39 protein-coding genes and 1 pseudogene are annotated in these 42,142 nt (G+C 70.5%); 18 read left to right on the plus strand and 22 right to left on the minus strand.

The window, feature by feature from the left end; genetic code table 11:
- Window positions 1-89 precede the first annotated feature (89 nt).
- Window positions 90-578 (plus strand): chemotaxis protein CheW, encoded by a 489-nt coding sequence (locus EOINJALH_RS04890; protein WP_234413661.1) that lies wholly within the window; start codon window positions 90-92, stop codon window positions 576-578.
- 36 nt (window positions 579-614) lie between these two features.
- Here EOINJALH_RS04890 and EOINJALH_RS04895 read toward each other — a convergent pair whose 3' ends face one another.
- Window positions 615-3,131 carry an ABC transporter permease gene (locus EOINJALH_RS04895; protein ID WP_234413658.1) on the minus strand — a complete coding sequence of 839 codons (2,517 nt, stop codon included), beginning with the start codon at window positions 3,129-3,131 and terminating at the stop codon, window positions 615-617.
- Window positions 3,132-3,305: 174 nt separating this feature from the next.
- Here EOINJALH_RS04895 and EOINJALH_RS04900 point away from each other — a divergent pair, with 174 nt between their 5' ends.
- The 4 genes from EOINJALH_RS04900 (at window position 3,306) to EOINJALH_RS04915 (ending at window position 5,924) form a co-directional block, all read left to right on the plus strand.
- Window positions 3,306-4,175, plus strand: coding sequence for a dioxygenase (locus tag EOINJALH_RS04900; RefSeq protein WP_088279200.1), 870 nt, complete (start codon window positions 3,306-3,308; stop codon window positions 4,173-4,175).
- A gap of 9 nt (window positions 4,176-4,184) precedes the next feature.
- The gene (locus tag EOINJALH_RS04905) at window positions 4,185-4,781 is read left to right on the plus strand and encodes a GNAT family N-acetyltransferase (RefSeq protein ID WP_088279201.1); all 597 of its coding nucleotides are present in this window, start codon (window positions 4,185-4,187) and stop codon (window positions 4,779-4,781) included.
- The gene (locus EOINJALH_RS04910; RefSeq protein ID WP_088279202.1) at window positions 4,778-5,428 is read left to right on the plus strand and encodes a DsbA family oxidoreductase; all 651 of its coding nucleotides are present in this window, start codon (window positions 4,778-4,780) and stop codon (window positions 5,426-5,428) included. The genes EOINJALH_RS04905 and EOINJALH_RS04910 overlap by 4 nt, the downstream gene beginning before the upstream one ends.
- A gap of 124 nt (window positions 5,429-5,552) precedes the next feature.
- Complete coding sequence (locus EOINJALH_RS04915; protein WP_088279203.1) at window positions 5,553-5,924, plus strand: hypothetical protein; 372 nt, start codon at window positions 5,553-5,555, stop codon at window positions 5,922-5,924.
- A 45-nt stretch (window positions 5,925-5,969) separates the two neighbouring features.
- Here the strand turns inward: EOINJALH_RS04915 and EOINJALH_RS04920 are convergent, their stop codons facing one another.
- On the minus strand, window positions 5,970-7,085 hold the full coding sequence (locus EOINJALH_RS04920; RefSeq protein WP_088279204.1) for a BMP family ABC transporter substrate-binding protein: 1,116 nt from the start codon (window positions 7,083-7,085) through the stop codon (window positions 5,970-5,972).
- Between the two features lie 108 nt (window positions 7,086-7,193).
- On the minus strand, window positions 7,194-7,460 hold the full coding sequence (locus EOINJALH_RS04925) for an RNA-binding S4 domain-containing protein (RefSeq protein ID WP_088279205.1): 267 nt from the start codon (window positions 7,458-7,460) through the stop codon (window positions 7,194-7,196).
- Window positions 7,461-7,541: 81 nt separating this feature from the next.
- Between EOINJALH_RS04925 and nagA the strand changes: the two genes are divergently transcribed.
- From nagA to EOINJALH_RS04945, 4 genes are all read left to right on the plus strand, one after another.
- The gene (gene nagA, locus EOINJALH_RS04930; RefSeq protein WP_088279206.1) at window positions 7,542-8,669 is read left to right on the plus strand and encodes an N-acetylglucosamine-6-phosphate deacetylase; all 1,128 of its coding nucleotides are present in this window, start codon (window positions 7,542-7,544) and stop codon (window positions 8,667-8,669) included.
- Complete coding sequence (locus EOINJALH_RS04935) at window positions 8,666-8,965, plus strand: 2Fe-2S iron-sulfur cluster binding domain-containing protein (RefSeq protein WP_088279207.1); 300 nt, start codon at window positions 8,666-8,668, stop codon at window positions 8,963-8,965. Before nagA ends, EOINJALH_RS04935 begins: the two co-directional genes overlap by 4 nt.
- A gap of 126 nt (window positions 8,966-9,091) precedes the next feature.
- Window positions 9,092-9,589 (plus strand): DUF3016 domain-containing protein, encoded by a 498-nt coding sequence (locus EOINJALH_RS04940; protein WP_088279208.1) that lies wholly within the window; start codon window positions 9,092-9,094, stop codon window positions 9,587-9,589.
- 318 nt (window positions 9,590-9,907) lie between these two features.
- Window positions 9,908-10,087 carry a hypothetical protein gene (locus EOINJALH_RS04945; protein ID WP_088279209.1) on the plus strand — a complete coding sequence of 60 codons (180 nt, stop codon included), beginning with the start codon at window positions 9,908-9,910 and terminating at the stop codon, window positions 10,085-10,087.
- Window positions 10,088-10,218: 131 nt separating this feature from the next.
- Here EOINJALH_RS04945 and phbB read toward each other — a convergent pair whose 3' ends face one another.
- The 3 genes from phbB to phaC all read right to left on the minus strand — a co-directional run bounded on the left by phbB (window position 10,219) and on the right by phaC (window position 14,018).
- On the minus strand, window positions 10,219-10,956 hold the full coding sequence (phbB, locus tag EOINJALH_RS04950) for an acetoacetyl-CoA reductase (RefSeq protein ID WP_088279210.1): 738 nt from the start codon (window positions 10,954-10,956) through the stop codon (window positions 10,219-10,221).
- 75 nt (window positions 10,957-11,031) lie between these two features.
- Window positions 11,032-12,213, minus strand: coding sequence for an acetyl-CoA C-acetyltransferase (locus tag EOINJALH_RS04955; RefSeq protein ID WP_088279211.1), 1,182 nt, complete (start codon window positions 12,211-12,213; stop codon window positions 11,032-11,034).
- Between the two features lie 107 nt (window positions 12,214-12,320).
- The gene (phaC, locus tag EOINJALH_RS04960) at window positions 12,321-14,018 is read right to left on the minus strand and encodes a class I poly(R)-hydroxyalkanoic acid synthase (RefSeq protein ID WP_088279212.1); all 1,698 of its coding nucleotides are present in this window, start codon (window positions 14,016-14,018) and stop codon (window positions 12,321-12,323) included.
- A gap of 145 nt (window positions 14,019-14,163) precedes the next feature.
- Between phaC and EOINJALH_RS04965 the strand changes: the two genes are divergently transcribed.
- Window positions 14,164-14,436, plus strand: coding sequence for a hypothetical protein (locus EOINJALH_RS04965; protein WP_088279213.1), 273 nt, complete (start codon window positions 14,164-14,166; stop codon window positions 14,434-14,436).
- Here EOINJALH_RS04965 and pgeF read toward each other — a convergent pair.
- Genes pgeF through EOINJALH_RS04980 form a run of 3 tightly spaced genes read right to left on the minus strand, consistent with a single transcriptional unit; the run spans window position 14,365 to window position 16,523 of the window.
- Window positions 14,365-15,201 (minus strand): peptidoglycan editing factor PgeF, encoded by an 837-nt coding sequence (pgeF, locus tag EOINJALH_RS04970; protein ID WP_234413659.1) that lies wholly within the window; start codon window positions 15,199-15,201, stop codon window positions 14,365-14,367. The genes EOINJALH_RS04965 and pgeF overlap by 72 nt on opposite strands.
- Window positions 15,191-15,823 (minus strand): maleylacetoacetate isomerase, encoded by a 633-nt coding sequence (gene maiA, locus EOINJALH_RS04975; protein WP_088279214.1) that lies wholly within the window; start codon window positions 15,821-15,823, stop codon window positions 15,191-15,193. Before maiA ends, pgeF begins: the two co-directional genes overlap by 11 nt.
- Window positions 15,824-15,830: 7 nt before the next feature.
- Complete coding sequence (locus EOINJALH_RS04980) at window positions 15,831-16,523, minus strand: fumarylacetoacetate hydrolase family protein (protein ID WP_088279215.1); 693 nt, start codon at window positions 16,521-16,523, stop codon at window positions 15,831-15,833.
- 71 nt (window positions 16,524-16,594) lie between these two features.
- On the opposite strand from EOINJALH_RS04980, the gene EOINJALH_RS04985 reads away from it, so the two are divergent.
- On the plus strand, window positions 16,595-17,140 hold the full coding sequence (locus EOINJALH_RS04985) for an NUDIX hydrolase (protein WP_088279216.1): 546 nt from the start codon (window positions 16,595-16,597) through the stop codon (window positions 17,138-17,140).
- Here the strand turns inward: EOINJALH_RS04985 and EOINJALH_RS04990 are convergent.
- From EOINJALH_RS04990 to aceE, 5 genes are all read right to left on the minus strand, one after another.
- Window positions 17,119-19,212 carry an EAL domain-containing protein gene (locus EOINJALH_RS04990; RefSeq protein WP_088279217.1) on the minus strand — a complete coding sequence of 698 codons (2,094 nt, stop codon included), beginning with the start codon at window positions 19,210-19,212 and terminating at the stop codon, window positions 17,119-17,121. The two genes, EOINJALH_RS04985 and EOINJALH_RS04990, sit on opposite strands and share 22 nt — an antisense overlap.
- A gap of 369 nt (window positions 19,213-19,581) precedes the next feature.
- Window positions 19,582-21,360: a dihydrolipoyl dehydrogenase gene (gene lpdA, locus EOINJALH_RS04995; RefSeq protein WP_088279218.1), complete on the minus strand. Its 1,779-nt coding sequence runs from the start codon at window positions 21,358-21,360 to the stop codon at window positions 19,582-19,584.
- Between the two features lie 42 nt (window positions 21,361-21,402).
- On the minus strand, window positions 21,403-21,975 hold the full coding sequence (locus EOINJALH_RS05000) for an MFS transporter (protein WP_088279219.1): 573 nt from the start codon (window positions 21,973-21,975) through the stop codon (window positions 21,403-21,405).
- 67 nt (window positions 21,976-22,042) lie between these two features.
- Window positions 22,043-23,719, minus strand: coding sequence for a dihydrolipoyllysine-residue acetyltransferase (gene aceF / locus EOINJALH_RS05005; RefSeq protein WP_088279220.1), 1,677 nt, complete (start codon window positions 23,717-23,719; stop codon window positions 22,043-22,045).
- A 22-nt stretch (window positions 23,720-23,741) separates the two neighbouring features.
- Window positions 23,742-26,450 carry a pyruvate dehydrogenase (acetyl-transferring), homodimeric type gene (gene aceE / locus EOINJALH_RS05010; protein ID WP_088279221.1) on the minus strand — a complete coding sequence of 903 codons (2,709 nt, stop codon included), beginning with the start codon at window positions 26,448-26,450 and terminating at the stop codon, window positions 23,742-23,744.
- Window positions 26,451-26,605: 155 nt separating this feature from the next.
- Here aceE and EOINJALH_RS05015 point away from each other — a divergent pair, with 155 nt between their 5' ends.
- The 5 genes from EOINJALH_RS05015 (at window position 26,606) to EOINJALH_RS05035 (ending at window position 33,556) form a co-directional block, all read left to right on the plus strand.
- Complete coding sequence (locus EOINJALH_RS05015) at window positions 26,606-29,197, plus strand: PAS domain S-box protein (protein ID WP_088279222.1); 2,592 nt, start codon at window positions 26,606-26,608, stop codon at window positions 29,195-29,197.
- On the plus strand, window positions 29,194-29,820 hold the full coding sequence (locus EOINJALH_RS05020; protein ID WP_088279223.1) for a response regulator transcription factor: 627 nt from the start codon (window positions 29,194-29,196) through the stop codon (window positions 29,818-29,820). The genes EOINJALH_RS05015 and EOINJALH_RS05020 overlap by 4 nt, the downstream gene beginning before the upstream one ends.
- Window positions 29,821-29,887: 67 nt before the next feature.
- The gene (gene folD / locus EOINJALH_RS05025) at window positions 29,888-30,745 is read left to right on the plus strand and encodes a bifunctional methylenetetrahydrofolate dehydrogenase/methenyltetrahydrofolate cyclohydrolase FolD (protein ID WP_088279224.1); all 858 of its coding nucleotides are present in this window, start codon (window positions 29,888-29,890) and stop codon (window positions 30,743-30,745) included.
- A gap of 35 nt (window positions 30,746-30,780) precedes the next feature.
- The gene (locus EOINJALH_RS05030) at window positions 30,781-32,856 is read left to right on the plus strand and encodes a M3 family metallopeptidase (protein WP_088279225.1); all 2,076 of its coding nucleotides are present in this window, start codon (window positions 30,781-30,783) and stop codon (window positions 32,854-32,856) included.
- A 58-nt stretch (window positions 32,857-32,914) separates the two neighbouring features.
- Window positions 32,915-33,556 carry a glutaredoxin family protein gene (locus tag EOINJALH_RS05035; RefSeq protein ID WP_088279226.1) on the plus strand — a complete coding sequence of 214 codons (642 nt, stop codon included), beginning with the start codon at window positions 32,915-32,917 and terminating at the stop codon, window positions 33,554-33,556.
- A 21-nt stretch (window positions 33,557-33,577) separates the two neighbouring features.
- On the opposite strand, the gene EOINJALH_RS05040 is transcribed toward EOINJALH_RS05035, so the two are convergent.
- The 3 genes from EOINJALH_RS05040 to EOINJALH_RS33445 all read right to left on the minus strand — a co-directional run bounded on the left by EOINJALH_RS05040 (window position 33,578) and on the right by EOINJALH_RS33445 (window position 36,426).
- The gene (locus EOINJALH_RS05040) at window positions 33,578-34,801 is read right to left on the minus strand and encodes an MFS transporter (protein WP_234413660.1); all 1,224 of its coding nucleotides are present in this window, start codon (window positions 34,799-34,801) and stop codon (window positions 33,578-33,580) included.
- Window positions 34,794-36,188 (minus strand): DNA recombination protein RmuC, encoded by a 1,395-nt coding sequence (gene rmuC, locus EOINJALH_RS05045; protein ID WP_088279227.1) that lies wholly within the window; start codon window positions 36,186-36,188, stop codon window positions 34,794-34,796. The genes EOINJALH_RS05040 and rmuC overlap by 8 nt, the downstream gene beginning before the upstream one ends.
- A 112-nt stretch (window positions 36,189-36,300) precedes the next feature.
- Window positions 36,301-36,426 carry a hypothetical protein gene (locus tag EOINJALH_RS33445; RefSeq protein ID WP_404872732.1) on the minus strand — a complete coding sequence of 42 codons (126 nt, stop codon included), beginning with the start codon at window positions 36,424-36,426 and terminating at the stop codon, window positions 36,301-36,303.
- Here EOINJALH_RS33445 and EOINJALH_RS33450 point away from each other — a divergent pair.
- Window positions 36,400-36,471, plus strand: a pseudogene (locus tag EOINJALH_RS33450) (hypothetical protein); the annotation flags it as partial. The gene EOINJALH_RS33445 and the pseudogene EOINJALH_RS33450 sit on opposite strands and share 27 nt — an antisense overlap.
- 127 nt (window positions 36,472-36,598) lie before the next feature.
- Here EOINJALH_RS33450 and EOINJALH_RS05055 read toward each other — a convergent pair.
- From EOINJALH_RS05055 to EOINJALH_RS05070, 4 genes are all read right to left on the minus strand, one after another.
- Window positions 36,599-37,606 (minus strand): D-glycerate dehydrogenase, encoded by a 1,008-nt coding sequence (locus tag EOINJALH_RS05055; protein WP_088279228.1) that lies wholly within the window; start codon window positions 37,604-37,606, stop codon window positions 36,599-36,601.
- Entirely contained in the window at window positions 37,603-38,967 is a 1,365-nt protein-coding gene (locus EOINJALH_RS05060) for a citrate transporter (protein ID WP_199873157.1), read from the minus strand. The genes EOINJALH_RS05055 and EOINJALH_RS05060 overlap by 4 nt, the downstream gene beginning before the upstream one ends.
- A gap of 95 nt (window positions 38,968-39,062) precedes the next feature.
- Window positions 39,063-39,506: a thioesterase family protein gene (locus EOINJALH_RS05065; RefSeq protein WP_088279229.1), complete on the minus strand. Its 444-nt coding sequence runs from the start codon at window positions 39,504-39,506 to the stop codon at window positions 39,063-39,065.
- Window positions 39,503-40,486 carry a histone deacetylase gene (locus tag EOINJALH_RS05070; protein WP_088279230.1) on the minus strand — a complete coding sequence of 328 codons (984 nt, stop codon included), beginning with the start codon at window positions 40,484-40,486 and terminating at the stop codon, window positions 39,503-39,505. Before EOINJALH_RS05070 ends, EOINJALH_RS05065 begins: the two co-directional genes overlap by 4 nt.
- Before the next feature lie 177 nt (window positions 40,487-40,663).
- Here EOINJALH_RS05070 and phaP point away from each other — a divergent pair, with 177 nt between their 5' ends.
- On the plus strand, window positions 40,664-41,218 hold the full coding sequence (phaP, locus tag EOINJALH_RS05075) for a TIGR01841 family phasin (protein ID WP_088279234.1): 555 nt from the start codon (window positions 40,664-40,666) through the stop codon (window positions 41,216-41,218).
- A 173-nt stretch (window positions 41,219-41,391) separates the two neighbouring features.
- On the opposite strand, the gene EOINJALH_RS05080 is transcribed toward phaP, so the two are convergent.
- On the minus strand, window positions 41,392-42,142 hold a 751-nt coding region (locus EOINJALH_RS05080), incomplete at its 5' end, for a patatin-like phospholipase family protein (protein ID WP_088279231.1).

Raw genomic sequence — 42,142 nt, forward strand, 5'->3', positions numbered from 1 at the left:
GCCCATCCCACCCGAGGACCCACGCCATGGAAATGACCCGCGAAGGCAGCCGCATCGCCCAACAAGACGCCGTCCGGCAAGGGCGCCCCATGGGCAGCCCGGCCCCCGCCACCGGCCACCAGGCCCGCCACGGCGAGTACCTCACCTTCCGACTCGGCAGCGAGGAGTACGGCATCGACATCCTGCGCGTGCAGGAGATCCGCTCCTACGAGCAGCCCACGCGCATCGCCAATGCGCCGGCCTTCCTGAAGGGCGTGGTCAACCTGCGCGGCGTGATCGTGCCGATCATCGACCTGCGCCTGAAGCTCAACTGCGAGACGGCCGAGTACAACCACTTCACCGTGGTCATCGTGCTCAACGTGCGCAGCCGCGTGGTGGGCGTGGTGGTCGATTCGGTGTCCGACGTGCTGCAACTCGGCGGCGACACCATCCGCCCGGCCCCGGCCACCAACGCGTCGATCGACACGTCCTACATCACCGGCATCGGCAGCGTGGCCGACCGCATGCTGATCCTGATGGACATCGAGGCCCTGATGAGCAGCGCCGACATGGGGCTGATCGAGGCCGACGACTTCTGACCGGTCCGGGGGCCGGGCGCGCCCGGCCCGCCCCCCTCAATCTGCCGCGCGGCGCAGCGTCTCCATCACCGGCCTGCGCAACACGCCGCGCAGGCCCCACCAGCCGGCGGCCAGCGCCAGCGCCGCGCCCACCGCGCTGCCGATGGCCGGCACCCAGGGCGACGGCGCCCAGGTGAACTCGAACACCAGCCGCGCCAGCAGCCCGCCCACGGCGATGGCCGCCCCCGAGGCCAGCAGCCCGGCCAGCGCGCCCACCCCCAGCAGTTCGGCGCGCTGCACCTGCCGCAGCAGCGCGCTGCCGGCCCCCACCGCCCGCATCACCGCGTACTCGCGCGCCCGGTTCTCGCGCGTCGCGCTCACCGCGGCGAACAGCACCACCAGCCCGGCGGCCAGCGTGAAGCCGAACAGAAACTCTACCGCCCGGATCACCTGGTCGAGCACGCGCTGGATCTGCGCCACCGAGGCCGACACGTCGACGTTGGTGATGTTGGGAAACTGCCGCGTCAGCGCGCTGTCGAAGCCCGGCGTGGTCGGCGCGCGGAAGGCGCTGATGTAACTCACCGGCAGGCCCTCAAGCCGGGTCTGCGGGAACATCACGAAGAAGTTGACGCGCATCGAGCCCCAGTCGACCTTGCGCAGGCTGGTGATGCGGCCCTCGCGCGGGATGCCGGCGATGTCGAAGCGCAGCCGGTCGCCCAGCTTCAGGCCCAGCGTCTGCGCCAGGCCGTCTTCCACGCTCAGCGCATCGGGTTCGTCGGGCGTCCAGTAGCCGGCCGACACGGTGTTGTGGCCCGGCAGCACGCTGCCATGGCTGAGGTTGAACTCGCGCTCCACCAGGCGCTGCGCGCGCCCCTCGGCGAACTGCGTCGGCCCCACCTCCTGGCCGTTGATGGCCAGCAGGCGGCCGCGGATCATCGGGTACCAGTCGAACCGGGCCACGCCCGCGGCTTTCAGCGCGGCCTGGAACGGCTCGCCCTGCTCGGGCTGCAGGTTGATGACGAAGCGGTTGGGCGCATCGGGCGGCGTGGCGTTGCGCCAGGCCGAGATCAGGTCGGTGCGCAGCAGCACCAGCAGCACCAGCGCCAGCAGCCCCACCGACAGCGCCGAGATCTGCAGCACCGCATAGCCCGGCCGCGCCGACAGCTGCCGCGTGGCCAGCGTCAGCCAGCGGGGCGCGTTGATGCGCGGCACCACGCGGCCCAGCAGCAGCACGGCGGCCCAGGCCAGCAGCGCGAAGACGACGATGGCCGCGGCAAAGCCGCCGACGGCCAGCAGGCCCATGCGCAGGTCGGACGAAGCCGCCACCAGCAGCGCGCCGAAGCCCACGGTGCCGGCGGCCAGCACGCCCAGCGACGCGGCCTTGAGACCGCCCACGTCGCGCCGGATCACGCGCAGCGGCGGCACGCTGGCCAGTTGCAGCACCGGCGGCAGGCCGAAGGCGGCCAGCAGCGTCAGGCCCACGCCCAGGCCGAACAGCGCCGGGCCGAAGGTGGCCGGCGGCAGCGCCGCGTCGACCAGGCCGGCCAGCAGCGAGACGAAGACGAAGTGCACCGCGAAGCCCAGCGCCACGCCGGCGGCGCTGGCCAGCAGGCCCACCGCGCCGAACTCCAGCGCGTAGGCGCCGGCAATGGCCCGCTGCGGCGCACCCAGCACGCGCAGCATGGCGCAGTCGTCCAGGTGGCGCTGCGAGAAATCGCGCGCGGCGATGGCCACCGCCACCGCCGACAGCAGCGCCGCCAGCAGGGCCACCAGGTTGAGGAAGCGCTGTGCGCGGTCCAGCGTCTGGCGCATCTCGGGCCGGCCGGCCTCGAAGGATTCGATGCGCACGCCGCGCAGCTTGCGCGCCTGGATCTCGGCCTCGGCCCAGCGCACGAACTCGGCCACGGCCGTCTGGCGTGCATCGGGCGCGGCCACGGCCAGGCGGTAGGTCACGCGGCTGGCCGGCTGCACCAGGCCGGTGGCGGGCAGGTCGTCGGCGTGCAGCATGGCCCGCGGGGCGAAGCTCATGAAGCCGGCGCCGCGGTCGGGCTCCTGCACGATGACCTGTGCGATGCGCAGCGACCGGTCGCCCAGCCACAGCGCGTCGCCGATGGCCAGTTGCAGGGCGTCGAGCAGGCCGGCGTCCACCCACACCGTGCCGCGCGCCGGGCCGCTGGCCAGCGATTGCTCGGCCGCCGCGGCGCCGGCCTGCACCCGCATGCGGCCGCGCAGCGGGTAGCCGTCGCCCACCGCCTTGACCGCCGCCAGGCGCACGCCGCCGCCCTTGTCGTCGTGCGCGCGGGCCATGCTGGGGAAGCTGGTGCTGGTCACCTGCTGCAGGCCCAGGGCGCGCGCCTTGTCGACGAAGCCGGCCGGCGGCGGCTGGTCGCTGGCCACCACGGCGTCGCCGCCCAGCAACTGGCGCGCATCGCGCGACAGCGCCGCGTCGAGCCGGCTGGCGAAGAAGCCCACCGCCGTCAGCGCGGCCACGGCCAGCATCACCGCCACCATCAGCAGGCGCAACTCGCCGGCGCGGAAGTCGCGCCACATCTGGCGCCAGGCCAGCGAAACCATCGAAACGGGCAATCGGTGCTCAGCCATGGGCGCGACGGTACACCAGCGGCCGTGGCCGGTCTGTGCGCGGGGCCATGCCGCACGTCGCCGCGGGTGGCGGGCCATCGCGGGCGCTGAACCCTGCATGCAGCCCGATCGAACGATGGCCCGCCGGGCCGCTGCTGTAATGAGTCCATGACCACGATCGCCCCGCTCTTCCTGTCCCACGGCTCGCCGATGACGGCGCTCGAACCCGGCGCGGCCGGCGCCTTCCTCAGCGCGCTGGGCCCGGCCATCGACGCCGCCAGCGGCCACCCCAAGGCGATCCTGGCCATCTCGGCGCACACGCTGACGCGCGAGCCGGTGCTGCTGGCCGCGCCACGGCACGACACGGTGCACGATTTCTACGGCTTCCCGGACGCGCTGTACCAGCTGCGCCACGACAGCCCGGGCGAGCCTGCGCTGGCGCAGCGCGTGGCCGGCCTGCTGTCGGCGGCCGGCATCGCCGTGCACACCTCGCCCGAGGGCGGGCTGGACCACGGCATCTGGACGCCACTGCGCTTCGCCTGGCCGGCGGCCGACGTGCCCATCGTGCCGCTGGGCTTTCCGCCCTACTGGTCGCCCGAGCGGCTGTTCGCGCTGGGCCGCGCGCTGGCGCCGCTGGCCGACGAGGGCGTGCTGGTGATGGCCAGCGGCAGCATCACGCACAACCTGCGGCTGGTCTTCGGCGGCGCCCGCCCGGCGCTGGACGCGCCCGAGATCGCCACCAGCGCCGCCTTCCGTAACTGGTTCGCGCAGCGCAGCGCCGCGGCCGACTGGCCGGCGCTGTTCGACTACCGCGCGCAGGCGCCCAACGCCGTGCTGATGCACCCCACCGACGAGCACCTGCTGCCGTTCTACGTGGCCGCCGGCGCCGCGGGCGCGCATCCGGCCGGTCGGCGCCTGCACGACAGCATCACCTACGGCTGCCTGGGCATGGATGCCTATGCCTTCGGCAGCGCGGCCGACGGGCTGGCCGAGGCGCTCGTTCAGGTTGCGGCCGGCGCCCCCGTGGCGGCGCCTTAGACTGGGCCCATGCCCGCACCGTTGCTGATCGACACGCCGCGCCTGCAACTGCTGGCCACCCACACCGGCCTGGCCAGCGAGGTGGCCGCGTTCTACCAGCGCAACCTGGCGCACTTCGCGCCCTGGGATCCGCCGCTGCCGGCCGACCATGCCGAGGTCGACGCCATCACGGTGTCACTGGCCGAGGGGCGCGACGCCTTCGAGTCGGGCCGCGGCTTCCGCTGGTGGCTGGTGCGGCGCGACCGGGCGCACCACGTGATCGGCTCGGTGCACCTGTCGCAGGTGGTGCGCGGCGCCTTCCACAGCTGCCACCTCGGCTACTCGCTCGACGCGCGGGCGCAGGGCCATGGGCTGATGCACGAGGCACTGCAGGCCATCATCGGCGTGGCCTTCGCACCCGACATCGGCCTGCACCGGCTGCAGGCCGCGGTGCGGCCCGAAAACCTGCGCAGCACCTCGGTGCTGCAGCGCCTGGGCTTTCGCCAGGAAGGCCTGGCGCGCGACTACCTCTACATCGACGGCGCCTGGCGTGACCACCACCTCTTCGCCCTCACCCACGCCGGCTTCGAGATCCCACCCCACTGGCCCCGCAAGGACACCCGATGACCACGCCCCGCACCCTGAAGATCGACCTCGTCTCCGACGTGGTGTGCCCCTGGTGCGCCATCGGGCTGAACGGCCTGGAGATCGCGCTGGACCGCCTGAAGGGCGTGGTTCAGGCCGAGATCCACCTGCAGCCCTTCCAGCTGAACCCGGCGACGCCACCCGAGGGCGAGGACATCGTCGAGCACCTGTCGCGCAAGTACGGCATGAGCGCCGAGCAGGTGGCGGCCAACCAGGAGGCGATCCGCCAACGCGGGCGTTCGGTGGGTTTCGAGTTCCGCATGGACCGCCGCGGCCGCACCTGGAACACCTTCGACGCGCACCGCCTGCTGCACTGGGCCGAGGTGCAGGGCCGCGGCCTGGCGCTGAAGCACGCGCTGCTGTCGGCCTACTTCACCGACGGCGAGAACCCCGGCGACCACGCCGTGCTGGTGCGCCGCGCCACCGACGTCGGGCTGGACCCGGTGGCGGCGCAGGCGGTGCTGTCCAGCGGCCAGTACGCCGCCGAGGTGCAGGAAAAGCTGTCGCTGTACGCCGGCCTGGGCATCCGGTCGGTGCCGTCGTTCATCGTCGATGACCAGCACCTGATCGAAGGCGGCCAGCCGCCGGAACTGTTCGAGCAGGCCTTGCGCCAGCTTGCAGCAAACTGACATACAGCGGCCACGAGTGCCAACAAGATCACGCTGGCGCCGAACCGAGACAACACAGGGCATTGTTCGCGGCGCACGATAGGCCGAAAGGGAAAGCATCCTCCGTCAACCTGCGTGACCGGCCATGACGATCCGACTGCCCGACTACACCCCGCCCAACACCCAGCGCGCCAACGTCGCCGTCGGCGCCTCGCCCCTGCTGGTGCTGCTGGCCTTCACGCTGCTGGTCATCCGGGTGATTGACCCCGACACCGGCTTCGCGATCCTGCTGGCCTGCACCGTGTGGGTGGCCTACGAGATGCACGACTACCAGAAGTCCATCGACGACTACAACAGCGAGTACGCGTCGCGCCACCTGGTCTGGCGCTCGTCGGACACGCTGGAGGCCATGGTGGCCGGCAGCGACACCCACGGGCCGACCCGCGAGTTCGTGCTGCGCTACCTGAGCGCTGGCCGCGTGGTGCTGCTGGACGGCGTGCTGCCCCGCGTGCACTGACGTCGCCGCTCTGCAGGCTCGTCGGCGCGTCGCCCGTCGACGCGTTCAGCGCGCCCCGGGCACGGTGCCGACCACACCCTGCACCAACCAGTCCATCGCGGCGATGCCCGCATCGTCCAGCGTGCCCGATGCCAGGCGCTCGCGGCCGGTGTTGTCGACCAGCCGACCCGAGAACGGCGCCAGGCGCCCTTCGACGATGGCCTTGCGGCGGGCGGCGAGCTCGTCCTTCACCGCGGGTGGCACGCCCGCGCCGATGGCCGACAACTGCACCAGCCCGTCCTTCATGCCGCCCCACACCGGCTGCGGCGTCCAGCGGCCGTCCAGCACCGATCGCACCACCTGCGTGTAGCGGCCGCCCCAGTGGTGCGTCACCGCGGCCAGTTGCGCCCGGGGCGCAAAGCGCGACATGTCGCTCTGGTAGGCGATGGCCGACACGCCCTTCTCCTCGGCCGCCTGCGGCACCGCGGGCGAGCCGCTGTGGTTGGTCAGCACGTCGGCGCCCTGCCCGATCAGGCTGAGCGCGGCCTCGCGCTCGCGGGTGGGGTCGAACCAGGTGTTGAGCCACAGCACGCGCACCTCGGCCCGCGGGTTGGCCGCACGCATGCCCAGCGTGAAGGCATTGATGCCCTGCACCACCTCGGGCACCGGGAAGCCGGCCACGTAGCCTGCCACGCCACTGCGGCTGCTGCGCCCGGCCAGCCAGCCGGCGAGCCAGCGTGCCTCGTAGTAGCGCGCGTTGTAGGTGGCCAGGTTGGGCGCGGTGCGGTAGCCGCCGGCATGCTCGAACTTCACTGCTGGAAACTCCGCCGCCACCCGCAGCGCGGGCTCGAGGTAGCCGAAGCTGGTGGCGAAGACGATGCCGCAGCCGTCGCGCGCCAGGTCGCGCATCACGCGCTCGCTGTCCGGCCCCTCGGCCACCGACTCCACCACACGGGTGGTCACGCGGTCGCCCAGCGCCTTCTGCATCTCGAGCCGGCCCTGGTCGTGCTGGAAGCTCCAGCCGGCCTGGCCGATGGGGCTGACGTACACGAAACAAGCCTGCAGTGCCGCTGGCCTGGCGCCTGCGGCGGCGGGCGGCTTGTCGGGTGGATTGGCCAGGGTGGCGCCGGCAGCCGCCATCGAGAGCGCCGCCAAGGCGGCGCGCCGGAGGTTTTTGAGCATGGTTGTCCTCGACATGGCCCCGTGAATGGAAACGCCGGCTTCGGGGGCACGAAGCCGGCGTGTGTGGAGGCCATTGTCTCAGGACGGCGCCGCCGGGACGGCGCGGGCTCAGTCCGCGGGCGGCGGCTCGGGGTCGGCCGCCGGCCCGGTGTCGGGGTCGACGGCGACCACCCGGATGCGCAGGCCATGCACCGCGACCACCTGCCCGGCGCGGATCTGCGCCGTCTTGCGCAGTTCCTCCTGGCCATCGACCTGCACGCGGCCCTCGGCCACCATCAGCTTGGCGGCGCCGCCGCTGGGGGCCAGGCCGACGGCCTTGATCAGGCGGTCGAGGGTGATGACCTCGCCGCGCAGTTCGAAATCGATGGTCTTCATGGCAGGCGGTGGCAACAGGCCGGGGTCGGCGCGGGGAGCGGCGACGGCGGCGGGGTCGCGGGCGATATATTGGCCCCCATTGTGAGCCCGCCCCATGCACTGACCGGCGACATCCTCACACCCGAGGGTTTCGTGCACGGCCGCCTGTGGGTGGCAGACGGCCGCATCGCGGCCATCGACGGCACCGCATGCGACGAGGCGGCGGTGCGCGCGCGGGGCGGCGCCCTGGTGCTGCCGGGCTTCGTCGACCTGCACGTGCACGGCGGCGGCGGCGCCGACACGATGGACGGCGGCGATGCCGTGGCGAGGATGGCACGCCTGCACGCGTGCCATGGCACCACCTCGATGCTCGCCACCACGATGACGGCGCCGCGGGACGAGATCGAGACCGCCTTGCGCGCACTGGCACCGGTGTGCCGCCAAGCGCAGCCCGACGGCGCACGCGTGCTCGGCGTGCACCTCGAAGGCCCCTACCTCGACCCGCGCCGGCTGGGCGCCCAGCCCGACTTCACCGCGCCGGCGTCGGTCGACGAGGTGCTGGCGCTGCATGCGCTGGCACCGATCCGGCTGGTGACGCTGGCGCCGGGCCTGCCGGGTGCGTGCGTGGCCATCGAGGGGCTGCGGCGCCACGGCTTCGTCGTGCAACTGGGTCACAGCGAGGCCACTTACGAGGACGGCGTGGCCGCGCTGCGATGCGGCGCCACCGGCTTCACCCACCTGTTCAATGCGATGTCGGGCCTGCACCACCGCGCGCCGGGCCTGGTGGGCGCGGCGCTGGCGCATGCGCAGCACGCCGAGATCATCCCCGACCTGCTGCACGTGCACCCGGGCGCCATCCACGTCGCGCTGCGCGCCATCCCCGGGCTGTACTGCGTCACCGACGCCACCGCCGCCGCCGGTGGCCCCGACGGCCCGTACAGGCTGGGGCGCCAGACCGTGCATCGGTGCCAGGGCGGCGTGCGCCTGGCCGACGGCACGCTGGCGGGCAGTGCCCTGACGATGGACCAGGCGCTGCGCAACCTGGTGGCCATCGGCCTGCCGTTGGCCGAAGCCTCGCGACGCACCGCCACCTTCGCAGCCGACTTCATCGGCCTGGCCGACCGCGGCCGGCTTTCGCCGGGCGCCTGGGCCGACCTGGTGGTGCTGGATGCCGCCCTGGCGGTGCAGCAGGTGTGGGTGGAGGGCCGGCCCGTCGTCGGCGCGACATGACGGCGCCCGCCAGCCTGCGCATCGAGCCCGGGGGCTGGTGCGTGCCGCTGGCGCCGGGCCAGTCGCTGCTGGAGGCTGCGCTGCGCGCCGGCATCCGCCTGCCCAGTTCGTGCCGCAATGGCACCTGCCGGGCCTGCATGTGCCGGCTGCGCGAGGGCTCGGTGCACTACCGCATCGAGTGGCCCGGCCTGCTGGCCGAAGAAAAGGCCGAGGGCCTGATCCTGCCCTGCGTGGCGTTGGCCACGGAGCCGGTGGTGATCGACGCACCGGCGGCGTTCCGCGAGTCGGGCGGCTGAGGCGCCGGCACGGCCACCCGCCAGCATCCGGCCCGCCCTCCCGACAGCGACGTTTCTTTACCGAAACCCGGGCGCGGGTTGCACACTCCAACTGTGGACCAGTTGCTCTCGCCCGAAGGAGTTTCCATGCGCCGTCTCGCCATCATCGCCCTGGCTGTTCTCACGGCCGGTGGGGCCCACGCCGCCTCCGCAGAGGTCCGCTACGTCGACCCCGACCAGTTCAGCGACGCGGGCCAGGACCCGCGCACGCGCGAGGAGGTGCGACTGGGCCTCACCGCGCACCTGCAGAAACTGGCTGGCCAGCTGCCCGCCACGCAGTCGCTGGAGTTCGAGGTGCTGGACATCGACCTGGCCGGCGAGATGAAGCCGTTCCACCGCGCCGGGCCCGACGTGCGGGTGATGCGTGGCACGGCCGACTGGCCGCACGTCAAGCTGCGCTACACGCTGCGGGAGGGCAACCGGGTGGTGACCACCGGCGAGGAGCGCGTGTCGGACATGAACTACCTGATGTCGCGCCACTTCGTCGATGCTCGCGAAGGCGACGCGCTGCGCTACGAGAAGCGCATGCTGTCGACGTGGTTCCTCGAACGCTTCGGCCTGCAGTCGCGCAGCGCGAAGCGTTGACCCCCCGGCCCACGGCGCCACCCGGCCTGTGAACTGAGGGCAGATGCGATGCCTGTTCCATCGATCGCCAGCGTGGCACGGTCGCACAATGGCACCTGTGCAAGGCGAAAACCGACCGCACCAATGGGCGGATGCCGGAACCCGTCACCGGCGCCATGAACCGTTCGCAGCGTGCTGCGGGCGTGCGCAAGAGGGCCACCCCAGGGTGGCCCTCTTGCATTGCACGCACCATTCGCGCGCGCTTCCGCATGACGTATGCTTTGCACCGGCTCGAGCGCACGCGACTGTCGCGTGGCGCACCCCACCAGGAGCACCGCATTGGCGACCCCGAACTACTCTTACGAGAAACGTCAGCGCGAGCTGGCCAAGAAGCGCAAGGCCGAAGAAAAGCGCCAGAAGAAGGTGCAGCGTCCCGAGGACGGTCCCTCCGACGACACCAGCGAGGGGGACAGCGCGCCCCAGCCCCCGGGCACGCCACCCGCGCCGCCTGCCGGCTGACCACGAGGCGACGAGGCCGTCGCCCTGAGCGCCACGCTGCCGTGGCGCACCCATGAAAAAACGGCCGGATGCACAGGGCGTCCGGCCGTCTCTGTCGAATCGGCGTGGGGCGCCAGGCCCCATGCACGCGGTCAGCCCATGTGCAGGCCGCCGTTGCAGCTGAAGTCGGCACCGGTTGTGAAGCCGGAATCCTCACCCGCCAGCCAGGCGCAGATCGAGCCGATTTCATCGGGCGTGCCCAGGCGCTTGACCGGGATGGTGGCGACGATCTTCTCGAGCACTTCAGGCTTGATCGCACGGACCATGTCGGTGCCGATGTAGCCCGGGCTCACGGTGTTGACCGTCACGCCCTTGCTGGCCACTTCTTGTGCCAGGGCCATCGTGAAGCCGTGCATGCCGGCCTTGGCGGCCGAGTAGTTGGTCTGGCCTGCCTGGCCCTTTTCGCCGTTGACCGACGAGATCTGGATGATCCGGCCCCAGCCCCGCTCGACCATGCTCGGCACCACCTGCTTGGTGACGTAGAACATGCTGTTGAGGTTGGTGTCGATGACGGCCTTCCAGTCTTCAGGCGTCATCTTCAGGAACATGCGGTCCTTGGTGATGCCGGCGTTGTTCACCAGCACGTCGATCGGGCCGTGTTCGGCCACGGCCTTCGAGAAGGCGTCGACCGTCGACTGCCAGTCGGCGACGTTGCCCACCGAGGCGTAGAACGTGTAGCCCAGTGCCTTCTGCTCGTCCAGCCACTTGACGAAATCACGGCTCGGGCCGCAGCCGGCGATGACCTTGAAACCTTCCTTGTGCAGACGCTGGCAGATCGCGGTACCGATTCCGCCCATGCCGCCCGTCACGTACGCTACTTTTTGTGTCATTGCTTGCTCCTCTTCAGTTGAATGACGGCCCGGTTGTCTCCGGGCCGGTGGTGGTGTCTCGACTCTCTCGACGTGTCAGCGCTCGATGGTGAGCGCCACGCCCATGCCGCCGCCGATGCACAGCGAGGCGATGCCCTTCTTCGCGTCGCGCTTCTGCATCTCGTGCAGCAGCGTGACCAGGATGCGGCAACCGGAGGCGCCGATCGGATGGCCGATGGCGATGGCGCCACCGTTGACGTTGACCTTCGATGTGTCCCAGCCCATTTCCTGGTGCACGGCGCAGGCCTGGGCCGCGAAGGCCTCGTTGATCTCCAGCAGGTCCAGGTCCTGCGGCTTCCAGCCGGCGCGCTCGAGCGCGCGGCGGGCGGCGGGCACCGGGCCCATGCCCATGATGGCGGGGTCGAGGCCCGCGCTGGCGTAGCTGGCGATGCGACCCAGCACCTTCAGGCCCAGCGAGGCGGCGGTGGCCGCGCTCATCAGCATGACGCCGGCGGCGCCGTCGTTGATGCCCGAGGCATTGCCGGCGGTGACGCTGCCGGCCTTGTCGAAGGCGGGGCGCAGGCCGGCCAGCGCGTCGGCGTTGGTCTTCTTGTTGATGAACTCGTCGGCCGCGAAGACGACCGGATCGCCCTTCTTCTGCGGGATCACGACCGGGACGATCTCGTCCTTGAAGCGGCCACCTTCCTGCGCGGCGGCGGCCTTCTGCTGCGAGGCCAGCGCCATGGCGTCCTGCATCTCACGGGTGATGCCGTACTTCTTGGCCACGTTCTCGGCCGTGATGCCCATGTGGTACTGGTTGTAGACGTCCCAGAGGCCGTCGGTGATCATGGAATCGACGAGCTTCCAGTCGCCCATGCGCTGGCCGTCGCGCGAGCCGGCCAGCACGTGCGGCGCGAGGCTCATGTTCTCCTGGCCGCCGGCGATGATGATCTCGCTGTCGCCGTCGCGGATGGCCTGTGCGCCCAGCATCACGGCCTTCAGGCCGGAGCCGCAGACCTTGTTGATGGTCATGGCCGGCACGGCTTGCGGCAGGCCCGACTTGATGACGGTCTGGCGCGCCGGGTTCTGGCCCGAACCGGCGGTGAGCACCTGGCCCAGGATGACCTCTCCGATGCGCTCGCCGGCCACGCCAGAGCGCTCGAGCAGGGCCTTGACGACGGTGGCGCCCAACTCGGGGGCGGCGGTCTTGGCGAGCGATCCGCCGAATTTGCCGACGGCCGTGCGGGCGGCGGCGACGATGACGATGTCCATGGTCATGAGGGGTCTCCAGGCTGTGAAACGCGCGAGAAGGAATCAGCGCTGGCCCGATTCTCGCAGCCAGCGGGCGCCGGCTCCAGCCTGCCCCGCCACCACACTGCGCCTGATCAGGCCTTCTGCTTGACGTAGCGGCCCGGGGCCGGCTCGATGGCCTTGTACTCGCGGCTGCCGTAGCCCTTGGGCGCGGCCACCTGCTTGCCGCCCTGGGGCTTGAGCCAGGCGGTCCAGTCGTTCCACCAGCTGCCGGGCTTGTCGGTGGCCGAATCGAACCAGTCCTGGGCCTTGGCCGGCAGCGCGTCGTTGACCCAGTAGTTGCGCTTGTTCTTGGCGGCCGGGTTGATCACCCCGGCGATGTGGCCCGACGCGCCCAGCACGAAGCGCTTCTTGCCCTTGAGCAGCGCGGTGCTGCGGAAGGCGGCGTCCCAGGGCACGATGTGGTCTTCGCGCGAGGCATACAGGTACACCGGCGCCTTGACCGACCCCAGGTCGACCTTCTCGCCACAGACCGTGAGCTTGCCGGGCTGCTTGAGCTCGTTCTGGAGGTAGGTGTGGCGCAGGTACCAGCAGTACATCGGGCCCGGCAGGTTGGTCGAGTCGCCGTTCCAGTACAGCAGGTCGAACGGCGGCGGGGCCTCGCCCTTCAGGTAGTTGCCGACCACGTAGTTCCAGACCAGGTCGTTCGGCCGCAGGAAGCTGAAGGTGGTGGCCAGTTCCTTGCCCTTGAGCAGCGCAGGGCCGTTGGGCGCGTTCTCGCCCAGGGTCATGTCGCGCAGCTTGACCGACGATTCGTCGACGAAGACGTCGAGCACGCCGGTTTCGGTGAAGTCGAGCAGCGTGGTCAGCAGCGTGACCGAGTTCGCCGGCTGCTCGCCACGCGCGGCCAGGACGGCCAGCGCCGTCATCAGGATCGTGCCGCCGACGCAGAAGCCCAGCGTGTTGATGGTGGGCTCGCCGCTGATGGCCTGCACCACCTCGATGGCCTTGATGGGGCCGTCGGCGATGTAGTCGTCCCAGGTCTTGTTCACCAGCGAGTTGTCGGGATTGCGCCAGCTGACGACGAAGACGCGGTGGCCCTGCTCGACGGTGTAGCGGATGACCGAGTTCTCGGGCTGCAGGTCGAGGATGTAGTACTTGTTGATGCACGGCGGCACGAACAGCATCGGCCGCTCGAACACCTTGCCGGTGAGCGGCTTGTATTCGATGAGCTGGAACAGCTCGTTCTCGAACACCACGGCGCCTTCGCTGGTGGCGACATTGCGGCCCACCTCGAACACGCTCTCGTCGGTCTGGGACATGTGGCCCTTGCCGATGTCCTTCAGCAGCAGCTGCATGCCCTGGGCGATGCTCTCGCCGCGGGTGTCGAGCGCCTTCTTCAGGGCCTCGGGATTGGTGGCCAGGAAGTTGGCGGGGCTGGCGGCGTCCACCCACTGCTGCACGGCGAAGCGCACGCGGGCCTTGGTCTTGGCGTCGGCGTTCACCGACTCGGCCATCTGCATCAGCGTGCGGGCGTTCAGCAGGTAGGCCTGCGCGGCCAGCGCGGCGGCAGGGTTCTGCGCCCAGGCATCGGCCGAGAAGCGCTTGTCGGGCACCGGCTTGCTGTCGGCACCCTTGCCAGCCATGGTGGCCAGCGAACTGTTCCACAGCTGCGAGGCTTGCGAGACATAGTCGGCCTGCAACTTGGACAGGGTGTCCATCGGCACACTCAGGCCGGAAATGGACTTCATGGCGTCATTGAGGGCGGTGCCGAAGGCCTGCGCGTTGGCGCCCATGGATTCCAGACCGGGAACGGTCGGCTGCGTTGTCATGTGTGTCTCCTATGCGCTCGAGGCACCGGTCGGTCGCCGGAATGGCCTGCGGGTGCGCTGTGCAGTGCTTCACGTTGTACGCTGCACAGCTTACCCCAGCATGACTCAATTTTTCAATACGCGATATTACGCACCATAATTCGAAATGCACATCGTCGCCGTGGCCTGGATCTTCGTCGTGTTGCTGATGTCGCTGGCCGAGGCCACGTCGACGCAAGGCAGCGTCCTGGGCGCCGCCTTCACGTTCCTGCTGTACGGCGTGCTGCCGCTGTCGATCGTGCTGTACGTGATGGGCACGCCGCTGCGCCGACGCAGCCGGCTGGCACGCGAGCGCGCCGAAACTGCCTCAGCGTCGCAGGGCGATGGCCGCAGCCATGCGTCCGGTGCGGCCGTCGCGGCGGAACGAGAAGAACCCTGATCGGTCTTCGACGGTGCAACAGGTGCCACCGCTGACCTGACGCACGCCCGCGCGCGCCAGGCGATCGCGCGCGAGCCCGGGCAGGTCGGCCAGCCAGCGCGGCGAGCCATCGGCGCCACGGCGCGGCACGAAGCGCGCCGACGGCTGCGCGCCCGGGTCGGCCCCGAAGGCCCGCAGCACATCGGCACCCACCTCGAATTGCCGCGGCCCGATGCAGGGGCCCAGCCACGTCAGCACCTCGGCGGGCGCGCACCCGGCCGCGTCGCACAGCGCGGCCAGCGTGTGCTCCAGCACCCCCGCAGCCAGTCCGCGCCAGCCGGCATGCGCCGCGCCGACCGCGCGGCCGTCCACACTGCACATCAGCACCGGCAGGCAATCGGCCACGAGCACGGCGCAGGCGATGCCGGGCTCGGTGGTCACGCTGGCATCGGCCCGCGGCAGGTCGGCGCCCGCCCGGGTGGCCGCCAGGTGCTGCGGGCCGAGCCGCACGACCTCGGCGCCGTGCACCTGGTCCAGCCACACCGGCGCCGCGCCCAGAGCGGCGGCGAAACGGCGCTGGTTCTCGAACACCGCCTCGGGCTGGTCGACGGCGTCACCACGCAGGCCGGGCGGCCGCAGGTTCAGGCTGTCGAAGGGTGCGGCACTGACCCCGCCCCGGCGGGTGGACATGGCCGCGACGATGCCGGCCGGCGCCGGCCAGTCGGGCCGGATCAGCTCGGGCCGGATCAGCCCGGGCACCTTGCCCGCGCCGCCCTCAGGCCGCATCCGGGCAGGCCGACGGCTGGGTCTTGTCGAAGGCCTCGAGCGCCATGCAGGCGTCGAACACCCGCATCACCTGGGGCACATGGTCGAGCCGGCAATCGAAACGCTTCGCATTGAAGATCTGCGGCACCAGCGTGCAATCGGCCAGCGTGGGCGTGTCGCCGTGGCAATAGCGCGCAGGCGACGCAGCCAGCTGGCGCTCGACGACCTCGAGGCCGGTTTCGACCCAGTGGCGGTACCAGCGGTCCTTGTCGGCGTCGGCCACCTCGAGCGGCCCCACCAGGTAGCGCAGCACGCGCAGGTTGTTGAGCGGGTGGATCTCGCAGGCGATGTCCAGCGCGAGCGCGCGCACGCGGGCACGACCCAGCGGATCCTTGGGCAGCAGCGGCGGCTCGGGGTGGGTCTCGTCGAGGTACTCGATGATGGCCAGAGACTGCGTGACGACCGCGTCGCCATCCTGCAGCAGCGGCACCAGGCGCGACGGCGAGACGGCGCCGTAGCCCTCGCCGAGCTGCTCGTTCTTCTGCAGGTGCACCGGCATGTAGTCGTAGGCCAGGCCCTTCAGCGCCAGCGCGATACGCACGCGGTACGAGGCCGACGAGCGAAAGTAGTTGTAGAGCTTCATGGCGGCCTCACTCGACCTTCACACGCAGGGTGCCCAGGCCCTCGATCGAGCCCTCCATCACGTCGCCGCGCACCACCGCGCCGACACCGGCCGGCGTGCCGGTGAAGATCAGGTCGCCAGGCTGCAGGGTCCAGGCGGCCGACAGCGTGGCGATGGTCTCGGCCACGTTCCAGATCAGTTCGGACAGGTCGCCCTTCTGCCGCAGCTGGCCGTTGACCGACAGCGTGATGGCGCCGCGCAGCAGCTCGCCGGTGGATGCGATCGGCCGAAGCGGCGCGATCGGGGCCGACTCGTCGAAGGCCTTGCCGATGCACCAGGGGCGACCCTGCTTCTTCATGTCGTTCTGCAGGTCGCGGCGGGTCATGTCCAGCCCCACGGCATAGCCCCAGATGTGCCGCGCGGCATCGGCCACGGCGATGTCGCGGCCGCCCGTGCCGATGGCCACCACCAGCTCGATCTCGTGGTGCAGGTTGGCCGTCTGCGGCGGGTAGTGCATGGTGCCGACGCTGCCGTCGGCCACGGGCAGCACGGCATCGGCCGGCTTCATGAAGAAGAACGGCGGCTCGCGGCCGGTGAACCCCATCTCCTGCGCATGCTCGGCGTAGTTGCGGCCGACGCAGTAGATGCGGCGCACGGGGAACAGGCCACCGCCCTGGACAGGCACGCAGGCGGGCGGGGCGGCAGGGATCACGAGGCTCATCGGGGCGGTCTCCGGCGGAAGGAACGGGGCAGCCGCTGATGATGCCATGCGCACCGCTACACTTTGCGCCCATGCTGGAGACGCACCGAATCAAGCACTGCCGCCGTTGCGGCACCGCGGTGGAGTACCGCGTCCCCATCGACGACAACCGCGAGCGCGCGGTCTGCCCGGGCTGCGGCGAGGTGCACTACGAGAACCCGCTCAACGTCGTCGGCACGGTGCCGGTGTGGGGCGAGCAGGTGCTCCTGTGCCGCCGCAACATCGAACCGCGCTACGGCCTGTGGACGCTGCCCGCGGGCTTCATGGAACTGGGCGAGACGGTCGCCGACGGCGCGCTGCGCGAGACGGTCGAGGAAGCCGGTGCCCGCATCGAGTTGCAGGGCCTGTTCACGATGCTCAACGTGGTGCGCGTGGGCCAGGTGCACCTGTTCTACCGCGCCCGCATGCTCGACACCTCGCTCGACCCGGGGCCCGAAACCATCGAGGCCCGGCTGTTCCTCGAGCACGAGATCCCCTGGGACGAGATCGCCTTCCGCACCGTGCGGGTGACGCTGAAGCACTTCTTCGACTGCCGCCGGGCGGGCGGCTACCCGCTTCACTGCGGCGACATCGACTGATGGCGCTTGAGCACGGCGGGGCCGGTGGCCGCGTCGAAGCCCAGCGCCCACACCATCGTCAGGTCACCGGCCGCCGACACCCCTTCGGCGGAGATGGTCAGCCCGGCATCGTGCGCCAGGCGCACCATGCCCTGCAGGTGGCGGCGCACCGTGCCGGATTCCGGGCCGGTGATGCCGCGCAGGAAGCGGCCGTCGATGCGCACGCAGTCCACGCCGAGCTGGTTCAGGTGATCGATGCGGGCCAGGTTCTCACCCGCATGCTCCAGCGCCAGGCGCACGCCCAGCGGGTTCCAGCGGCGCGCCGCCTCCCGCACCAGGGCAGGACGGTCCAGGGCCAGTGATTCGGGCAGGTCGATCCACAGGCGTCGCGCGGCGTCAGGCGCGGCCTCCAGGTCTTGCGTCAATCGCACCATGAACTCGCTGGACGCCAGCGATTGGGCCGACATGTTCACGCATCGCGCCTGGCCGTCGTGGCGGATCGCCTCGAGCGCCATCTCGACGACGCGCCGGTCGATCTCTGGTCCCATGTGGCCTCGCGCCGCAGGCGCCAACCAGCGCCAGGCCGATTCATAGGGGCCGCCCTCGTCGAACTGCACCCGCATCGGACAGTCGAGGTGCAGCACGCGGTCATCGCGGCCGCACACGGGGTAGGCACCGAGCACCGTGCGGCGGTGCGCCAGAGCATCGGCCAGGCGCTGCTGCCAGACCGCATCGCCGAAGGCCGGCTGATCGGCCGAATTGCTGCCACTGGCCACGGCGTACAGCGAGTCCGACTCGGCACTCGCCAGCGCCTCGTCGGCCAGCGCCAGGGCCTGCTTGACAGTGACCCGGCCGCGCAGGTTCACTGCACCGATGGCCAGTCCGCCGACCGGGTCGAGGCTGACCAGGGCCTGCCGCAGCGTCACCAGCAGGGCATCCGCCGTCTTGCGCGCCACGCCGTCGGACGGCATCAGCAGCGCGAAGTCCGACCCGTTGAGCCGGCCGGCCGCGCTGTGCGGCGTGGCCTCGTGGAGGGCGCGCAGGGCCTGCGCCACGCGCTGCAGCACCTGGTTGGCCGCGCTGTGCCCGACGCGCCGGTTCACGCCGATCAGGTCGCGCACCCGCACCAGCAGCAGTCCGGCGGCCGGCAGGGCGTCCTCGCCTTCGAGGGCCTGCTCGAGGCGCGCAATGAAGCTGGCCCGCTTGGCCAAGCCGGTCAGGGTGTCGACATGGGCCGCCAACCGGGCTTCCTCGATCACCCGGGCCTGCTGGCTCAGGGCCGTCTTCATCAGGGCGATCTGCTTCAGGTGCTTTTCCTTCGGCAGCTTGGGTGGAGGCTCCTGGGCCGGCGGCGCCACCGACGCGATCGTTGCCGGACCGTCGGCCACCAGTGGCCCCGGCTGCTGTGACGGCGACCGGCTCGCCGTGGCCGACCACTGGCTTTCCATCGCCGACACCGACATCGACGCCGACCGACGGCCCCCCTGGACCGAGTCGCTAGCGGCGGCCCTGTCGCCCCAGGCCAGCATCTGCTGGCCCAGCAGGCCGAGCCGCCAGCGGCCGACCAGCCCCACGACGAGCAGCGTCAAGGCCATCCCCAGCAGGAACTTCAGCGACAGCCTGCCGGCCCAATCGGTGGACTCGGCCCCGGCCGCCTCGATGCGCAGGCCGGCGGCCGCGCCGATGGGCTGGCGCAGCGCCACTTCCACAGCCTGGGGGGCGGGCACCAGCAGCCGCTCGATGGCGGCGCTGGCGTTCGCGGCAGCGGCCGGCGCAACGCGGCTGAACAGCAGCGCGCCACTGGCATCGACCACGTCGAGCCGCTGCAGGCGGTGTTCGTCGAAGTACTGCAGCAGGGCGGCGTCGCGCCGCTGCGGCTGGGGTCCGACGCGCTCCAGCACGGCCGCGATGCGGCGGCCGTGGTCCTGGGCCTGGCGCTCGGCGAGTTGGACGGTCGCCTCGCGCACCGTCCATTGCTGCAACCCGATGGCGGCCAGCACGCACACGGCCATGCCGACCCAGAAGGTGCGGGCCATGCTGACGTGCAAGGCGCTGGCGGCCTGCCGAACCGAACGGGTGACCAGGCTCAACATCCCCGCAGCCCCTTCGGGTCGACCAAGATGGCCTGGCCCCGGCCAACGCCGACGCCCCGGCGACCACCCGCCGCCCGCCAGCCGTGCCACGCCTGCACTTCGAACCCCATCACGCTACAGCCTTGTCACCGATCGGCGCTCCGTCTCCGCGGATTGCGGCCCGATTCACGCCCGACTCGGATGTTCACACACCGACACCCCCCAGGCGTGAGGACAAATACCGGACTGCACCGCGGCCGCATGATGGCCCCGCGAGTGGGGCCCCGCGGCGCACGGCGCGGTCGGCAGACGGGCTTGCGCGGCACAGCCGCGACCGCTGCAGCGATCGCAGCCCGGCCACCCGGGTGGCACGGGCCTGCGACCGGTGTGTCAGCGCTTCTGCGGCGGCAGGTCGGTGCAGGTGCCGTGGGCCACTTCGGCGGCCATGCCGATGCTCTCGCCCAGCGTCGGGTGCGGGTGGATGGTCTTGCCGATGTCCACCTCGTCGGCGCCCATCTCGATGGCCAGGGCCACCTCGCCGATCATGTCGCCGGCGTGGGTGCCGACGATGCCGCCTCCGACGATGCGGTGCGTCTCGGCATCGAACAGCAGCTTGGTGAAGCCTTCGTCGCGGCCGTTGGCGATGGCCCGGCCCGACGCGGTCCAGGGGAAGTGGCCCTTCTTGACCTTGATGCCGCGCACCTTGGCATCGTCCTCGGTGAGGCCGACCCAGGCCACCTCGGGGTCGGTGTAGGCCACCCCGGGGATGACGCGGGCGTCGAACTGCGCCTTGGTGTCGCCGGCCGCCACCTCGGCGGCCACGTGGGCCTCGTGCACCGCCTTGTGCGCCAGCATCGGCTGGCCGACGACGTCGCCAATGGCGAAGATGTGCGGCACGTTGGTGCGCATCTGCACGTCCACCGGGATGAAGCCGCGGTCGGTGACGGCCACGCCGGCCTTGTCGGCGGCGATCTTCTTGCCGTTGGGCGTGCGGCCGACGGCCTGCAGCACCAGGTCGTAGACGCCGTCGCTCTTGGTGCCGTCGAGCCCTTCGAACATCACGCGGATGCCGTCGGCCGTGGCCTCGGCGCCCACCGTCTTCGTCTTCAGCATGATCTTGTCGAAGCGGTGGGCATTCATCTTCTGCCACACCTTGACCAGGTCGCGGTCGGGGCCCTGCATCAGGCCGTCGAGCATCTCGACCACGTCGATGCGGGCGCCCAGCGTGGAGTACACCGTGCCCATCTCCAGACCGATGATGCCGCCGCCGATGACCAGCATCTTCTTCGGCGTCTGGCGCAGCTGCAGCGCCCCGGTGCTGTCGACGATGCGCGGGTCGTCCGGCAGGAAGGGCAAGCGCACCGCCTGCGAACCGGCGGCGATGATGCACTGCTTGAAGCGGATCGTCTGGGTCTTGCCGGTCTTGTCCTGCCCGTCACCGGTGGTCTCTTCCACCGTCACGTGGTGCGGGTCGGCGAAGACGCCGTAGCCGCGCACCACCGTCACCTTGCGCATCTTGGCCATCGCCGCCAGGCCGCCGGTGAGCTTGGTGACCACCTTGTTCTTGTGCGCCAGCAGCTTGGGCAGCTCGACCTTGGGCGGCGCGAACTCGACGCCCAGGTCGGCGAAGTGCTTGACCTCGTCCATCACCGCCGCCACGTGCAGTAGCGCCTTCGACGGGATGCAGCCGACGTTCAGGCAGACGCCGCCCAGCGACGCGTAACGCTCGACGATGACGGTCTTCAGCCCCAGGTCGGCGGCGCGGAACGCGGCCGAGTAGCCGCCGGGGCCGGCGCCCAGCACGAGCATGTCGCATTCGATGTCGGCGCCACCGGCGAAGCTGGCGGCCACGGGGGCGGTGGCCACGGGCGCGGCCGCCGAAGACGGCGCGGCGGCGGCCGGGGCGGCCTGGGCCGGCGCGGCGGCGGCACCGGTGGCCTCGAGCAGCAGCACCACGCTGCCCTCGTTGACCTTGTCGCCGATGGCGACCTTCAGTTCCTTCACGACGCCGGCGGTGCTCGACGGGATCTCCATCGAGGCCTTGTCCGATTCCACGGTGACCAGGCTCTGGTCCACCGCGATGGTGTCGCCGGGCTTGACCAGGATCTCGATCACCGCAACGTCCTTGAAGTCGCCGATGTCGGGCACCTTCACTTCGATGAGGGCCATGGTGTGTCTACCTTTCGTCTTGTCTCGTTGTGCCGCGTCGACTCAGTCGCGCAGCTTCAGTGTGTGGGCCTTGATCGGCCCGGCTGAGTTCTTGTCGAATTCGCATCCCGCGCGCACGCCGCACTCGACCACCTCGCGCGCCGTCTTCGACTTGTCGAAGGTGGCGAACATCGCACCCAGCGCGAAGGCGCGGCCCGAGCCGATGGCCCAGAAGCGGTCGAACTCGAAGACCTCGCGGTACGAGTACACGCCGAAGATGCCGCTCGCGTTGGCGATCAGCACCGTGAACTGGCTGCTCTCGTACGGGTCGGCGTCTTCTTCCTTGGTGTTGAGGAAGAAGTGCTCCTTCAGCCTGGGGTGCAGCTTCAGGAAGGTGTCGAACACCTCGTCGCGCGAATGCAGCTTCAGCTCGTCGGCGGGCAGGCTGCCCAGCGCCTTGCGCAGCACAGGGAAATGCGCCGTGGTGCCAGCCATGCCGACCCACGAATCGCCGATGCGGAAGACCTTGTCGTTGGCCTCGTAGCCATGCGCCAGGCGGGTGTCGCCGAAGGTCACCAGCGCGTCGGCGGCAATGGCCACCTGCCCGCCCTTGCGGGCGACGGCGATGGTGGTCATCGCGCGGCCTCCCGCCCGCCGGCCCGCAAGCCGCGGGCGGGTGCCTGGCCCGCTGCGGTGGCCCGGCTCACAGCAGGATGCGCCGGAAGTCGGTCAGCAGGCTGCCGAAGTACACGTTGAAGCGCGCGGCCGCCGCACCGTCGATGACGCGGTGGTCCCAGCTCAGGCTGAGCGGCAGGATCAGCTTCGGCACGAACTGCTTGCCATCCCAGCGCGGCTCGGTCGTGCTCTTGCACACGCCCATGATGGCCACCTCGGGCGCGTTGATGATCGGCGTGAAGTAGCGCCCGCCGATGCCGCCCAGCGAGCTGATCGAGAAGCAGCCGCCGCTCATGTCGGCCGGCCCCAGCTTGCCGTCGCGGGCCTTCTTGGCCAGCTCGCCCATCTCGGTGCTGATCTGGAACACGCCCTTCTTGTCGGCGTCCTTGATCACCGGCACGACCAGCCCGTTGGGCGTGTCGGCGGCAAAGCCGATGTGGAAGTACTGCTTCAGCACCAGCTGGTCGCCGTCGAGCGAGGCGTTGAACTGCGGGAACTTCTTCAGTGCCGCCACGGCCGCCTTGATCATGAAGGCCAGCATCGTGACCTTGACGCCGGATTTCTCGTTCTCCTTGTTCAGCTGCACGCGGAAGGCCTCGAGGTCGGTGATGTCGGCATCGTCGTGGTTGGTGACGTGCGGGATCACCACCCAGTTGCGGTGCAGGTTGGCGCCGCTGATCTTCTGGATGCGCGACAGGTCTTTCCGCTCGACGGGGCCGAACTTGGTGAAGTCCACCTGCGGCCAGGGCAACAGGCCCGGGAAGGCACCGCCGGCCGCCGCGGGCGCCGCCGCCGGCGCCTTGGCCTTCTGGGCGGCGGTCTGCACCGCACCGGCCATCACGCGCTTGACGAAGCCCTGCAGGTCGTCCTGCGTGATGCGGCCCTTGGGCCCTGAGCCGGCCACTTCGGCCAGCGGCACGCCGAGGTCGCGGGCGAAGCGTCGGATGGTGGGCGACGCATGCGGCAGCGCGCCCTTTGGCGCGGTCGGCTCATGCGCCGGCAGGGCCGGGGCAGCCGAGGCGACCGTCACGGGCGCGCTGGCCGCAGCGGGCGCAGGCGCTGCAGCCGCCGCGGCCGCTGGCGCCGCGGCCGGTGCGGGCGCCGGCGCACTGCCGCCGCCCGAGGCCTCGACGATCGCCACCAGCGTGCCCTTGGACACCTTGTCGCCGAGCTGGACGCGAAGCTCCTTCACCACGCCGGCGTGCGAGGACGGGATCTCCATCGAGGCCTTGTCGCTCTCGACGGTGATCAGGCTCTGCTCGACCTTGATGGTGTCGCCGACCTTGACCATCACCTCGATGACGGCCACCTCGGCAAAGTCGCCGATGTCGGGCACCAGCACCTCGACCGGGCCGGACGCCGCGGGCGCCGCCGCCACCGCCGCCGGGGCGGCAGTGGGCGGCGAGATCGCCTCGGTCAGCGTCGGCAGCTCGGCCTTGGCCGGCGGCTGCGGCGATGCGGCACCGGCCTCGGCCTCGAGCACCAGCACCACGCTGCCTTCGTTGACCTTGTCGCCGAGGCCGACCTTCAGCTCCTTGACGACGCCGGCGTGCGACGACGGGATCTCCATCGACGCCTTGTCCGACTCGACGGTGAGCAGGCTCTGCTCGGCCTTGACCACGTCGCCCGGCTTGACCAGCAGCTCGATGACGGCCACGTCCTTGAAGTCCCCGATGTCTGGGACCTTCACTTCAACCAATGCCATGTTCTTGTCTCCGTTTGCCGCGTCAGGCGTACAGCGGGTTGATCTTGTCGACCGAGAGGCCGTACTTCGCGATGGCCTCGGCCGCCCGGCTCGCCGGCACCAGGCCGTCGTCGGCCAGCGACTTCAGGGCCGCCACCACGACGTAGTGGCGGTTGACCTCGAAGTGCTCGCGCAGCTTGCTGCGGAAGTCGCTGCGGCCGTAGCCGTCGGTGCCCAGCACCTTGAAGGTGCGGCCCTTGGGGATGTACGCGCGGATCTGTTCGCAATAGCTCTTGATGTAGTCGGTGGAGGCCACCACCGGGCCGGCATGGCCGCCCAGTTGCTGCGCCACGAAGGGCACGCGCGGCGCCTCGGTCGGGTGCAGCAGGCTCCAGCGCTCGGCGTCCTGGCCATCGCGCGCCAGTTCGTTGAAGCTGGGGCAGCTCCACACCTTGGCCGCCACGCCCCAGTCGGACTCGAGCAGCTGCTTGGCCGCCATCGATTCGCGCAGGATGGTGCCCGAGCCCAGCAGGTTCACCTGCGGCCGGCCGGCCGCGTCGGCGTCTTCCAGCAGGTACATGCCCTTGATGATCTGCTCTTCGGTACCCGCCTTCAGCCCGGGCATCGGGTAGTTCTCGTTGAGCAGGGTGAGGTAGTAGTAGACGTTGTCCTGCTTCTCGACCATGCGCTTCAGGCCGTGGTGCAGGATCACGCCGACCTCGTGCGCGAAGCTCGGGTCGTAGCTGACGCAGTTGGGGATGGTGCCGGCCAGGATGTGGCTGTGGCCGTCCTCGTGCTGCAGGCCTTCGCCGTTCAGCGTGGTGCGCCCCGACGTGCCGCCCAGCAGGAAGCCGCGCGCCTGCATGTCGCCCGCCGCCCAGGCCAGGTCGCCGATGCGCTGGAAGCCGAACATCGAGTAATACACATAGAACGGCACCATGATGCGGTTGCTGGTGCTGTAGCTGGTGGCCGCGGCGATCCAGCTGGCCATGCCGCCGGCCTCGTTGATGCCTTCCTGCAGGATCTGGCCGGCCTTGTCCTCGCGGTAGTACATCACCTGGTCCTTGTCGACCGGGGTGTACTGCTGGCCTGCCGGGTTGTAGATGCCCACTTGCCGGAACAGGCCTTCCATGCCGAAGGTGCGGGCCTCGTCCACCAGGATGGGCACCACGCGCGGGCCCAGGGCCTGGTCGCGCAGCAACTGGGTGAGGAAGCGCACGTAGGCTTGCGTGGTGGAGATCTCGCGCCCCTCGGCGGTGGGCTCGATCACGCTCTTGAAGTTCTCCAGCGCCGGCACGGTGAAGCTCTCGTCGGCCTTGGTGCGGCGGTGCGGCAGGTAGCCGCCCAGCGCCTGGCGGCGCTCGTGCAGGTAGCGCATCTCCGGCGTGTCGTCGGCCGGCTTGTAGAACGGCAATGCGGCGAGCTGGCTGTCGGGAATGGGGATGTTGAAGCGGTCGCGGAACAGCTTGATGTCGTCGTCGGTGAGCTTCTTGGTCTGGTGGACGTTGTTCTTGCCCTCGCCGGCCTTGCCCATGCCGAAGCCCTTGACGGTCTTGATCAGCAGCACCGTGGGCTGGCCCTTGTGGTTGACCGCCTTGTGGTACGCCGCATAGACCTTCTGCGGGTCGTGGCCACCGCGGCGCAGGTTCCAGATGTCGTCGTCGGACATCTTGGCCACCATCTCCAGCGTGCGCGGGTCGCGGCCGAAGAAGTGCTTGCGGACGAACGCGCCATCGTTGGCCTTGAAGGCCTGGAAGTCGCCGTCCAGCGTGTCCATCATGATCTTGCGCAGGGCGCCATCCTTGTCGCGCGCCAGCAGCGCGTCCCAGTTGGCGCCCCACAGCAGCTTGATCACGTTCCAGCCCGAGCCGCGGAACTCACCCTCGAGCTCCTGCACGATCTTGCCGTTGCCGCGCACCGGGCCGTCCAGGCGCTGCAGGTTGCAGTTGACGACGAAGATCAGGTTGTCCAGGTTCTCGCGGGCGGCCAGGCCGATGGCGCCCAGCGATTCCACCTCGTCCATCTCGCCGTCGCCGCAGAACACCCAGACCTTGCGGTTGCTGGTGTCGGCGATGCCGCGCGCGTGCAGGTACTTCAGGAACCGGGCCTGGTAGATCGCCATCAAGGGGCCCAGGCCCATCGACACCGTGGGGAACTGCCAGAACTCGGGCATCAGCTTCGGGTGCGGGTAGCTCGACAGGCCCTTGCCGGCCACTTCCTGGCGGAAATGCAGCAGCTGTTCCTCGGTGAGGCGGCCCTCCAGGTAGGCGCGCGCGTAGACGCCGGGGGCCACGTGGCCCTGGATGTAGAGGCAGTCGCCGCCGTGGTCCTTGCTCTCGGCGTGCCAGAAGTGGTTGAAGCCGGCGCCGAACATGTGCGCCAGCGAGGCGAACGAGCCGATGTGGCCGCCCAGGTCGCCGCCGTCCTCGGGGTTGTGGCGGTTGGCCTTGACCACCATGGCCATCGCGTTCCAGCGCATGTAGGCGCGCAGGCGCTCCTCGATCTCGATGTTGCCGGGGCAACGCTCTTCTTCGTCCGTGGGGATCGTGTTGACGTAGGCCGTGTTGGCCGAGAAGGGCTGGTCGATGCCGGACTGGCGCGCTTCGTCGAGCAGCTTTTCCAGCAGGAAGTGGGCGCGCTCAGGGCCTTCGTTGGCAATGACGGCGTCTAGCGCCTCGAGCCATTCGCGGGTTTCCTGCGCGTCGGCATCGTTGGCGGCGACGCCAGGAAAGGATTGGGGCACGGCGGACATCGGTTGTCTCCTGATTTCCGGTTGTGGTGGATGGAACGTCTGGCTCGAAGTTTGGCACAGCTTTGGTCAAATTTCAAATAGCGCGAGTTGATTTCTTATTGTGGAATGTACGTATCGCCTCCTGAGGCTGCCGCAGCGACCCGGATAATCGAGCCATGAACCCCCGCAAGCCCGGACTGGTCACCCATGCCACGGAGGCCGGCCGGCGATTGCTCGGCCGCTGGTGGCGACGCCAATCGCCGGCCCGGCAGGACCGCTTCGCCACGCTGGGTCCGCTGGTGTCGGTGCTGCTCTTCCTGGCGGCGATCATCTCGGCCTTCTGGTACCTGCGCAACGAGGAGGTTGAACGCGAGGCCGAGGCCGTCAAGCGCGACGTCGAGATCGCGCAGCAGCAGATCCGCCTGCGGCTGATCGAGAACCAGGAACAACTGGTGCGACTGGTGCGCGAGAACCTGACCCGCGAGCAGGACACCGCCGACTTCCAGCGCCTGGCCGCCAGCTTCGCCGCCGAGCGCCCCGAGGTGCTCAAGCTCACCTGGTTCGACGCACAGAAGAACGTGCGCGGCCAGTACGCGCTGTACGACTCACGCGACGAGAGCAGCCCCGTGGCAGGCAGCGCCAGCGCACCGCCCGCCGCCTCGGGGGTGCGCACGGAATCGGACTGGGCCTTCATCACGCTGCGCGACCTGCGCCAACCGGTGTACTCGCGGCCCTTCCAGAACGCCGAGCGGGCCATGGTCTTCCAGGTGCACGTGCCATTGATCGAGCGCGGCCACTTCGGCGGCGCCCTGGTGGCCGACATCGGCATCGACGCGCTGCTGCGGCACCTGGTGCCGGTGGACGTCACGCGCCGCCACCCGGTGGCGGTGATCGACGAGCGCGAGCAGTTGCTGGCCAGCTCGGTCACGCCGATGCCGGGGCCCCGGACTCGGCGCGCTTCCATCGTCCACGACGTACCTCTCACCCCCGCGGCCAACGGCCTGGTGCTGCGCGGCACCGGCTACCGCACCTCGGCCGGCCTGGTCGGCAACACGCTGTTCTGGATGGTGGTGGCGTTGTCGGCGCTGACCGTGTGGATGCTGCTGGGCACCTGGCGGCACATGCGCCGGCGCTCGCAGATCCAGGGCGCGCTGGTGCAGGAGACCAACTTCCGCCGGGCGATGGAGAACTCCATGCTCACCGGCATGCGCGCGCTCGACCTCGAGGGCCGCGTGACCTACGTCAATCCGGCGTTTTGCGCGATGACCGGATTCACCGAAGGCGAGCTCATCGGCCGCCTACCGCCCTACCCCTACTGGCCGCACGACCGCATCGACGAGAACGCCCGGCTGCTGCAGCAGGAACTGCAGGGCCGCAGCCCGGCCGGCGGCATCGAGGTCAAGGTGATGCGCAAGAACGGCACGCTGTTCGACGCCCGCATGTACGTGTCGCCGCTGGTCGATTCGCGCAGCCAGCAGACCGGCTGGATGACGTCGATGACCAACATCACCGAGGCCAAGCGCATCCGCGACCAGCTCTCGGCGTCGCACGAACGCTTCACCACCGTGCTGGAGGGCCTGGACGCCGCGGTGTCGGTGCTGTCGGTGCAGCATGGCGAACTGCTGTTCGCCAACCGCTCGTACCGCCTGTGGTTCGGCGCCGATTCGCGCGGCCACGCGCTGCTGGCCAGCGGCACCGGCCCGGCCCTGCCGGTGGCCACCGACCGCGACGAGTCGGTCGACGGCCTGTCGGGCCTGCCCACGCAGGAACTCACCGCCATGGGCGCCAACCCCCGTGAGATCTATGCCCATGCGCTGGACAAGTGGTTCGATGTGCGCTCGCGCTACCTGCAGTGGACCGACGGGCGGCTGGCGCAGATGCTGATCGCCACCGACGTCACCGCCCGCCGCCGCGCCGAGGAGCAGGCCGCCCAGCAGGCCGAGAAGGCGCAGGTGTCGAGCCGGCTGATCACCATGGGCGAGATGGCCTCGTCGGTGGCGCACGAGCTGAACCAGCCGCTCACCGCCATCACCAACTATTGCAGCGGCATGGTCTCGCGCGTCAAGGCCGAGACGATCGACCGCGACGCGCTGATCACGGCGCTGGAGAAGACCGCCCGCCAGGCCGAGCGCGCCGGGCAGATCATCCACCGCATCCGCGCCTTCGTGAAGAAGAGCGAACCGCAGCGCCAGCCGGCCCATGCGCACGACATCGTCGAGGACGCGGTCGAACTCGCCAGCATCGAGCTGCGCCGGCGCAACGTGGCCATCCACCAGTACGTCGCCCAGCACCTGCCGCAGCTGCGCTGCGACCCGATCCTGGTCGAGCAGGTGCTGCTCAATCTCCTGAAGAACGCCGCCGAGGCCATCGACAGCGCCAAGCTGCCGCCGTCGCGCCGGCACATCGAGCTGCGCGTGATCCCGAGGCACACCCCGGATGAGGGGGGCGTGATCGAGTTCAGCGTCACCGACATGGGCCCCGGGCTGCCCGAAGAAGTGCTGGCGCGCCTGTACGAGGCCTTCTTCTCGACCAAGGCCGAGGGCATGGGCATCGGCCTGTCGCTGTGCCGCTCGATCATCGAGTCGCACCGGGGCCGGATCAGGGGCCAGAACCTCTACAATGGCGACACCGTGGCGGGGTGTCGTTTCGCCTTCACCCTGCCCGTTGAAACCCACGCGCGGCACGAGGAGACCACGCGGCCCGCAGCAGTACACAACGAGGCCGCGCTCGACGCCGATAACACCCCCGCAGCGAAGACCACCCCATGAGCCTGATCCCCAAGAAAGGCACGGTCTACGTCGTCGACGACGACGAAGCCGTGCGCGACTCCCTGCAATGGCTGCTGGAGGGCAAGGACTACCGCGTCAAGTGCTTCGACTCGGCCGAATCCTTCCTCTCGCGCTTCGACCCTCGCGAGGTCGCCTGCCTGATCGCCGACATCCGCATGGACGGCATGAGCGGGCTCGAACTGCAGGACCGCCTGCTCGAGCGCAAGAGCCCGCTGCCGGTGGTCTTCATCACCGGCCACGGCGACGTGCCGATGGCCGTCACCACGATGAAGAAGGGCGCGATGGACTTCATCGAGAAGCCCTTCAAGGAAGACGACCTGCTCGGCCTCGTCGAGCGCATGCTCGACCAGGCCCGGTCGGCCTTCAGCCAGCACCAGGAGCAGGCCAGCCGCGACGCCCTCTTGTCTCGCCTGACCACCCGCGAGGCCCAGGTGCTCGAGCGCATCGTGGCCGGCCGGCTGAACAAGCAGATCGCCGACGACCTGGGCATCAGCATCAAGACGGTCGAGGCGCACCGCGCCAACATCATGGAAAAGTTGAACGCCAACACCGTGGCCGACCTGCTCAAGATCGCGCTCGGCGCCAACACCGCCAAGGCCTGACCCGACACCCCCTGCCCTGCCGAGGCCGCTGCCGTTCCAGCGGCCTTTTTCGTTTGTGGAGATCCCGATGCCTGCGCAATTGATCGACGGCACCGCGCTGTCGAAGAAGATCCGATCCGAAGTCGCTGTCCGTGCGGCCGCCCTCACCGCCCGCGGCGTCACGCCGGGGCTGGCCGTGATCCTGGTCGGCGAAGACCCGGCCTCGGCGGTGTACGTGCGCAACAAGGTCAAGGCCTGCCAGGAGCACGGGCTGCATTCGGTGTTCGAGAAGTACGACGCCAGCCTGCCCGAGGCCGACCTTCTGGCCCGGCTGCACGCGCTCAACGTCGACCCCGCCATCCACGGCATCCTGGTGCAGATGCCGCTGCCCCGGCACATCGACCCGCACAAGGTCATCGAGACCATCTCCACCGACAAGGACGTCGACGGCTACTCGGTGCGCAGCGCCGGCGACCTGATGGCCGGGCTGCCGGGCTTCCGCCCCTGCACGCCCTACGGCTGCATGAAGCTGATCGAGTCCACCGGCGTGCCGCTCAAGGGCAGGCACGCGGTGGTCATCGGCCGCAGCAACACCGTGGGCAAGCCGATGGCCCTGCTGCTGCTGCAAGCCAATGCCACCGTCACCGTGTGCCACAGCGCCACCGCCGACATCGGCGCCCACACGCGGCAGGCCGACGTGGTGGTGGTGGCCGTGGGTCGCCGCAACACGCTGACGGCCGACATGGTCAAGCCCGGCGCCATCGTCGTCGACGTCGGCATGAACCGCGACGACGCCGGCAAGCTGTGCGGCGACGTGGACTTCGCCGCCGTGCGCGACGTGGCCGGCTGGATCACCCCGGTGCCCGGTGGGGTCGGGCCGATGACGATCACAATGTTGCTCGTCAACACCCTCGAATCCGCCGAGCGGGCGGCAGGTCGGGCGTAGCCCGCCGCCACCACGCCACCATCACTGCCGCGACGATGAACAACCCCCTGCTGACCGCGCTCGAACTGCCGGCGTTTTCCGACATCCGGCCCGAGCACGTCACCCCGGCACTCGACGTGCTGCTGCCCGAGGCACAGGCCGCGGTGGAGCGCGCCGTCGGTGCCGCCGTCCCCGCCGAGTACGAGCCGCTGTCGGCCGCGCTCGACGTGCCGCTCGAGCGGCTGTCGCGCGCCTGGCGCGCGGTGTCGCACCTCAACGCCGTGGCCAACACGCCCGAACTTCGCGAGGCCTACAACGCCAACCTGGCGCGGGTCACCGAGTTCTACACCACGCTCGGTGCCGACGAACGGCTCTATGCCAAGTACAAGGCCGTGGCGCAGCAGGGCCAGGGCCTGAGCGCCCCGCGCCGCCGGGCGCTGGACAACGCCATGCGCGACTTCGTGCTGTCCGGGGCCGAGCTGCAGGGCGCCGCACGCGAGCGCTTCGCGGCCATCCAGGCGCGCAGCGCCGAAGTGACGCAACGCTACTCCGAGCACGTGCTCGATGCCACCGATGGCTTTGCGCTGATCGCCACCGACGCGCAGATGGCCGGCGTGCCCGCCGACGTGCGCCAAGCCGCCCGCGCGGCCGCCGAGGCCGCGGGCGCCGAGGGCTACAAGCTCACCCTGCACATGCCCAGCTGGATGCCGGTGATGCAGTACGCCCACGACCGCGGCCTGCGCGAATCAATGTACCGCGCCTACTTCACCCGCGCCAGTGAACAAGGCCCTGCCGAGCACGACAACAGCCCGCTGATGAGCGAGATCCTGCTGCTGCGCCAGGAAGAGGCCGCGCTGCTGGGCCACGCCAGCTTCGCCGAACTGTCGCTGGTGCCCAAGATGGCGCAGTCGCCCGCGCAAGTGACCGAGTTCCTGCGCGACCTGGCACGCCGCGCCCGGCCACACGCCGAGCGCGACTTCGACGAGATGCGCGCCTTTGCCGCCGAGCGCCTGGGCCTGGCCGACCTGCAGCCCTGGGACCTGTACTACGTCTCCGAGAAGCTCAAGGAAGAACGCTACGCCTTCAGCGAGCAGGAGGTGAAGCAGTACTTCACCGAGCCGCGCGTGCTCGAGGGCCTGTTCCGTCTCATCGAGACGCTGTTCGAGGTGAGCATCCGCCCCGACAGCGCCTCGGTGTGGCACGACTCGGTGCGCTTCTACCGCATCGAGCGCAGCCAGGGCGGCGGCCTGCCGCCGCAGCTGGTGGGGCAGTTCTACCTCGACCCGCATGCCCGCCCGGGCAAGCGCCCCGGCGCCTGGATGGACGAAGTGCGCAGCCGCTGGCTGCGGCCCGACGCCCCCGCCATGCCGGGCCGCGCGGTGCAGACGCCAGTCGCTCAGCTGGTGTGCAACTTCGCACCGCCGGTGGTGCAGGCCGACGGCGCCGAACGGCCGGCCCTGCTGACGCATGACGACGTCATCACGCTGTTCCATGAGTTCGGCCACGGCCTGCACCACCTGCTCACGCAGGTGGACGACCTGGCCGTCTCCGGCATCTCGGGCGTCGAATGGGACGCCGTCGAGCTGCCCAGCCAGTTCATGGAGAACTTCGCCTGGGAATGGGAGGTGATCTCGCGCATGACCTCGCACGTCGACACCGGTGTGCCGCTGCCCCGCGAACTGTTCGACCGCATGCTGGCCGCGCGCAACTTCCAGAGCGGCCTGCAGACGCTGCGGCAGATCGAGTACGCGCTGTTCGACATGCGCCTGCACAACGAGGCCGATGCGCCCGGGCGCATCCAGGCCGTCGTCGACGAGGTGCGGGCCGAGGTGGCGGTGATCGTGCCGCCGCCGTACAACCGCTTCCAGCACACCTTCTCGCACATCTTCGCCGGCGGCTACGCGGCCGGCTACTACAGCTACAAGTGGGCCGAAGTGCTGTCGGCCGATGCCTATGCCGCCTTCGAGGAGGCCGGCGTGTTCGACGCCGAGACAGGGCGCCGCTACCGCCGCGAGATCCTCGAGGCCGGTGGCAGCCGCGCGGCGATGGACAGCTTCAAGGCGTTCCGGGGCCGAGAGCCGCAGATCGACGCGTTGTTGCGCCACCAGGGCATGAGTGCGATCGTGCCTTGAGGTCGGTCCCCGGCTGCTCTACATTCAGTCCACGCCGCCCGATCTGTCTCCCCGCCGAATGACCACCGCCCGCCGCCTCCAGTACCGATCCCTGCTGCTTGCACTGGCCCTGGGTGCCGGCGCCTTCGCGGCGCAGGCCCAGTACAAGGTGGTCGGACCCGACGGCAGCGTCACCTACACCGACCGGGCGCCATCGCCGTCGGCCGGCGGCAAGGTGTCGACCGTGCGGCGCGATGGCACCGTGGTGGCGGCACCGTCAGCGGTGGCCCAGGCGCCGCTGCCGCTGGAACTGCGCCAGGCTGCGGCGCGCTTCCCGGTCACCCTCTACACCTCGGCCGATTGCGCGCCCTGCGACAGCGCCCGCCGCCTGCTGCGCACGCGCGGCATCCCCTTCACCGAACGCACCGTTTCCGACGACGCCGACGGCGAGGCATTGGCACGTCTCAGCAACGGACGCACCGTGCCCACGCTCACCGTCGGTGCCCAGGTGCTGCGGGGCTACGCCGAGACCGAGTGGCAATCCACCTTCGACCTGGCCGGCTACCCGCGCGAGTCGCGCCTGCCGCGTGACTACGCGCCGCCGTCGCCGACGCCGCTGGTGGCCAAGGCGCCCGACGCGCCACCCACCGTGGTCGTGTCGCCCGAGCCGCGGCCGGTGGCCGAGCCACCCCCGCCCGCCGAACCAGCCATCCGGTTCTGACCGGGCGCCGGTCGCGCCGGCTCAGCCGGCGCTGTCGTGCGGCCGCTCGAAGGCCCGCTTCAGCCCACGCGCCGGCCAACTGCCCGCGCCCACCGCTGCGCCCATGATCCAGAACATGACGCCCGGCCCCAGCGCGGTGCCGGCCAGTCCGAAGGCCAGCGGCATGATGCTGCTCGAGGCATTGATGGCCATCGAGCGGAAGGCGATCACCTCGCCGTGGCGGTTGTCCGGCGTGAGCTGGTGCAGCGTCGACATGATCATCGGCTGCACCGCCCCCAGCGTCAGCCCCAGCAGCGTGGCGCACAGCCCCATCAGCCAGGGCGTGCCGGCGAACGGGTAGGCGGCAAACACCAGGCCGGTCAGCACCATGGCCGTGCGCAACACCGCCACCTCGTCGAGCCGGTGCGCGAGCAGCGGGATGACGAAGCGCACCAGCGTCACCGCCAGCGTGAAGGTGCCCAGCACCAGGCCGATCGTCGACGCCGGGTAGCTGCGCGCATGCCCCAGCACCGGCACCGCGAAGCTGTGCACGTCCCAGCTGGCCGACAGCAGCCAGTTGACGAACAGCAGGCGCTTCAGGCCAGGCACGGCCAGCAGGTCCCAGGCCCGGCCGCGCGGCGCGGCCTGCGCGGGGTCGACCCGCCCGGCCTCCTTCGGCACCCCGCGCGCGAAGACCAGCGAGGTGAGCGGCAGCACCATCATCACCGCATAGGCCCAGGCATAGCCGGCGCCGTCGATGACGAAGCCAGCCACCACCGGCCCCACCACGTTGGCGAGCGAGGGCGCCATGCCCAGCCAGCTGAACACGCGCAGCCGCTCGGTGGACGTGGTGACCAGTTGCCCGGCGGTGCGCTGGATGGCGATGAGACCGACATTGGTGCCCACGCCCGACGCCGCCGCGCCCACGCACAACAGGCCAAAGCGCCACGGGTCGGGCAGCCAGCAGGCCACCACCGCCAGCGCGGCGCCGCCTGTCGTCAGCGCCACGGCCAGGTGCACCGGGCGGTGGTAGCCGTGGCGGTCGGCCATGCGGCCGGCGCCCATCGCGGTGAGCACCGGCAGCGCCGCGAACAGCGCCAGCAGCAGACCCACGGCCCAAGCCTCGTGGCCCGCCTGCAGGGCCTGCAGCGGTGCCGCCATGCGCTGCCCGGCCATGGCCGAATGCAGCATCAGTTGGCCGAAGATCAGCGACAGCAGCAGCCGCCGACCGCCCCCCGCGCGGGGCGCCGCCCATGGCTCAGCCACGGGCGCCTTCGGCCTCGTCGTCAAGCGCGGCGGGCTCGTCCAGGCCCGGCAGCAGCGCCTGCGCGCGGTGCTCGGGCAGGGCCTCGACACCGCGCAGCTGCCGGGCCATCGCCCGCGTGCGCACGGCCGCCGAATCGATGGTGCTGCTGGCCTCGTCGAGCTTCTTCTTGGTCTTGGCCAGCACGTCGCCGAACTTGGCGAACTCGGTCTTCACCGCGCCCAGCACCTGCCACACCTCGGCACTGCGCTGCTCGAGTGCCAGCGTGCGAAAGCCCATCTGCAGGCTCGACAGCGTGGCCAGCAGCGTGGTCGGGCCGGCCAGCATGATGCGGTGCTCGCGCTGCAGCGCCTCGACCAGCCCCGGGCGGCGCAGCGCCTCGGCGTACAGGCCCTCGGTGGGCACGAACAGGATGCCGAAGTCGGTGGTGTGCGGTGCGGCAACGTACTTTTCCTGGATGCTGCGGGCCTCGGCGCGCAGCCGCACCTCGATGGCCTTCGCGGCCAGTTCGGCGGCGGGCGCATCGGCGCGCTCCTGCGCGTCGAGCAGGCGCTCGTGGTCCTCGCGCGGGAACTTGGCATCGATCGGCAGCCACAGCGGCGCACCGTCGTCGCGCCGGCCCGGCAGGCGGATGGCGAACTCCACCCGCTGGCCGCTGCCCGGCACGGTCTCGACGTTGCGCGCGTACTGGTCTGGCGTGAACACCTGCTCCAGCAGCCCGGCCAGCTGCACCTCGCCGTAGATGCCGCGTGACTTGACGTTGGTGAGCACGCGGTGCAGCGAACCCACGTCGCGCGCCAGCGCCTGCATCTCGCCCAGGCCCTTGTGCACCTGCTCCAGCCGGTCGGCCACCTGCTTGAAGCTCTCGCCCAGGCGCTGCTCGAGCGTGGCGTGCAGCTTCTCGTCCACCGTGGCACGCATCTGCTCGAGCTTCTTCTCGTTGCCCTCCTGCAGCGCGGCCAGGCGCCCTTCCACCGCCACGCGCACCTCGCCCAGACGGCGTTCGTTCGATTCGGTCAGCGTGCGCAACTGCTCGGCCAGCTGGGTGGTGGCCGTGTGCAGCGACTGCGCCACCACCTGCTGCATCGTGGCCAGCTGGGTGCGGAAGGAATCGATCTGCTCGTTCTGCGTGCGCGCCACGTCGCCGCTTTGCGTGAGCAGCGACTGCTGCATCAGTGTGAGCGCCGCAGCCAGCTCCTGGCGCGTGCCGCGGGCGCTGTCCTGCAGGTCACGCTGCAAGCGCTCGGCCTCGCGTCGCGAACCCTCGGCCAGCGAATCGCCCAGCGCGCGCAGTGCGTCGGCGGTGGCCCGGTCGGGCCGACGCAGCAGCAGCCACAGCAACAGCACCACGATGAGCACCAGCAGTGCCGGCACGAGCCATTCGACCATTGGCCGATTGTCTCAGCAGGCCGCGCACCGGCCGGCCCGGCCGGGCCATCGGATCGTCGGCCGGCGCAGGTTCAATGGCGCCATGGTCGACACCGACATGCCGCGCCGCCCCTCACCGTCGGCAGCCACCATTGCGCTGGCCGGCCTGCTCGCGCTCGCGGTGGCCATGGGCATCGGCCGCTTCGCCTTCACGCCGTTGATGCTGCTGATGATGCGCGATGGCCTCATCGATGCCCATGGCGGCGCGCGGCTGGCGGCGGCCAACTGCGCCGGCTACCTGGTGGGCGCCCTCACCGCCGCCGCGGCCTGGGCGGCATCGACACCGCGCTGGCGCTGGCCACCGCGCTGCTGCTGGGCCCCGCCGCCTGGCTGTGGCAAAGCCGGTTCCCTGCGCCCGCCGCCCGCCCGGGCTAAGGCGTCGGCGCCGACAACACCTGCGGATTCAACGCCGTCGGCGGCCGCCCGGCGTGCGGACCGCAGCCCAGGGCCGCGATCAGGTTGTCGGCCGCCAGGTCGGCCATCGCGCGCCGAGTGGCGACGCTGGCGCTGGCGATGTGCGGCGTGAGCACCACGTTGGGCACGGTGAGCAGGTCGGGGTGCAGTTTCGGCTCGCCCTCGAACACGTCGAGGCCGGCCGCCGCGATGCGTCCCGCCCGCAGCGCCGCAGCCAGCGCCGCGTCGTCGACCACGCCGCCACGGGCGATGTTGGTCAGCGTGGCGGTGGGCTTCATCGAGGCCAGTTCTGTCGCTCCGATCAGGTGATGGGACGCGGGCGAGTACGGCACCACGATCACCAGGTGATCGCACTCGCGCAGCAGCGTCGCCTTGTCCACCCAGCGCGCGCCGAGCTGCTGCTCGATGGCCGCGTCGAGCCGCGACCGGTTGTGGTAGAGCACCGGCATGCCGAAGCCCAGCGCGCCGCGCCGCGCGATGGCCTGGCCGATGCGGCCCATGCCCAGCACGCCGAGCGTGGCGCCGTGCACCTCGGCACCGGCGAACATGTCGAACGACCACTTCGTCCACCGGCCGGCGCGCAGGAAATGCTCGCTCTCGGTGATGCGCCGGGCCGTGGCCATCATCAGCGCAAAGCCGAAGTCGGCGGTGGTCTCGGTGAGCACGTCGGGCGTGTTGCTGGCCAGCACGCCGCGGGCGGTGCAGGCGTCGAGGTCGATGTTGTTGTAGCCCACCGCCATGTTGCAGACGGCGCGCAGCTGCGGGTGGGCGTCGAGCAGCGCGGCATCGATGCGCTCGCTGCCCGTGATGAAGGCCCCGGCCTTGCCCTGCAGGCGGGCCGACAGTTCGGCCGCCGACCAGACGGTGTCGTCGGGGTTCGACTCGACCTCGAAGTGCTGCGCCAGGCGGGCCAGCACCTCCGGGAACACACCGCGGGCAACGAGGACAGCCGGACGCGTCGTCATGGCTTCGCTCCCGCCGCCGGCGCCACCATGGCCGCTGGCGTGGCGGACGCCGCACCCGGCTTGATCGGGTGCGGATGCCAGCCCACCAGCGCCACCATCACCAGGTAGCCGACGACGTAGCCCACCACCACGTGCCAGCCGCCCTTGATCCAGGCGCCGACCGACCGCGCCTCGGGGTACATGTTCGACAGCGCCACGCCGGCCGACGAGCCGAACCAGATCATCGAGCCACCGAAGCCGACGGCGAAGGCCAGGAAGCCCCAGTCGTAGCCGTCCTGGCGGATCGCCAGTGCCGTGAGCGGGATGTTGTCGAACACCGCCGAGACGAAACCCAGGCCCATGGCCGTGGGCCACGACGGCGACGGCAGCTTGTCCACCGGCATCAGCGAGGCACACCACACCAGCGACAGCAGGAAGATGCTGCCCTTGAAGGCGCCGGGCAGCAGGCTCCACTGCGGCGCGCGGATCGGCGCACTGGCCAGCAGCGCCAGCATCACCGCGGTGCCGATGACAGGGAAGTGGTCGAGCATCGCCACGTTGTTGAGGTTGAACCAGAGGTTGGCGCCGACGGCCGACGCCAGGATGATGCCCACCACGGCCAGGCGGCCATACTCGACGTGCACGCCGGGCGTGTCGTCTTTCTGGATCGGCTGGAACGCATGCTGCTGCTTCGCCGCAAAGTAGCCGAAGATCATCAGCGCCACGATGCCACCGACATAGGCCTCCAGCACCCACAGCGGGCTGGCGCCGGCGATCCACATCATCGTGGTCGTGGTGTCGCCGACCACGCTGCCGGCGCCGCCGGCATTGGACGCGGCGACGATGGCCGCCAGGTAGCCGATGTGCACGCGGTGCTGGAACAGCACGCCGGCCATCGTGCCGCCGATCATCGCGGCGGCGATGTTGTCGAGGAACCCGGACATGATGAACACGCCGACCAGGAGCACGAAGCCCCCTTTCCAGTCGTCGGGCAGCAGGTGCGGCAACACCTCGGGCAGGCGGCTTTTCTCGAAGTGGTCGGCCAGCAGCGCAAAGCCCAGCAGCAGGCCCAGCAGGTTGGCCAGCGTCACCCACTCGTGGCCAAAGTGGCCGGCCAGGCCGGCCAGCCCCGGGCCTGCCTTGAAGCCAGTGAACAGCAACTGGTAGATCGAGATGACCACGGCACCGGTCAACGCCACCTTGAGCGTGTGGTGGTGGAACAGCGCCACGCCCAGCAACACCAGCGCGAAGAGCATGAAGTCGACCGGTACGCCGGCCACCGCGGGCCCGGACACCGAGGCGCCCGCCGCGAGGGCCAGGCCCGGCTCGGCCGCGGCCAGCAGGCACAGGCCGCGCGCGGCCCGACGAATGGATGCGTTCATGGTCTCCTCTGTTGGTCTTCGCGACGGCGCGCTGGTGGGCCCGTCGGGTGGCGGATTCTAGGCAGCCGTGCCTGAGGAAAGCCTGAAGATCCTCACTATGCGCCGGGGCCCAGCACCCGCAGCGCCTCGAGCAGCGCGGCCGGCAGTGGCACCGGTTTGCGCGTCGAGCGATCGACGTACACGTGCACGAAATGCCCCGCTGCCGCAGACTGCGCCTGGCCCGGCGCGAACAGGCCGACCTCGTAGCGCACGCTCGACGAGCCGACATGGGCCACGCGCAGGCCCGCCTCCACGTCCTGTGGAAAGGCCAGGGGCGCGAAGTAGTTGCAGTGGGTTTCGACGACCAGGCCGATCACCGCGCCGCCATGGATGTCCAGCGCGCCCGCACCGATCAGGTAGGCGTTGACGGCGGTGTCGAAGAAGCTGTAGTACTGGACGTTGTTGACGTGGCCATAGAGGTCGTTGTCCATCCACCGTGTGGTGATGGTCGAGAAGCGGCGGTAGTGCGCTCGCGATTCGGGGCGGGGACGGTGGCTCATCGCGCGGATTGTTCCAGCGCCGCTGGGCCGGCACTGTCACCCAGGCGCCCGCCGGCCCAGGCCTGCCACGCCGCCTGCGCCAGCTGCACCGTGCGCAGTTGCACCGCCACGGTGGTGGCGATGTCGCGGCCGTAGCCGCCGGCCATGGTCACCGCCACCGGCACGCGCCAGTGCCGCAGCGCCTCGAAGACGCGGCGGTCGCGCTCGGCCAGGCCGGAATCGGTCAGGCGCAGTCGGCCGAGCCGGTCGGCTTCGTGGGGGTCGGCCCCGGCCAGGAAGAAGGCCAGGCCGGGTGCGCCGTCCGCCTGCTGCCGCGCCCAGCCCTCGGCCAGCGCGGCCTCCAGCGCCGCCAGGTAAGGCGTGTCGGTGCAGCCGTCGGGCAGTTCGACGTCGAGGTCGCTGGCTTCCTTGCGGAAGGGAAAGTTGCGCGCGCCATGCAGCGACAGGGTGAACACCGTCGGGTCGTCGCGGAAGATGGCCGCGGTGCCATTGCCCTGGTGCACGTCCAGGTCGATCACCCACACCCGCAGCAGCCGCCGGTCGCGCCGGTGGCTCTCGGCCTGCATCAGCCGCGCGGCCACGGCCACGTCGTTGAACACGCAGTAGCCCGAGCCCTTGTGGGCGTAGGCGTGGTGGGTGCCGCCGCCCAGTTGAGTGGCCACGCCCTCGACCATCGCCGCCCGCGCCGCGGCAATGGTCGCGCCCACCGACCGCCGCGAGCGCTCGACCATGCGCTCGGACCACGGAAAGCCGATCTCTCGCAGCGCGGCCTCGGACAAGGTGCCCTCGGTCACGTCGGTCACGTAGTCGGGTACATGGGCCAGGGCCAGTTCGCCGTCCGTGGCCGGCTCGGGCTCCACCAGGCGCAGCCCGGTGCATTCGGCCATCACCCGCTCGCGCAGCAACTGGTACTTGGGCATCGGAAAGCGATGGCCGGCCGGCAGCGTCGGGGCAAATCGGTCGTGGCAGTACACCAGCATCGTGACGGGCATTCTGCCGAGCACGGCCGTACAGCGCGTTCTAGGAGCCCACCCCTATGTTGTTGCAGCGCAGCAAAAACCGCTTGAAATCTTCCGCGAGGGGCCTATACTTCGCCTCATGTTGCAGTGCAACATAACTGCAGAGAGCACCAACCCACTCATTCATTGGAGATCACCATGTCCTTCCTGACCCCCGAGCAAATCGCCGCCGCCAACAAGGCCAATCTGGAAACCCTGTTCGGCCTGACGAACAAGGCCTTCGAAGGCGTGGAAAAGCTGGTCGAGTTGAACCTGCAAGTCGCCAAGGCCGCCCTGGCCGAGACCGCCGAGAACACCAAGGCCGTTCTGGCCGTCAAGGACGCGCAAGAACTGCTCGCCCTGCAAGCCAGCCTGCTGCAGCCGTCCGCCGAGAAGGCCGCTGCCTACAGCCGCCACGTGTACGACATCGCCGTGTCCACCAACGCCGAAGTCACCAAGGCCGCCGAGCAGCAACTCGCCGACCTGCAGAAGAAGTTCATGTCGGCTGTCGACACCGCCGTCAAGAACGCCCCGGCCGGCAGCGAGAACGCCGTCACGTTGGTCAAGTCGGCCATCAGCGCCGCCAACAACGCCTACGAGAGCGTGCACAAGGCTGCCAAGCAAGCCGCCGACATGGCCGAAGCCAACTTCAACGCCGTGACCACGACCGCCGTCAAGGCCGCTGCCCCGAAGTCGTCGCGCCGCGCCGCCTGATCTTTCGAACACCGTCGGCCGGGGCGCCCTGTCGGGGCCGTGGCCGACCACAAGTTGTCTCCTCGGTACCTCTCGAAATTCGTTTCAAGGTACCTTCAGCCCGGTGGCTTGCCATCGGGCTTTTTTCATTTCTGACCCGCCGATGGCTGCGGGCCGGGTGGCAGCCCCGCCGTTCAGTGCGACAGCGCCGCCAGCCGCTGGCGCAGCAGCGGCAGCGCGGCCAGCGCCGCCTCGCGGCCGGCCTCGATGGCGCGCTTGCGCTGGCTGAAGTCGGCGCTCGACAGCCCGGCCAGCCGCGGCCGCACCACCACGTCAGCGTCCTTCAGTTCCAGGCGGTTGATGCTGCGTCCCATGATCGCGAAGGTCTGCAGCAGCATGCGCATGGCGTCGCCCGTGGGGTTGCCGTCGGGCGCGGTCGAGATGTCCACCGCCAGCACCAGTTCGGCCCCCATCTGCCGCGCAAAGCGCACCGGCACCGGCGACACCAGGCCGCCATCGACATACTCGCGCGCGCCAATGCGCACCGGCTGGAACACCGCCGGCACCGCGCTCGAGGCCCGCACCGCCGCCCCAGGGTCGCCGCGCTGGAACAGCACGGCCTCGCCGCTGTCCAGGTCGGTGGCCACGATGCCCAGCGGCAGGGGCAACTGCTCGATGGTGCGGCCGCCGGTCTGGTCCCGCACGTAGCGGGCCAGCGCCTCGCCACGGATGACGCCTCGGCCGGGGAACGACCAGTCGGTGATCGCCGACTCGTCCATGGCCAGCGCCACCCGGGCCAACTCGTCGCCGCCCTTGCCCGCGGCATACATCGCCGCCACCAGGCTGCCGGCCGAGGTGCCGACGACCAGGTCGGGCCGGATGCGGGCCTCCTCCAACACCTGGATGACGCCGATGTGGGCAAAGCCCCGGGCGGCGGCACGGGGA

The sequence above is a fragment of the Ideonella sp. A 288 genome (assembly GCF_002198735.1).
In the GTDB taxonomy this organism is placed as follows: Bacteria; Pseudomonadota; Gammaproteobacteria; order Burkholderiales; family Burkholderiaceae_C; genus Pseudaquabacterium.

What these genes read in the sequence shown, in the direction of transcription:
- EOINJALH_RS04890 (WP_234413661.1), top strand. Translation starts at nt 90, where the DNA reads ATGGGCAGCCCGGCCCCCGCCACCGGCCACCAGGCCCGCCACGGCGAG.
- EOINJALH_RS05035 (WP_088279226.1), top strand. Translation starts at nt 32,915, where the DNA reads ATGACCACCGCCCGCCGCCTCCAGTACCGATCCCTGCTGCTTGCACTG.
- EOINJALH_RS04965 (WP_088279213.1), top strand. Translation starts at nt 14,164, where the DNA reads ATGCACATCGTCGCCGTGGCCTGGATCTTCGTCGTGTTGCTGATGTCG.
- EOINJALH_RS04905 (WP_088279201.1), top strand. Translation starts at nt 4,185, where the DNA reads ATGCCCGCACCGTTGCTGATCGACACGCCGCGCCTGCAACTGCTGGCC.
- pgeF (WP_234413659.1), bottom strand. Translation starts at nt 15,201, where the DNA reads ATGCGGCCTGAGGGCGGCGCGGGCAAGGTGCCCGGGCTGATCCGGCCC.
- folD (WP_088279224.1), top strand. Translation starts at nt 29,888, where the DNA reads ATGCCTGCGCAATTGATCGACGGCACCGCGCTGTCGAAGAAGATCCGA.
- lpdA (WP_088279218.1), bottom strand. Translation starts at nt 21,360, where the DNA reads ATGGCCCTCATCGAAGTGAAGGTGCCCGACATCGGCGACTTCAAGGAC.
- maiA (WP_088279214.1), bottom strand. Translation starts at nt 15,823, where the DNA reads ATGAAGCTCTACAACTACTTTCGCTCGTCGGCCTCGTACCGCGTGCGT.
- EOINJALH_RS05030 (WP_088279225.1), top strand. Translation starts at nt 30,781, where the DNA reads ATGAACAACCCCCTGCTGACCGCGCTCGAACTGCCGGCGTTTTCCGAC.
- phaP (WP_088279234.1), top strand. Translation starts at nt 40,664, where the DNA reads ATGTCCTTCCTGACCCCCGAGCAAATCGCCGCCGCCAACAAGGCCAAT.
- rmuC (WP_088279227.1), bottom strand. Translation starts at nt 36,188, where the DNA reads ATGGTCGAATGGCTCGTGCCGGCACTGCTGGTGCTCATCGTGGTGCTG.
- EOINJALH_RS04985 (WP_088279216.1), top strand. Translation starts at nt 16,595, where the DNA reads ATGCTGGAGACGCACCGAATCAAGCACTGCCGCCGTTGCGGCACCGCG.
- EOINJALH_RS04935 (WP_088279207.1), top strand. Translation starts at nt 8,666, where the DNA reads ATGACGGCGCCCGCCAGCCTGCGCATCGAGCCCGGGGGCTGGTGCGTG.
- aceE (WP_088279221.1), bottom strand. Translation starts at nt 26,450, where the DNA reads ATGTCCGCCGTGCCCCAATCCTTTCCTGGCGTCGCCGCCAACGATGCC.
- EOINJALH_RS04940 (WP_088279208.1), top strand. Translation starts at nt 9,092, where the DNA reads ATGCGCCGTCTCGCCATCATCGCCCTGGCTGTTCTCACGGCCGGTGGG.
- EOINJALH_RS04900 (WP_088279200.1), top strand. Translation starts at nt 3,306, where the DNA reads ATGACCACGATCGCCCCGCTCTTCCTGTCCCACGGCTCGCCGATGACG.
- EOINJALH_RS05070 (WP_088279230.1), bottom strand. Translation starts at nt 40,486, where the DNA reads ATGCTGGTGTACTGCCACGACCGATTTGCCCCGACGCTGCCGGCCGGC.
- phaC (WP_088279212.1), bottom strand. Translation starts at nt 14,018, where the DNA reads ATGACAACGCAGCCGACCGTTCCCGGTCTGGAATCCATGGGCGCCAAC.
- EOINJALH_RS04895 (WP_234413658.1), bottom strand. Translation starts at nt 3,131, where the DNA reads ATGGTTTCGCTGGCCTGGCGCCAGATGTGGCGCGACTTCCGCGCCGGC.
- EOINJALH_RS04980 (WP_088279215.1), bottom strand. Translation starts at nt 16,523, where the DNA reads ATGAGCCTCGTGATCCCTGCCGCCCCGCCCGCCTGCGTGCCTGTCCAG.
- EOINJALH_RS05015 (WP_088279222.1), top strand. Translation starts at nt 26,606, where the DNA reads ATGAACCCCCGCAAGCCCGGACTGGTCACCCATGCCACGGAGGCCGGC.
- EOINJALH_RS04925 (WP_088279205.1), bottom strand. Translation starts at nt 7,460, where the DNA reads ATGAAGACCATCGATTTCGAACTGCGCGGCGAGGTCATCACCCTCGAC.
- EOINJALH_RS05060 (WP_199873157.1), bottom strand. Translation starts at nt 38,967, where the DNA reads ATGAACGCATCCATTCGTCGGGCCGCGCGCGGCCTGTGCCTGCTGGCC.
- EOINJALH_RS05055 (WP_088279228.1), bottom strand. Translation starts at nt 37,606, where the DNA reads ATGACGACGCGTCCGGCTGTCCTCGTTGCCCGCGGTGTGTTCCCGGAG.
- EOINJALH_RS05065 (WP_088279229.1), bottom strand. Translation starts at nt 39,506, where the DNA reads ATGAGCCACCGTCCCCGCCCCGAATCGCGAGCGCACTACCGCCGCTTC.
- phbB (WP_088279210.1), bottom strand. Translation starts at nt 10,956, where the DNA reads ATGACACAAAAAGTAGCGTACGTGACGGGCGGCATGGGCGGAATCGGT.
- EOINJALH_RS05000 (WP_088279219.1), bottom strand. Translation starts at nt 21,975, where the DNA reads ATGACCACCATCGCCGTCGCCCGCAAGGGCGGGCAGGTGGCCATTGCC.
- EOINJALH_RS04915 (WP_088279203.1), top strand. Translation starts at nt 5,553, where the DNA reads ATGACGATCCGACTGCCCGACTACACCCCGCCCAACACCCAGCGCGCC.
- EOINJALH_RS05020 (WP_088279223.1), top strand. Translation starts at nt 29,194, where the DNA reads ATGAGCCTGATCCCCAAGAAAGGCACGGTCTACGTCGTCGACGACGAC.
- EOINJALH_RS04910 (WP_088279202.1), top strand. Translation starts at nt 4,778, where the DNA reads ATGACCACGCCCCGCACCCTGAAGATCGACCTCGTCTCCGACGTGGTG.
- EOINJALH_RS04955 (WP_088279211.1), bottom strand. Translation starts at nt 12,213, where the DNA reads ATGACCATGGACATCGTCATCGTCGCCGCCGCCCGCACGGCCGTCGGC.
- EOINJALH_RS33445 (WP_404872732.1), bottom strand. Translation starts at nt 36,426, where the DNA reads ATGGGCATCGATGAGGCCATCGCGCATCATCAGCAGCATCAACGGCGT.
- aceF (WP_088279220.1), bottom strand. Translation starts at nt 23,719, where the DNA reads ATGGCATTGGTTGAAGTGAAGGTCCCAGACATCGGGGACTTCAAGGAC.
- EOINJALH_RS04920 (WP_088279204.1), bottom strand. Translation starts at nt 7,085, where the DNA reads ATGCTCAAAAACCTCCGGCGCGCCGCCTTGGCGGCGCTCTCGATGGCG.
- EOINJALH_RS04990 (WP_088279217.1), bottom strand. Translation starts at nt 19,212, where the DNA reads ATGTTGAGCCTGGTCACCCGTTCGGTTCGGCAGGCCGCCAGCGCCTTG.